Origin of the sequence: Paenibacillus cucumis (ex Kampfer et al. 2016) (assembly GCF_019748695.1) — a bacterium.
Classification (GTDB): domain Bacteria; phylum Bacillota; class Bacilli; order Paenibacillales; family Paenibacillaceae; genus Paenibacillus; species Paenibacillus polysaccharolyticus.
Window position 1 is genome coordinate 1 of sequence record NZ_JACLIC010000005.1, and the last position, 57,671, is coordinate 57,671.

Annotated in this window: 49 protein-coding genes and 1 pseudogene (1 of these 50 running past the window's edge); 9 read left to right on the forward strand and 41 right to left on the reverse strand. The window is 49.1% G+C overall.

Annotation, left to right across the window (positions count from 1 at the left end; translation table 11 throughout):
• The first annotated feature begins 351 nt into the window (after positions 1-351).
• Positions 352-567: a hypothetical protein gene (locus tag H7T88_RS02270; protein ID WP_221786633.1), complete on the forward strand. Its 216-nt coding sequence runs from the start codon at positions 352-354 to the stop codon at positions 565-567.
• Here H7T88_RS02270 and cydC read toward each other — a convergent pair.
• Genes cydC through H7T88_RS02290 form a run of 4 tightly spaced genes read right to left on the reverse strand, consistent with a single transcriptional unit; the run spans position 560 to position 6,769 of the window.
• Positions 560-2,509, reverse strand: coding sequence for a thiol reductant ABC exporter subunit CydC (gene cydC / locus H7T88_RS02275; RefSeq protein WP_221786635.1), 1,950 nt, complete (start codon positions 2,507-2,509; stop codon positions 560-562). The genes H7T88_RS02270 and cydC overlap by 8 nt on opposite strands.
• 1 nt (position 2,510) lies before the next feature.
• Positions 2,511-4,352: a thiol reductant ABC exporter subunit CydD gene (cydD, locus tag H7T88_RS02280; RefSeq protein WP_221786639.1), complete on the reverse strand. Its 1,842-nt coding sequence runs from the start codon at positions 4,350-4,352 to the stop codon at positions 2,511-2,513.
• A 1-nt stretch (position 4,353) separates the two neighbouring features.
• Complete coding sequence (cydB, locus tag H7T88_RS02285; RefSeq protein WP_260510664.1) at positions 4,354-5,367, reverse strand: cytochrome d ubiquinol oxidase subunit II; 1,014 nt, start codon at positions 5,365-5,367, stop codon at positions 4,354-4,356.
• A complete protein-coding gene (locus H7T88_RS02290) occupies positions 5,354-6,769 on the reverse strand; it encodes a cytochrome ubiquinol oxidase subunit I (protein WP_221786643.1) in 1,416 nt (471 codons plus the stop codon). Before H7T88_RS02290 ends, cydB begins: the two co-directional genes overlap by 14 nt.
• Positions 6,770-7,141: 372 nt before the next feature.
• Between H7T88_RS02290 and H7T88_RS02295 the strand changes: the two genes are divergently transcribed.
• The 4 genes from H7T88_RS02295 to H7T88_RS02310 are packed head-to-tail and all read left to right on the forward strand — an operon-like array spanning position 7,142 to position 11,517.
• The gene (locus H7T88_RS02295) at positions 7,142-8,473 is read left to right on the forward strand and encodes a hypothetical protein (RefSeq protein ID WP_221786645.1); all 1,332 of its coding nucleotides are present in this window, start codon (positions 7,142-7,144) and stop codon (positions 8,471-8,473) included.
• Entirely contained in the window at positions 8,473-9,399 is a 927-nt protein-coding gene (locus H7T88_RS02300; RefSeq protein ID WP_221786647.1) for a glycosyltransferase, read from the forward strand. Before H7T88_RS02295 ends, H7T88_RS02300 begins: the two co-directional genes overlap by 1 nt.
• A 1-nt stretch (position 9,400) precedes the next feature.
• Positions 9,401-10,840: a glycosyltransferase family 4 protein gene (locus H7T88_RS28590; protein ID WP_260510665.1), complete on the forward strand. Its 1,440-nt coding sequence runs from the start codon at positions 9,401-9,403 to the stop codon at positions 10,838-10,840.
• Positions 10,837-11,517: a class I SAM-dependent methyltransferase gene (locus tag H7T88_RS02310; protein ID WP_221786648.1), complete on the forward strand. Its 681-nt coding sequence runs from the start codon at positions 10,837-10,839 to the stop codon at positions 11,515-11,517. The genes H7T88_RS28590 and H7T88_RS02310 overlap by 4 nt, the downstream gene beginning before the upstream one ends.
• 542 nt (positions 11,518-12,059) lie before the next feature.
• On the opposite strand, the gene H7T88_RS02315 is transcribed toward H7T88_RS02310, so the two are convergent.
• The 5 genes from H7T88_RS02315 to H7T88_RS02335 form a co-directional block, all read right to left on the reverse strand.
• Positions 12,060-14,048 carry a tetratricopeptide repeat-containing glycosyltransferase gene (locus H7T88_RS02315; RefSeq protein WP_221786651.1) on the reverse strand — a complete coding sequence of 663 codons (1,989 nt, stop codon included), beginning with the start codon at positions 14,046-14,048 and terminating at the stop codon, positions 12,060-12,062.
• Positions 14,049-14,126: 78 nt separating this feature from the next.
• Positions 14,127-16,187: a tetratricopeptide repeat-containing glycosyltransferase family 2 protein gene (locus H7T88_RS02320; protein ID WP_221786657.1), complete on the reverse strand. Its 2,061-nt coding sequence runs from the start codon at positions 16,185-16,187 to the stop codon at positions 14,127-14,129.
• Positions 16,114-18,564 carry a glycosyltransferase family 2 protein gene (locus H7T88_RS02325; RefSeq protein WP_221786659.1) on the reverse strand — a complete coding sequence of 817 codons (2,451 nt, stop codon included), beginning with the start codon at positions 18,562-18,564 and terminating at the stop codon, positions 16,114-16,116. The genes H7T88_RS02320 and H7T88_RS02325 overlap by 74 nt, the downstream gene beginning before the upstream one ends.
• 79 nt (positions 18,565-18,643) lie before the next feature.
• Entirely contained in the window at positions 18,644-20,050 is a 1,407-nt protein-coding gene (locus H7T88_RS02330; protein WP_260510666.1) for a DUF6385 domain-containing protein, read from the reverse strand.
• A 39-nt stretch (positions 20,051-20,089) separates the two neighbouring features.
• Entirely contained in the window at positions 20,090-20,560 is a 471-nt protein-coding gene (locus tag H7T88_RS02335; RefSeq protein ID WP_221786661.1) for a DUF6385 domain-containing protein, read from the reverse strand.
• A 266-nt stretch (positions 20,561-20,826) separates the two neighbouring features.
• Here H7T88_RS02335 and H7T88_RS02340 point away from each other — a divergent pair, with 266 nt between their 5' ends.
• Together H7T88_RS02340 and H7T88_RS02345 are read left to right on the forward strand one after the other, a co-directional pair.
• Positions 20,827-21,360 (forward strand): hypothetical protein, encoded by a 534-nt coding sequence (locus H7T88_RS02340; RefSeq protein ID WP_221786662.1) that lies wholly within the window; start codon positions 20,827-20,829, stop codon positions 21,358-21,360.
• Positions 21,361-21,390: 30 nt separating this feature from the next.
• Positions 21,391-21,972: a hypothetical protein gene (locus H7T88_RS02345; RefSeq protein WP_221786671.1), complete on the forward strand. Its 582-nt coding sequence runs from the start codon at positions 21,391-21,393 to the stop codon at positions 21,970-21,972.
• Between the two features lie 113 nt (positions 21,973-22,085).
• Here H7T88_RS02345 and H7T88_RS02350 read toward each other — a convergent pair whose 3' ends face one another.
• From H7T88_RS02350 to H7T88_RS02440, 19 genes and pseudogenes are all read right to left on the reverse strand, one after another.
• Complete coding sequence (locus H7T88_RS02350; protein WP_221786672.1) at positions 22,086-23,453, reverse strand: MFS transporter; 1,368 nt, start codon at positions 23,451-23,453, stop codon at positions 22,086-22,088.
• Between the two features lie 69 nt (positions 23,454-23,522).
• Positions 23,523-24,701, reverse strand: coding sequence for a winged helix-turn-helix domain-containing protein (locus H7T88_RS02355; RefSeq protein ID WP_221786676.1), 1,179 nt, complete (start codon positions 24,699-24,701; stop codon positions 23,523-23,525).
• 205 nt (positions 24,702-24,906) lie between these two features.
• A complete protein-coding gene (locus H7T88_RS02360; protein ID WP_090921652.1) occupies positions 24,907-25,701 on the reverse strand; it encodes an ABC transporter ATP-binding protein in 795 nt (264 codons plus the stop codon).
• Position 25,702: 1 nt separating this feature from the next.
• Entirely contained in the window at positions 25,703-26,563 is an 861-nt protein-coding gene (locus tag H7T88_RS02365) for an ABC transporter permease (RefSeq protein WP_240036800.1), read from the reverse strand.
• A gap of 190 nt (positions 26,564-26,753) precedes the next feature.
• Positions 26,754-27,803 carry an ABC transporter substrate-binding protein gene (locus tag H7T88_RS02370; RefSeq protein WP_154890118.1) on the reverse strand — a complete coding sequence of 350 codons (1,050 nt, stop codon included), beginning with the start codon at positions 27,801-27,803 and terminating at the stop codon, positions 26,754-26,756.
• 369 nt (positions 27,804-28,172) lie between these two features.
• The gene (locus tag H7T88_RS02375) at positions 28,173-30,191 is read right to left on the reverse strand and encodes a methyl-accepting chemotaxis protein (RefSeq protein ID WP_221786678.1); all 2,019 of its coding nucleotides are present in this window, start codon (positions 30,189-30,191) and stop codon (positions 28,173-28,175) included.
• 274 nt (positions 30,192-30,465) lie between these two features.
• A complete protein-coding gene (locus H7T88_RS02380; protein WP_221786680.1) occupies positions 30,466-31,110 on the reverse strand; it encodes a helix-turn-helix transcriptional regulator in 645 nt (214 codons plus the stop codon).
• Positions 31,111-31,131: 21 nt separating this feature from the next.
• Positions 31,132-32,019: an oxygen-dependent tRNA uridine(34) hydroxylase TrhO gene (gene trhO, locus H7T88_RS02385; RefSeq protein WP_090921769.1), complete on the reverse strand. Its 888-nt coding sequence runs from the start codon at positions 32,017-32,019 to the stop codon at positions 31,132-31,134.
• A 255-nt stretch (positions 32,020-32,274) separates the two neighbouring features.
• Complete coding sequence (locus H7T88_RS02390; protein WP_221786682.1) at positions 32,275-33,384, reverse strand: TolB family protein; 1,110 nt, start codon at positions 33,382-33,384, stop codon at positions 32,275-32,277.
• A 62-nt stretch (positions 33,385-33,446) separates the two neighbouring features.
• Positions 33,447-34,964 carry a sensor histidine kinase gene (locus H7T88_RS02395; protein ID WP_221786684.1) on the reverse strand — a complete coding sequence of 506 codons (1,518 nt, stop codon included), beginning with the start codon at positions 34,962-34,964 and terminating at the stop codon, positions 33,447-33,449.
• Complete coding sequence (locus H7T88_RS02400) at positions 34,961-35,674, reverse strand: response regulator transcription factor (protein WP_221786686.1); 714 nt, start codon at positions 35,672-35,674, stop codon at positions 34,961-34,963. The genes H7T88_RS02395 and H7T88_RS02400 overlap by 4 nt, the downstream gene beginning before the upstream one ends.
• Before the next feature lie 269 nt (positions 35,675-35,943).
• Positions 35,944-36,246, reverse strand: a pseudogene (locus H7T88_RS02405) (Rpn/YhgA-type helix-turn-helix domain-containing protein); the annotation flags it as partial.
• Positions 36,247-36,250: 4 nt separating this feature from the next.
• Entirely contained in the window at positions 36,251-37,168 is a 918-nt protein-coding gene (locus H7T88_RS02410; RefSeq protein WP_221786759.1) for a helix-turn-helix transcriptional regulator, read from the reverse strand.
• A gap of 147 nt (positions 37,169-37,315) precedes the next feature.
• Positions 37,316-38,725: an MATE family efflux transporter gene (locus H7T88_RS02415; RefSeq protein WP_221786689.1), complete on the reverse strand. Its 1,410-nt coding sequence runs from the start codon at positions 38,723-38,725 to the stop codon at positions 37,316-37,318.
• Positions 38,726-39,000: 275 nt separating this feature from the next.
• A complete protein-coding gene (locus H7T88_RS02420; RefSeq protein WP_221786760.1) occupies positions 39,001-39,882 on the reverse strand; it encodes a carbohydrate ABC transporter permease in 882 nt (293 codons plus the stop codon).
• 37 nt (positions 39,883-39,919) lie between these two features.
• Positions 39,920-40,801 (reverse strand): carbohydrate ABC transporter permease, encoded by an 882-nt coding sequence (locus H7T88_RS02425; RefSeq protein WP_090921632.1) that lies wholly within the window; start codon positions 40,799-40,801, stop codon positions 39,920-39,922.
• A gap of 62 nt (positions 40,802-40,863) precedes the next feature.
• Complete coding sequence (locus H7T88_RS02430) at positions 40,864-42,201, reverse strand: extracellular solute-binding protein (protein WP_221786690.1); 1,338 nt, start codon at positions 42,199-42,201, stop codon at positions 40,864-40,866.
• A 165-nt stretch (positions 42,202-42,366) separates the two neighbouring features.
• Positions 42,367-43,155 carry a response regulator gene (locus H7T88_RS02435; RefSeq protein WP_154890092.1) on the reverse strand — a complete coding sequence of 263 codons (789 nt, stop codon included), beginning with the start codon at positions 43,153-43,155 and terminating at the stop codon, positions 42,367-42,369.
• On the reverse strand, positions 43,145-44,911 hold the full coding sequence (locus H7T88_RS02440) for a cache domain-containing sensor histidine kinase (protein WP_221786691.1): 1,767 nt from the start codon (positions 44,909-44,911) through the stop codon (positions 43,145-43,147). The genes H7T88_RS02435 and H7T88_RS02440 overlap by 11 nt, the downstream gene beginning before the upstream one ends.
• A gap of 425 nt (positions 44,912-45,336) precedes the next feature.
• Between H7T88_RS02440 and H7T88_RS02445 the strand changes: the two genes are divergently transcribed.
• Complete coding sequence (locus H7T88_RS02445; RefSeq protein ID WP_221786692.1) at positions 45,337-46,002, forward strand: hypothetical protein; 666 nt, start codon at positions 45,337-45,339, stop codon at positions 46,000-46,002.
• A 116-nt stretch (positions 46,003-46,118) separates the two neighbouring features.
• Here the strand turns inward: H7T88_RS02445 and lspA are convergent, their stop codons facing one another.
• On the reverse strand, positions 46,119-46,601 hold the full coding sequence (lspA, locus tag H7T88_RS02450; protein WP_090921622.1) for a signal peptidase II: 483 nt from the start codon (positions 46,599-46,601) through the stop codon (positions 46,119-46,121).
• A gap of 222 nt (positions 46,602-46,823) precedes the next feature.
• Between lspA and H7T88_RS02455 the strand changes: the two genes are divergently transcribed.
• On the forward strand, positions 46,824-47,306 hold the full coding sequence (locus H7T88_RS02455; RefSeq protein WP_260510667.1) for a heme-degrading domain-containing protein: 483 nt from the start codon (positions 46,824-46,826) through the stop codon (positions 47,304-47,306).
• A gap of 123 nt (positions 47,307-47,429) precedes the next feature.
• Here H7T88_RS02455 and H7T88_RS02460 read toward each other — a convergent pair whose 3' ends face one another.
• The 12 genes from H7T88_RS02460 to H7T88_RS02515 all read right to left on the reverse strand — a co-directional run.
• Positions 47,430-48,407 (reverse strand): permease prefix domain 1-containing protein, encoded by a 978-nt coding sequence (locus tag H7T88_RS02460; protein ID WP_221786693.1) that lies wholly within the window; start codon positions 48,405-48,407, stop codon positions 47,430-47,432.
• 6 nt (positions 48,408-48,413) lie between these two features.
• Positions 48,414-48,740 carry a PadR family transcriptional regulator gene (locus H7T88_RS02465; RefSeq protein WP_090921618.1) on the reverse strand — a complete coding sequence of 109 codons (327 nt, stop codon included), beginning with the start codon at positions 48,738-48,740 and terminating at the stop codon, positions 48,414-48,416.
• Positions 48,741-48,946: 206 nt separating this feature from the next.
• A complete protein-coding gene (locus tag H7T88_RS02470; protein WP_221786694.1) occupies positions 48,947-49,894 on the reverse strand; it encodes a nucleoside hydrolase in 948 nt (315 codons plus the stop codon).
• 113 nt (positions 49,895-50,007) lie between these two features.
• Positions 50,008-50,412, reverse strand: a complete 405-nt coding sequence (locus H7T88_RS02475) for a DUF350 domain-containing protein (protein WP_154890082.1) — start codon at positions 50,410-50,412, stop codon at positions 50,008-50,010.
• Complete coding sequence (locus tag H7T88_RS02480; RefSeq protein WP_154984369.1) at positions 50,400-51,794, reverse strand: glutathionylspermidine synthase family protein; 1,395 nt, start codon at positions 51,792-51,794, stop codon at positions 50,400-50,402. The genes H7T88_RS02475 and H7T88_RS02480 overlap by 13 nt, the downstream gene beginning before the upstream one ends.
• Before the next feature lie 54 nt (positions 51,795-51,848).
• Positions 51,849-52,295 (reverse strand): hypothetical protein, encoded by a 447-nt coding sequence (locus H7T88_RS29005; protein WP_312027570.1) that lies wholly within the window; start codon positions 52,293-52,295, stop codon positions 51,849-51,851.
• Positions 52,295-52,759, reverse strand: a complete 465-nt coding sequence (locus H7T88_RS02490) for a hypothetical protein (protein WP_260510668.1) — start codon at positions 52,757-52,759, stop codon at positions 52,295-52,297. The genes H7T88_RS29005 and H7T88_RS02490 overlap by 1 nt, the downstream gene beginning before the upstream one ends.
• A gap of 812 nt (positions 52,760-53,571) precedes the next feature.
• On the reverse strand, positions 53,572-55,752 hold the full coding sequence (gene abc-f, locus H7T88_RS02495; protein ID WP_221786696.1) for a ribosomal protection-like ABC-F family protein: 2,181 nt from the start codon (positions 55,750-55,752) through the stop codon (positions 53,572-53,574).
• Between the two features lie 98 nt (positions 55,753-55,850).
• Complete coding sequence (locus H7T88_RS02500) at positions 55,851-56,012, reverse strand: hypothetical protein (RefSeq protein WP_186809699.1); 162 nt, start codon at positions 56,010-56,012, stop codon at positions 55,851-55,853.
• A 224-nt stretch (positions 56,013-56,236) separates the two neighbouring features.
• Entirely contained in the window at positions 56,237-56,689 is a 453-nt protein-coding gene (locus H7T88_RS02505) for a hypothetical protein (RefSeq protein ID WP_260510669.1), read from the reverse strand.
• Between the two features lie 14 nt (positions 56,690-56,703).
• Positions 56,704-56,991, reverse strand: a complete 288-nt coding sequence (locus H7T88_RS02510; RefSeq protein WP_221786697.1) for a YesK family protein — start codon at positions 56,989-56,991, stop codon at positions 56,704-56,706.
• A 38-nt stretch (positions 56,992-57,029) separates the two neighbouring features.
• A protein-coding gene (locus H7T88_RS02515; protein WP_154890074.1) for a glycosyltransferase crosses the window boundary here: on the reverse strand, positions 57,030-57,671 show its 3' portion. Its footprint extends 357 nt past the window's final position; the window shows 642 of its 999 coding nt (coding positions 358-999); the start codon falls outside the window, past its right edge — the gene reads right to left on this strand; its stop codon occupies positions 57,030-57,032.

Below are 57,671 nucleotides of genomic sequence, written 5' to 3' on the forward strand. Positions count from 1 at the left end.
TTGACTAAAACGTTCATAGCAACGATCACCAGCGACGCTATTTGAACCAAAACGGCTTGTTCACTACGGTTTTCGGGCACAAATGAGAAAATAGCGTTCCTCGTGATCGTTAGAATTCGAAAAGAGTTAAAACGGGCCAAATAGGGTCACCTGTGATCGTTAGCCGCATTGTCATCAAGGCAAAGATGTATAACTGACACTGAAAGGTGATAGAGACGGCTCAACGAAACCTTCATAACAATAAGGGCATACACGTCCTTTCCATTGTAGCTTGGCAGTGAATAGATAGAGAGTACTTAAGCAGGCGCGAGGGTGTTCATTGGATACGAGTCAGCACATGATGAGAGCTAAATGGACAGACTTCGGGCGATTGTCGACTTCGGGCACAAACAACAAAAAGACGAAGCAGGACTGCGCCTGCTTCGTCTTTTTTCACATTATTCACCTGCATTATGTCATTTTCCTGCATCCTATCTGCTACTCGGTGACATCTACAAGACTAGTGGAGGGACGGAATCCCTTCACTCACGGACAGGTCATAATCTCCTGCCACAGTCGGTTACTTGAGAGTAGCGACAGGAGGCAGCGGGGATTTACGCTGCCGCTCCAGCCATCCGGGCCGATCCAGCTCAAGGAGTCGGCGATATCGTTCTTCCCGAGCCAGCAGTTGTTCGTGAGAACCCTGCATGACGATGTTTCCATTTTCCACAAACACAATCTCGTCCATCTTCTCTGCACCAATCAGGTGGTGAGTGACCCAGATTAATGTTTTGCCTTGCAGGCTGTCCAGCATGGTGCGCATCAGTTCGCGTTCTGTCACGGGATCTAACCCTACAGTAGGCTCGTCAAAAATAACAACGGGCGTCTTCCGTAGCAACACCCTGGCTAGTGCAATCCGCTGACGCTCCCCGCCGGAGAAGCGCAGTCCTGTCTCTAGCATCGGTGTCTGATACCCCTGTGGCAGAGACTCGATCAGTTCAGCCAGACCAACCTGTGCAGCGACCTGACGTATCTCTTCATCCGTTGCATCTGGACGACCAATCCGCAGATTGCCTGCAACCGTCGTATTAAAGAGATGTGGACTCTGATTGAGTACTGCTATCACTTCGGTTATACTCTCGCCAAGCATCTCTACAGGCAGATCATTGATTAGAACCTTGCCGGATGAGGGAGACAAAGCACCTTGAATCAGCTTCAGTAATGTCGATTTACCACCACCGCTACGTCCAAGAATAGCCATACGTTTGCCCTGAGGCAGATGCAGAGAGATATCCTGAACGGCATATGCTGTCTCTGCTTCATACCGATAACTCACTTGCTCAATGCTAATATCCGCGCGCAGTTTCGGCGGAATGCGCAGACGGATTCGTCCATCTGCAGTCGTTCCCCGATCCGCTGCGGCTATATCATCGGTCGATTGCACCGCAACTGAACCAGATCGATGTCTGTTATGAGACTCCAATACTTGAGACTTCTTTTTCTGCTCTTCCCCATTCTGACGCACCTTACCCTCCGAGCCTTCCAACTTGCTTAATCGATCTAGAGATTCACGGTAATCCGGAATATGTCCTAGTGCATCGTTAACAGGTAGCAGTGATTCCGTAAGCGGGAACAAGACGAGCACAAATGCCGCGATCATAACCGCAGGTAGCTGGGCCGCTGTAGTCGTTTGTCCTGCCCACATGGTCACCCAAACAACCATCCCGCCAATGAAGCATTGCGCAATAAAATCGCGCGAGCGGTTCCAGCGACGCAATCTACGGCGAATCTGATCAGCATGCTCCTCGTCCTCTTCCTGCCATTGCACGAACGCTGCCGCTCTGCCACTGGCAATCCAGTCTCCCAGCCCGAGTACGCCGTCGGTCAGACGTGTGTACAGCTTGCTGTTTTCTCTTTTGAGCTGCACACGCCATCTCCAGGTCAGCTTTAAAGAAATTGCAGGAAGCAATGCAACAATAAACAACATATACAGTGCCATCCATAGTGCAAACATCGGATCTACACTGCCGAATGCCAGTACAGCCGCTCCGTAGATCACAAGTGCTGTAACAGCCGGGAATACGGTACGAAGATATATATCTTGCAGACGTTCTACATCATCGGCCAGTGCACCGAGCACGTCACCGGTTTGCATTCGCGAACGCAGAAACAGAGCCTGTGGTTCCAAAATGCGATAGAGCTTCACTCGCTGATCTGCGAGCACACGCAAAACAGCATCATGTCCTGCCAGCCGCTCGACATAACGGAACACCGCCCGGAAGATACCAAAGGCACGTACACCTACAATCGGAACATAGACCATCAAAATATTTTCAGGACGCAGCGCAGACTTGGAGATCAGATATCCAGAGGTGAAAAGGAGCATCACCGCACAGAGAGCCGCGCAAGTGCCCAGTGCAATCGCACCGATCAATCGCCAGCGGTACTGTACCGCGTATGGAGTAATCCAGCTATTTTTCTCACCTTGTGCGCCTCGTTCGGTCTCTGTCCCTGGGTGTCCGGATCTCATCTCATATCGCCTCCATCTGCGCTTCAATCATGTGATAATATACCCCTTTTCGTGCAAGCAGTTCCTGATGTGTGCCTGTCTCCGCTACCGTACCGCCATCCATGACAATAATGCGATCCATATGCGGCATCCAGTGCAGACGATGCGTTGCCAGAAAGACAAGTTTACCTTCGAACAAGGGTAACATCGTCTGCTTCAATTCATATTCGGTCTCGACATCCAGATGTGCCGTAGGTTCATCAAGCAACAGCACACTGCGTTCACTCAGCAAAGCTCTTGCCAGCGCTACACGTTGCTCCTGACCGCCGCTGAGCTGTCTGCCCCCTGCACCAATCGGTTCATGCAGTCCATTTGCCAGAGATGACAATAGCTTTGTCAGCCCCGCTACCTGTGCCGCTTGAGCTACTTCCGCATCGGATGCCTCCGGCATGTAAAAACGAATATTATCCGCAATGGAACCACTGAAAATATACGGATGCTGCGGAATCGCCGCCGTCTGGCTACGCCAGGCCTTGAGCCGTTCCAGACTTAGAGGCTGGCCATTGACCAGAACTTGTCCGGCTGTTGGAAGCTGAAAACCTGCGAGAACATCGATGAGCGTTGATTTTCCGGCTCCACTAGCGCCAATGATTCCAATTTTCCCAAGACCCTTCAGCTGGAAAGTAACATCCTGAAGGGAGTAGGCTCCCTCTGCTTCATGCTGAACCTGAATATCCTTCAGCGCTAATCGGCTATGCTCTCCCCAAGATGATGAAGTTGCCACATCATACATCTCATGTTTATCCCGGTTAAATACCACTCGCAGTTGTGAAGAGGAGACAGAACCATTTTCATTTTCACCCAACACTTCAGCTTGATCCAATGCACTTGCACAAGCCTCTGTCTGACGTTGTTCTGCGGCCTTGCCTCGTTCAATCACTTGATTAATCGCTTCGCCAGCTTCCTTGCCATCCAGAGTCGCGTGGTAATCCGCACCCAACATGCGTACGGGCAGGAAATACTCAGGTGCTAGAATTAATACCGTTAGAGCAGGAAACAGTGACATATGTCCTTCCGTAAGCCGGAGTCCGAGACCTACTGCAACGGACGCAACCGACAACATGGTGAAGAAATCCAGCGCAAATGAGGACAAAAAGGCCATACGTAGTGTGGACATCGTTGCTTTTCGGTATCGCTGGCTTACTTGCATGATGGAGCCTTCGTGTGTTTTGCTTTGCCCCAGCGTTTTCAACGTTTCCAGTCCACGCAGTGTATCCACAAAATGATTCGCCAGCGCTTTGTAGGACTTGAATTGTCCATCGATCTTACGCTGAGTCGCCAGACCAATGAGAATCATAAATACGATCAGAATCGGTAGCGTCAGCATTAATATCACACCGGACATCGTATCCAGTTTGAATACATAAAGCAGAAGGACAACAGGTATAAACCCCATGCCCAACATACGCGGGATAAACAGCTCCAGATACGTTTTATATTGGGAAACCCCTTCACGTGCCAGTGTCACCAGATGTCCCGTACCTTCTGTCTTGGCATAACGTGGCCCGAGTCTAAACCATTGTTCCGTCATCTGTTTACGCAGATCGGTTCCGGTTCTCTCCGCATACCGCGTAGTGACAAGTTGTAACCAGAATGACAAGGCATAGCGGGCGGAAAAAGCAGCCAGAAACAGCAGCAGCACCGGATACTGTGACGAAACCGCGGCACCTTCGAACAACGCCGTAATCGCCTGTGCCAGCCATTTGGCCTGCATAATAATCGTCATCGCCTGCAAGAGCACCAGCGCAGATGCCAGTGCGAGTACCGGCCGGATGCCCGGCAGCTTCATTAGCCCGCGTCCCATGTCAGTACTCCAGGTGGTGCTGTTCGTTCAGACGTTTGCGGAAAATATAATAACTCCAGATCTGATATCCAAGTACAAACGGTAACAAGGTGCACGCAACAATAGTCATCACTTTTAATGAGTAAGGTCCCGATGCTGCGTTATATACGGTCAGATCAAATGCCGAATTGATGGAACTCACCATAACTCGTGGGAACAATCCGATAAATACGGAGGCAAAAGCAATGGCAATAACCGCACCTGTCATCCCGAAAGCCCAACCTTCACGCTGCTGACGAATGAAGTAAGCCGCAAGAGCCAGTGCCATGGCACCAAGCAGAACAATAATCCAGAGCGCCCAGCCACGAACAGCAAACACATCGGTCATCAGATAGGTCAATAATGCGTATATCGCAAGCACTGCAACCAGCGGCATCATTACCTTTTTCGCCAGGTGAAGTGCCCGTTCTCTCAATTCACCTACGGTACGCAAGGAAACAAATAACAGCCCGTGAACCAGACACAATAACGTTACACTCAAGCCACCCACAACGGTGTACGGATTCACAATATCCAGGAAACCGGCATGCATTTGCATTTGCTCATCAATGGGCAGACCTTTCATCAACGTTGCAAAAACAACCCCAAACAGGAATGGCAGTAAAGTACTTGCCACTACGATAATAATGTCCCATGTTTTACGCCAGCGCTGCTGTTTCATTTTACTGCGGAACTCAAAGGCGACGCCGCGTCCAATCAACAACAGCAACACAACCACCAGTGGCAGATAGAATCCGCTGAACAGCGTTGCATACCAGTGCGGGAAAGCCGCAAACATGGCACCGCCTGCGGTCAGCAACCAGACCTCGTTTCCATCCCAGAATGGCCCAATCGAATTGATTAATGTACGACGTTCACGATCTGTTTTGGCAATCAGACCCGTAGACATCCCTACCCCGAAGTCGAATCCTTCGAGAAAGAAAAAACCGATAAACAATACGGCGATCAGTACAAACCACAACTCACTTAGTAACAACGGAATACCCCCCATCTACGCCAAACGGATCAGCCGGCTCATCATGCTCGTCTGACTTATCGACGGCATATGGACCTGCTTTGATTTTGCGTACAAACAGATACACCATCACGATGCCAAGAACCGTATACGCCGCAGTAAAGGCAATCGTGGAGAACAAAATCATTCCTGCGGAAACATTAGGTGACACACCTGCCTCGGTCGTCATATACCCGAACACCGTCCATGGCTGTCTTCCGACTTCAGTCATAATCCATCCTGCTGAATTCGCAATAAACGGCAGGGAGATCGCAAAGACCATCAGACGCATAAACCAGGGTTTCGCCACTTCCAGCTTCTTGCGCCAAGCCAGATATGTACCATACATCGCAAGCAGAATCATCAAGCCGCCTGCAGCAATCATGACACGGAAGCTCCAGAATGTGGTTCGCACTGGTGGAATGTAATCTCCGGGTCCATACGTTTGCTGGTACTCGGCATTCAGTTCTTTCATGCCTTTGACACTACCGGAAAATTTACTATAAGAGAGATAACTGAGTAATCCAGGGATTTTGATCTCACCGGAGTTCTCCTGTTTATCCGGGTCAATGGAAGCGATAACCGTCCACGGTGCCGGGTCTTCAGTTGTTGTCCAGGTTCCCTCACTTGCAGCCATCTTCATCGGCTGTGTTTCCACCAGATATTGAGCCTGGAAGTGCCCTGAGAAGGCCACGCCCAGCGAGGAGACAAGACCGATAATAACCGCGATGTTAAAGGATCTGCGGAATACTTCGACATCCTTCTTTTTCATTAACTTATAAGCACTAATGCCCGTCACGACAAAGGCTCCCGTCATTAACGCACCAAAAATCGTATGCGGGAATTCAACGAGAAACTGTCCATTTGTAATGAGTGCAAAGAAGTCATTCATCTCCGCCCGGCCATTATTGATGGCGAATCCAACGGGATGTTGCATAAACGAGTTCGCTGCCAGAATCCACACCGCTGACAGGAATGTGCCGACAAATACAAGCCAGATACAAGCCAGATGTACTTTTTTGGACAGTCGATCCCAGCCGAATATCCATAAACCGATAAATGTGGACTCCATAAAAAATGCCAGCAAAGCCTCGATCGCCAGCGGCGCACCGAAGACATCACCAACAAAGCGGGAATACTCCGACCAGTTCATACCGAACTGGAACTCTTGCAAAATACCGGTGACCACACCGACGGCAAAGTTAATCAGGAACAACTTGCCCCAGAACTTGGCCATCGTTTTGTAAATCTCTTTTCCCTTCGCAACATACAACGTCTCCATAATGGCTACCAACAGCACGAGGCCAATGGATAGCGGTACGAAGAAAAAGTGGAAAATCGTTGTAAGTGCATACTGGATACGCGATAACATAATCGGATCCATACCTTTACCCCTTCTTTCTGCTCGCTTTAGCAAGATACGTAAATGGCTTTGAAGCGGGCTTCTTCGCTGTCTGTCCTCCAAATACGTTGATGAACGTATTGTGCCAGATTACCTAATTTTCACATGTGATAATTATCACTAACTCGTCCCTCTTACGTAAAAAAAGTGACCTCGGTCACACAATAGATAAAATTAAGCCTATTTATCAGGCTTGTTCGTTGCCTGATTGGTCTTGACTGATGCACGTATTCATGGAAGTTGTTCATGTTTGGAGACAAATGCCCATATGTTAGTGTCAGACGGAGATATTTGAAGTGCTACAGCGGCTTTTTACATACCAAAAATCCCTTATCAAAGTGTGGTGAGTTACAAATGAAACATGCTGAACCGTTAACAGATGCGGATCCAAAGCCAAAACAGAGGGAAGAAGAGGATATAAAACAGGCAACAATGGACCTGTCTGTGTCCACAGACCTTGCAGTTCAATATGTGATTTTCCCGCGAAAAGGAGGCTGGTTATCCTTCCCCTACCCGGACATCGTTGCTTTATTTGCAGCTCAAGAAGGCACGATCTTATATGTCAGTAGCCGTACGGCTGAGGAAGAAGAATTACCAAAATCCATTCAGGTGATCTCTCTTTCGGAAGCGGAGAACCGATTACAGGAACCACATACAGTTGCAATCGTCGCACACCCATACTGGCTTATAGCGGTAGCTTCACTACAACCTGAATTATGTATTGCACTATTGCCTGAACCCGTAGGAGATGAAGCTGCATCTCCACTCTGGGAGAGCAATATCTCCAGACTTGTCGGCATTGCCGATCTAGTGGCCACATCCTCGGAAACCCGGTATATGAAGCTGCTCTTTCAAGGTACCCGTGCCATCTGGCTAGGGGGAGAAGACACTTCACCAGCCGGTTACATCCATTATGACGGTACACGTATTCCACTGCGCGATTATGAGATATTTTTTATGCATGCACTTCAGCAGGTACTGACTGGTAAACCAGACCGCGTTACCACGCTTCAATGTCGTTTGCGAGCCGACTACTACAGACAGCTCCGAGCCAAAACAGGTGCTCATGAAACCATCTCGTTTCTTCTGTCCGCATATGAGTATTTACTGGAAGATTCACGTGCCGCCGCCTCACTCAAGGAAGCATTCACTCATGCTGTCATCAACGGAAGGCAGGATTGTGTGGTGTCTCATTACCGGTTCCTCTCCGCCATCTATGCGAGATCAGGTCAGATTGAAGAAGCTCTACAGGTGTTTGGCATCAGTGCAAATAACGAGCAGGAACGTCATCATTATGAGCAATTGTGCCGCTGGCTTGAAGCCGGAGAGGAACAGTTGGTTCGAGCGGAACTGCTGCGCATCAATGATGATTACGGCAGTGCTCTGCGCGTTCTGGATGAGCTTGGCGGGGAAACGGCAAGGCATTGGAAGTTCCGTATCTATCAGGAAACAGAGTGTGTGGAGGATGCGCTCGCGCTCGTTCATGCCAGTGATATTCAGGATGCGACCAGCCTTCTGCAATATCGACAACTATCCGGGACGGCACTGGCTCTTCGAGGGGAACGTCACGGTGCGGTAAGGCTGTTTCTGGAGACAGCTGTGGAGGATGAAGAGGCCTTAGCTCGGATTATGGAACTGGAGCTGCTCGATCAAGCCGTACAACAGTTGCTTGGGGAGGTGCCTTAATGATAGACCCGAAGAAGCGCAGAACCCCTGGAAGTAGGCCCGTTATGCATGATTCGCTTCAATCGTCTTCGAGTTCCGAAGCCCAAAGCCAAAACTTCTCAAGTCAAGTTCATCGCATCATTAACTCACGGATCGAAGAGGAAACGAATTCTTCCGCGAGCCGTGATGTAGAGGTAGACGCGTACGAACAAAACTCTCCCGTACGTCGGGTGCGCAAAAATAAAAACAACAAGCTGACTGCCATGCTTCAGGTACGTAATGAGCAAGGACGGTATCTGGAAGAAGTGTTGCAAAATCTGAGTGAATTCGTGGATGAAATCGTCATTGTGGATGATGCCAGTACAGATGGAACACCGGAAATATGCAGAGCTTTCCCAAAAGTAGTTCGTCTTGATGTGTTAGAGAAGCCACTGTTTGCCGAAGAATGGCGCCTTCGCAACACGTTATGGCAAGCTGCCGTCAGTACAGATCCAGACTGGCTTCTCTCGGTAGATGCCGATGAACTATATAGTGCTGAAGCCAAAAAGGCAATGCGCAAACTCATTGATCAGGACTACGCAGACTGGTTTGCCTTCCGATTCTACGATATGTGGGGTTGCCGAACACATTATCGGGAAGATGAGCTGTGGTCCATGCACAAACGTCACACTGCCTCCCTTGTCCGTTATATGCCGGGCTATCCTTACTTTTACCCGCAACAGAATCACCATGTTCCTCGTCTCCCCGCGTCCTGCACCGTGTTACCAGGGGTATGCACTGAACTGAAAGTTCAGCATCTCGGCTGGGCTGGAAGTTTGGAGGATCGGGTACGCAAATATTTACGTTACAAACGTATTGATCCGCATGGGGAATGGGGCAACCCAGCGCAGTATGAGTCCATTCTGGACCCTGAACCGCGCCTGCTCCCTTGGAAGGAGGAGTCGTAATATGGGTGTGGTCAGCATACTGACCCATAGTTTCACCGATGGTTACAACCGGGAGTTTGGCCGGGTATTTGGCGGCGGGCTGGAACGTTATATTCTCGATCTATGCAGTGTCATCCGCGGACTCGGACATATTCCCGAGGTACACCAGCTGTCCTATTTCGAAGCATTCCAGACCCGAACCGAACAGATCGACGTCTATGGTTACGATTACGACATGGAAAATGTACCGGAAGCTTTTGACCGGATGGCCGCAGCCGCTCGCGGTCCAATCATCTATGCCAGTTGCCTGTGGCAACCCATCACCTATAAACCTGGCAGTCTCGGAATATGCCATGGCATTAATTGGGATCGCCCCCGTCTGCCGCTTGAGACGAAACGCCAGGTTGCCGATCACATTCAGCTCGCGCTGGACGGACTGGTTCGCATCGTTTCGGTAGACTCTCATTTCCAGACTTTCTGCAGAGCAGCTTGTATGTATACCGTTTCAGAACAAATTGTGCTGATTCCCAACGCAGTGGACACCTCTTATTTCATCCCGGCTCCGCCAAGCAGGATGCTCACACCGCAACATGAAGAGGAATGGTTGACGGCATGGAAAAGAGACACTGCATTTCAGGATGAACATGAAGACATTCTTGTTAAGGGATACAGAGAGGATGCAGCAGATCATCATACAGCAGGCCTTAATGATTCAGATTTATATCGCAGTTCAGGGGAAAAAGCCAGAACGCAGAGTTTTAAGCCAGAGCAGGGTCAACTCCCCGGTGTAGGTGCTTTTTCTTTCGAAAATGAATTAGCCGAACCTCCCTCTCATCAAGGTTACGATCATATGAACAACGCTGTACCTGTGCCCGCTCTTCGTCCAATCCGTATTCTGTATCCACGTCGCATCAGTAGCGAGCGGGGGATCATCCCTATGATGCTTGCCGCGGATAAGCTGCTCGGGGCATTTCCGGATGTAGAGGTTGAATTCGCCGGAGAACTGGTCGAAGGCAGTACGGTGGGCAGAGCCTTTCGCTATTGGCAGCGTACACATCCGCATATGGACCGTATCCACCAGCATACGTACGATTTCAAAGATATTCGTGAAGCTTATCATCAGGCAGATATCGTTGTCATTCCTACCCTATTCTCGGAGGGAACCTCCTACGCATGCTTGGAAGCGATGAGCTGTGGTCTTCCGGTGATCGCTTCCAATGTCGGCGGACTCAATGATCTGATTCAGGATGGGTTCAACGGATTGCTCGTGCCTCCGGGTGAGCAGGCACTGACTGCTGCGCTCATCAGGCTTGTTCAAGATCGCACCGAGCGGGAGCGACTGGGTATCTATGCCCGCGAAACTGCACTGTCTTATGATCTGTCCATATGGCGTAGCCGGTGGAGCAGGGTACTGGAATCTTTTTTGGCTGATACAGGAGTGAAGGAGGCGATTCAAACATGATGGACACACCCGACACCACGGCAATGATGGAATCAAGGTACATCCGGCAAAGCGATCCGAAAACAGATACGCTCGTTTTCCCGCTTCATCCCGCATGGTGGAGCCGTCCTTATGAGTATGAGTGGGCGCGGCAGTTTGCACGTTCAAGCGACGTGGTACTGGATGCAGCCTGCGGCATTTCACACCCGTTCAAATTTTGGCTCACGGAGCATTGTCGTGAAGTTCACGCGTGTGATTGGGATGAACGCATCCTGTCGGATGAGGCGATTCGTCTAGATATTGCGGCTGATTTTGGCGAACAGGCGGCTCTCCATCTGCCCGAGCATTACCTTACTCGGCTTCACCGCGCTCAGGCCAATCTGGCTCAGCTTCCGTATCGTCCCGAGCAGTTTGACCGCGTATTCTGCATCTCTGTTCTGGAACATCTCGACACGGGCACGATGCTGCGGGCTTTTCGCGAATTCGCTCGGGTGTTGAAGCCACGCGGACAGTTAATCGCCACTTTTGATGTGCCCGAGATGCGACCGGATTTACTGGAGACGATCATGGCTGTCACAGGGCTGACGATTGAAGATAAGTTAACCGTGGAAGAGCCTGCGGACGCCATCTCCTCGGAGATGTATGGCGCACCGATCCGCTGTTTCAGGGCTGTGATATGCAAGACGGGAAAGGGATAGTGACGTTAGTGAGGCACAACATTTTAATGCACCTATCTTTACACACGTTATACAGTACTTCATCTGATCTATATAATTTGAACTAAAGATTTTACATAGTCCACTCCGATGACAGAAGAACCTGGAGAGTAGCGGTTATCCCCAGATTTTTTGGATTCCCTTTTCCAAAGGGAAAAATCCGGTGATAAAGGCGAAGCGTATGCTTCCGATGCTAGCTTTCTTTCAGAAAGCTTTTAGCTCCGCTTTTCCAGGTTTTTTCTGTCTTCTCGTTATTGTGTAAAAGAATAGTTCAACTTATATAGCATCTAAATAAGCACTCTCATAGAGGCTTTTGATAAGAAAACGATCGGGTATCCAAACGTAATATGAGGAAACGGTAGTGTTACGGATTGCATAACGAATTGCATAGTTATATGTTTATCCGTCTGAAACAGCAGGCCAAACTTGTGGTAAATGCAGTGTGTGCCGGGATACCCCGGCTTTTTTGCTGTGCTGTGAAGTCGGGGCATCCCGGAGACATCCGGCGCTATGGGTACGCCGGATTACAGGTATACCAGCAGCATGTTGCACTGCTGCTGGAAGGCTGGGGCATGGGCTGCGCCAGAGGCCGTCAGGCGCAGCAGGGTCTGTAGGCCCGGCGGCGGGGTCTTCGCCGGGCGGCCTTGGGCGGCAGCATGCTGTGCCGTGATCCGGGCCGCGTAATCGGCCCAATCACGCGCCAGGCTCTGCCGCCCGGCTCGCAGCGCGAGCGTGCCCGCCAGGAGCGCATGCGCTGCGAGCGCCGGGGCGGGCACTTCGTCCGCGCAGGGCTGCTGCGCACCGCTAGGCGTGCCGCATAGCGCGAGCAGCCCTGCGCGGACGTGAGCGGGCGCGCGCAGCAGCCCGCAGCGGGCCGCAGGCGGGAGCGCTGCAAGCAGCGCCAGCGCGCCGGCTGGCGGAAGGGCCTGCAGCAGGCGCAGCCATGCGGGCCAGGCGCCCACGGCGGCGAGCGCTTGCGCGGGTAGCGCCATGCTGCTCGCGTAAGCGCCGCACGTTGCTGCGCCCTCGCCCTGCAGCAGCGCCTCGGCCGCACGCGCCACCTCCGGCACGGCTACATGCTGGCGCGTCGCCGCCGCACGCCTGGGCACGCCGCGCTCACGCTGCTTATAGCCCAGCGCCCACAGTGCCAGCACAGCCTCTGGCCCATGCTGCGCATGCACTGCCCACGGCCGGAGTGCCGCCCTCGCGGCTGCGTCCTCACCGATCTGGGCCAGCGCCAGCCCAGCGGCAAGCGGCTTCGCGCGCTGCGCCGGGACCAGTGCCCCCGCATGGCGCAGCAACCATTCCGGCCGATGCGCAGCCAGCGCGACAGAGACCAGTGCTTGCCATGCCGCTGGCGGCAAGCTCACCCCCTCGGCTACGCTAGCAATGGCCTGCGGCCGTCCCGTGGCTGCCCCAAGCAGCAACATTCGCTGCCATGCCGCCCCGTTGCCGGGCTGTATGCCCAGCGCTTCCGTATAGGACGCTTCCGCTTCTGCCCAGCGGCCATTCTGTTCATGTGCCATGCCTTCCAACGTTAGGCTGCGGTAGCTTCCGGCACCGGACACCGAGGTATATCTCCCTGCTGTCGATGCGGCGGATTTCGCCTGCTTTAACCATTCTAATGCACGATCTGCACGGTTCTGATCCAGTTCCAACACAGCGGCAAGTTCAAGCAGGTCCGGGAAATCATCATATACCGTTACCCAGTTCTCCACCACAGAGAGCGCCAGCTCAATCTGCCCCAACTCTCTCCACGTATATGCTGTTTTTAGTACCACATCCGAATGATATCCACACGTCGGATCAAGCTTTGCCAGCAGCGGCAGCAGTAATCGAATTGCTTCATCATACTTCGCTTGCTGAAACCACTCTGCAGCCAGCGCATAGAGCAGTTCCTGCTGATCTGGTGTCTGTTGCAGAGCCAGCCGAATCAATCTCATGTTACGCACATCTTTTCGTTTAGTAGCAATCACTTTATCCAAATAACCGTAATGAACAACCTCGATGTCCGAATGACGAATCCCTTGCGGCATCAACGCAAGAATAGAAGAAGCGACTTCCTCATGGATTCTCCCATGAAAAGCAATTCGGGGGTCATTTCGAAATAAACGGCACACCTCGTCCGTTACACGTTCTTCGCCTGAGTTACCCAGCAGACTCGTCACCTTAACCCAATACCCCCAGCTCTCTTCACTCCCCGCTTCGAGCCATTCCATTAGCTCTGACTTTGTCCATAACGTATGCATCCACATTTCATCGGCATCCAGTACCAGAATCCATGTAAAACTTGCGGCAGCAAGTGAAAGATTACGCGCCTGGCTAAAGTCTCCGTTCCACTCTGCACTAATGATGGTTGCATCATATCGCTGAGCAATAGCTACGGAATCATCCGCTGAACCTGTATCCACGATAATGATCTCGTCTATGATTTCACGTACAGAAGCCAGACAACGTTCCAGAAACTCGCTTTCATCCCTCACGATCATACATAAGCTAATACCTTCCTTCACCCGTACCCTGCCCTCCTTCCGTCAAAACCCTCCCTGCATATCCTTCGCCTTCCATGTATTGTCCGCCGCTCTTCCGACTCAGCCCTCGAATCCGTCTGCTCCAGGCAACTCCAGCCGAATATGCTGAATGACAGGCCAGTATGAAAGACGCTGCCTTTTCCCAGGCTCCACCTGTTCCGTATCAGACGTCAGTTGCGCCAGATGGTGATCTGCGGCACGAATTAGTCCTTTAACTAGCCAGCTCGTTCCGCTAAGCGTATCCGAAGCTCCTGTAAAAGGTTCTCGAATCAACTTTTCGGCATCGATTATATCCCGTTCAACTTGTTCTCCCTGACTTCTCTCCTTCGCCAGTCTTTTTTCAGTTGCATCATGCACCTCATCCAGCAGTTGCCTCCCCCGTTGAATCAATCCATGCAGTGCCTGCCATCTTCCAGACTGAACACACCCTTCCAGCATCAGCCCGAGAGCTTGCCATCCGTCGTACAACTCTGCATGATCTGCGTCCGCCACACCCTCAAGTGTAGCTGCATTCTCCATGTTCGATCTGTTCCCCATCTCTACTGCGACCTTTCCCCATCCTGTAGACCCTGACTCTTCCTCAGATGCACTCTCCCTGCCCTCGCCTACCTGTGAGCCGTTCATCAGCCAACGGGTGAAGGCATCCTGGAATTTCATTTCCTGCCTCTCTTTCCCACTCAGCCATTGCAAGCGTTCAAGCCAACGGGCAGCCATAGGTGCAAATGAGCCCTTTTTTCGCTTCACCGTTTCGAGTTTCAAACGCGCGCTACTCCAGTCCCCTCGCTGTACATGCAGAACAGCTTCAGCTATAGAACGTTTCTCCCGTTGCTCGCCGGAAGAAGCAGATGGTAACTCCCCGAGCAGTTCAAGCGCCGCATCGTAACAATGGCACTGTTCCAGAATACCTAGTACTTTAGATAAAGCTTCCTCCGAGCTCATGGCAAAACGCGACTCCATCACCGCTGGAATTTGCCCCTCCTGCCCGGATACCCGCATGATTCGAAATAGGCGATACAGTGGCGGTACCAAGCTGGATTTTGCCCGCACCGTTTCCACATAAGCATCGACCGCTCCCTCAAGATCGGCCTTTCCTTCCAGCAAGCGGCCCAGCGTGTACCATGTCTGGTATGTGCCCATGCCTTCCTCTGTGTGAAAAATCGCTGGCGGTGGCCCCTGCTGAACGGCTTTACGAAGCCACATCTCAGCAGCATCCGTATCCCCCACAGCATCCGCACATATCGCCCGATGATGCATCAGGTCTGTGTATTCTGGAAAAAGTTCCAGCGCCGCGTCCATAAGTTCCAGCGCCTCCTGCCAGCGCTCTAAATGCTCCAGACAGCGGACTTCGTATTTCAATAGCAGATGAGCATAACTGGTCACTGCAGCATCATCAATCATCTTCCGGGCTTTACCGAACGATTCCAGTGCCTGCTCCGCTTCACCCACACGCAAATACTCCACGCCCAAGTTATAGTGATGGAACGGTTGATCTGGCTCTTCTTCCACCGCCTGTTGTAGCAAACGCACGTTGCGATTCACCTTGTCCTTGCGCTCCACAACAACCGTCTGATACCCGTAATGGTGAATCACCATGTCCGTGATATGAAACGCGGCCTCCGGATTTCGCTCACAGATCGCCGCCGCAATCTGCTCATGGATGCGACCTTTGAACCGATGCTCAGGATGACTGCGAAACAAACGTAGCACCGGATTGACCGTTGCGCCCTGCTGACCCGAACCCGTATAGTTATGAATATTTAAAAACAATCCGTCGCATCCGCTGACTTCCGTCCAGCTCCTGATCTGCTCCCGAGCTGTCGCTTCCAGCGCCTCGTCCGCATCAAGAAAGAGAATCCAGTCGCCGGAAGCCTGCTCCAGGCCAGCATTTCGTGCGGCGGCAAAATCATCGCACCACGCAAACTCAACCACCGACGCGCCATACTCCCGCGCAATGGCCACACTGAGATCAGATGATCCAGTATCTACTACAATGATCTCATCTACCACATCCCGCACACTTTCAAGGCAACGTGGCAACATCTCTTCCTCATCCTTGACGATCATGCACAGAGAGATCCGCTCGGCCTGACTCCGCTGTCTCTGATGCTGATGTGCCTGCATGATGATTCCTCCTTTCTTTTGCATGATATACTGTCCGCCAAGGTATCCCCTCCGCTGTTCGTAACTGTTTCTCCAAAACCAGCTGCTGATCCGCAAGCACCCTAACCTCGGAAGAACGATTCCGTTCCTGACGAATTAAACCAAGGGCCATCTGCAAGTAACAGATAGCCGCTCCAGCACGGGCTTCACTGAAATCCGGTTTTTGCTCCAGTGCCTGTTCCAAAAGCGACAGTGCTTGATCCAAATGTCCTTTGGAGTACAGCGTTTCGCCCAGACAGAACAGCCCTTCCGCATCCAGTTCTCCTTCCGTCATACACTGAATCAGCATCTCGGCGGCAATCATCGTGTATCCATGCTGGTGCAACAGACCCGCATAATTCCGCCGAATTTCTGTTTCTGTCCTCTCAGGATCTGACATGATACGAACCAGTCGCTCATGCAACTGCTGTGCGATGACCAAATGCCCGCTCTGAATCGCACGAGCCACTAACTGCCTTGCGATCATTTGCACAGGTTCACTCCATTGCAGAAGCTGCCCATCCGATACAGCAGGTACAGGAGCGATAGAAGAACTAGCTGATAGAGCCGCAGGCTTATACTCAAACAGTAATCGGTCCGCTACCTTCCACATTCCCCTCTCTAGAGGAGATACTTTAGCGAAGAAAGATGAAGGCAACCGCCTGCCACTCGCCCAACACGCTAGCGCCCAATCACTTCGCTCATCCGATTGAAGGCTCATATCAGCAGCATCCTCCACTCCTGACGTGATGACAGCCGAGAAAGAGGTCCGTTTATGATCCTCTCTATCCGCTTCTCCCCAGCTACTCTGAGCGAGATTCCATGCATCGGTAACTTGGCCTGCACACAACATCCAGTGAAGTTGATCACCTACTGGAATATGAATATGGGATGCCTCACCACCCAGAAGAAGTAGTGCTTGTTTATACGCTCCACAATTAGCGAGGGCATAGAGCATATGCATCAGCACAATCTCCGTTTCCTTTCCCAAAGAGGGATGTGGCCGGTTCATTTGATCTGCATGATCTGTCGTCACATGGATCTGATGTAATCGATGAGCTAGATGAAGCAACCGATCTGCAATGGATTCGTCCGAAACTCCCTGTTGTTGCAGTGCATCCGCCAGCCCCATCCAAGCCGGTCTGTAGGTAGATAGATGCTCCAGGGCAAGCTCATATAGCCGAACCGCTTCCTGCCCGAATCCCCGTTGCTGTGCCAGCCGAGCCATCGATGTATATGCCCGGTAACTGCAAGAGCCTGCTTCTGTCACGTAAAAAGCTTTGACCACGGCTTCACCGCCGCCAGACCTTCCGTGATCATTCGGACTAGAGCCACAGTTGCACGCCCGTGCATAGGCACGATAAGCCCGTTCCTGCAAGCCTTGTCGCTCCAACACTTCACCGTATATCAAATGCAGATCAGCGTATGCAGGGTAACGTTGAGTTTCTTCGGAAAGCAACAGATGTGCTTCTTCGTAACGCTCCAGTTCTACTAGCACTTTGGCCAAATCTCTCACAAGGGTGGAGCGATAGGGAGCTCGCCATTTGGCCTGTTTCAGTGACTCACGAAATGCCTCCACCGCCTGTTCCAAATCACCCAACTGGCAGCGTGTTACGCCCAGATTATACAAGTGAAAAGGATCTGCAGGATGATCGGCAAGCTCCCGCTCAATCAGGCGCAAATTACGCTTGCTCTTATCCCCTTTGGCGATTACGGTAGCAAGATAACCATCATGCCCCAGACGCAAAGGAGCAAGCGGCTCTTCTTCGACTTCTACATCTATTTCTACTTCAACAGCTGCTGAATGATCTACTGTACTTATTTCCAGTGAATCTAAGTGTATATCGCTCTTACTTATGGACTTATTTGGTGTAACGGCATCGCTCTGATGGTCCGTGTTTTGGCGAAACAACTGCTCATGAATTCGCCCTGTGTACTGGTAACCTTGCTGAGCACGGAACAGCCGTACAGGATGGGACAGGATCTTGTCCTCTATCCCTTCGCCGTATTGATTTTCGATCGTGATGCGTAATCGGGTGATGCTTTTATGGACGTTTGGCAAAACATTCATCAATTGATCCAGACCTTCGATGACATACTCATCGGCATCCAGACAGAGAATCCATTCGGTCGTTGCCAGGGGCAGGCTAATATTTCGAGCTTTAGCAAAATCATCTTCCCAACTGGCGTGCAGTACTGTCGCACCATATGTTCTGGCCATATCAGCTGTCCGATCGGACGAGCCTGTATCCGTAATGAACCATTCCGAACCCGCTTGCTTCAAGCTGTCCAGACAGCGGGGCAGGTGATGCTCTTCATTTTGCACAATCATATGAATGCCGAGTAACCGGTTCTGCATCCGCAGTGACCTCCAATACAAAAAAATACATGAAGCCCACTAAAGTGAACTCCATGTACCTATATGACAGCAGAGCAGGTTATGTGCCTTGTCCATTGAAGAACACGTCAATCGTGCTTGGTGCACCGAGCAAGCTTGAGCGATAAGAAAGACGTGTGTATTTCAGGAAACGTTGCGGTACCAGAACATCTACAGAACCGGATAGAATCCCTGTTACCGTAGTCACATCGGTGTACCAGTTGGTTCCGTTCGCACTGATCTCCACTTGGGCATCCACCCTGTTCACACCTGGTCCCCTGTTATACACGAAAAAGGAGTATGTGCCGAATACACTCGTGGTCACAGCAGGTAGCGGTGTGAATGTGTTAGCAGTCGGTGTGCCGACAAGTTGGTTCTCCTGAAAACTTTTTTGCGAGATGGAGGTTACGCTGCTCAGTGTACCGGCCGTAATCGTTGCGCCAAGCACGCTGGTAATTGTACCGTTCAACAAGTTGGTTAACGTTCCGGCTGTGATCGTGGCACCGAGAACACTTGTGAGGGTACCATTCAGCAAGTTCGTCAATGTGCCAGCCGTCACAGTGGCACCGAGCACGCTGGTGATCGTTCCGTTTAACAGGTTCGTCAGCGTTCCGGCCGTCAAGGTAGCACCAAGCACACCGGTAATCGTACCTGCTGTGATCGTTGCTCCGAGGACATTCGTAATCGTTCCGTTCAACAAGTTCGTTAACGTACCTGCGGTAATGGTCGCGCCCAGTACACTGGTGAGCGTACCATTTAACAGGTTCGTTAAGGTACCTGCCGTCAACGTTGCTCCGAGCACACTGGTAATCGTTCCGGCGGTAATCGTAGCACCCAATACACTCGTGATGGTTCCCGCCGTGATCGTTGCTCCAAGCACATTGGTTATCGTACCGTTTAGCAAGTTCGTCAGGGTCCCCGCAGTCACCGTTGCTCCAAGTACACTCGTGATTGTCCCAGCTGTTATCGTCGCGCCGAGCACGTTCGTGATCGTACCATTCAGCAAGTTGGTCAGCGTTCCAGCCGTGATGGTTGCACCGAGTACGCTGTTAATTGTTCCTGCGGTGATCGTTGCTCCGAGCACACTGGTAATTGTACCGTTCAACAGATTAGTTAATGTTCCGGCAGTGATTGTTGCACCGAGGACACTCGTGATGGTACCGTTTAGCAAGTTCGTCAGGGTCCCTGCAGTCACCGTTGCTCCGAGCACACTGGTGATTGTTCCGGCTGTAATCGTCGCGCCGAGTACGTTCGTGATGGTACCGTTCAGAATGTTGGTGATTGTGCCCGCGTTAATGGTAACCGTGGTCAGACCTGAAATGTTGCTGATCGTCCCGTCTAGAATGATACCTACCACATTCCCGCTTGTATCCGTTCTGACGGGCTGAGCCGTACCTGTACTATCCTGACCAAAAATCAATGTTCTCAAGTTATCCGGATTCGTATTAAACGTTGTAAAGTTAGGCATGAGCCTCGTCCTCCTCCCTGGACAATCTGGGTAATTAAACTACCTTACGAGCATACGCTGTGCCTGAAAATATACATCAAGCCGAGTAGGCTGAGCCGGATCTACAGGCAGGAGCACAAGCCGGGTATAGTGTAGAAATCGCAACGGAACCAGCGCCTTTGTCTGTCCCCCCTCAATGACTTCCTGACTATCCACCGCATAATCTACGGCATTCGGACTAACCTGAACTTGAACGATCGCTGGATGTTTTCCACGATTGACCACGCCATAACTGTACATGCTCAGAGATGAGGTGTCCTGCGGCGGGAGGGCATGTTCACCACGACCTGTCTCTGCTCCAGTGTAGGTATGCCCTGTAAAACAGTGAGTAGCACCAGGGAGTTTCGTGCGTGAGAAAACACCCTGTTTGAACCTAGGACGGGTAATCCGGGAACAAGGGGGCTTCAGCAGTTTGGCGCGGCGAGAACAACGGGATGGGCGGCGGCTGACATATTTAGTTTTTGGTTTCATTGTCTGCTGGGCTGAGGGTTTCGTTCTCTTCCTGCTTCGCTTGGCTGTTCGACTCATCTCGATTTCCCCTTAAAAAATGTGCTTACGCATCGTATGCCCGGAAGGAGAATACGGGCACGGCATCCGCCGTTATTTGGGAATTCGGATGTAATCCCCAAACGCTTTCTCTTCCTTTTACATATCATGCTAGTAATGAGGACAGGCGAAATAACGCAGGCTATAGGCTTTTTTCCATTTATTCCATGGTTCAGAGGAGGTCAAGCGGGATGACCAATACGAATGTATTCAACCAGTCCAATGGCCCTTTATTCACACAGCTGACCAACACATTTGCGGCCCCGGGAATCGGAGCAGCTCCAGACACCGGTGCGGCTGCGGCAGGCAGTTTTTTCGCCCTAACCACGAACAATACATCGATCCCCTCCAACCAAAATCTACTTCTGCAAATTTTGAATGCAGCAGGTAGCGGCAGAACGATACGCATTGCGAGCCTCGCAGGGGGCACAACAGCAGCAGCCACACTCGTGGTCTATTCCGGCGGAACCGTGACTGTCGGTAGCACACCCGTGCCTGTCAATACATTGCTAGGCAATGCCAACACCAGTATCGTAACGACAAGACAGAATACAGGGACACTTGGAGGTACCTTCACCAGCCTGCTCAGCATTCCGCTCACCGCAGGTCTGTATGCTCTCGATTTGAATGGATCTATTGTTGTGCCTCCGGGTCAATCGTTATCCATAAGCTTGGGAACAGGAAGCCAGGTGGGATCTATCAATCTATTTTGGTGGGAATTCTAACCTGTATTTTGAGTAAAGGTGGAGCGAATCATGCCGAACAATAATGTATTTAATCCCTTGAACCAACCCGTTTACACCTCCAATACCAACACATATATCTCACCTGGCATTGTTGCCCCACCTGAAAATAATGCGGGCAGCACAGGTAACCTGTACAATGCAGGTTCCACTAACTCCACCACACTGGGTTTGCTTGGAGGGAGCGTAACGGCCACTTTGCAACTCGCCAATCCAACTGGAAGCGGCAGAACATTGTATGTTTCCCGTTTGTCTGGTGGAATTACTGTTGCACTCAATCTGCTGTCTTCGTTCAGCGGCACGTTGACCCTAACTGCAAACGGTACACTCTCATCGCCCAGCACACTTACAGCCGTAAACAGTAATCTGTCCAGTAGTAACACAAGTGTTGCTCTTGTTCGATTTTCTACAGCAGCCCCATCCGGTGCTACCGCTATAATGTCCATGCCTCTGCAAGTTGGTCCATTTCAATCCAACGAGTTCGGTAAATACGTGATCCCTCCGGGTCAGGCCATAAACCTGTCCGTAACCGGATCACTCTCCGTTGCTGGTTTGTTAGCCTCCACGACGTATTTCACTTGGTGGGAAGTATGATGGTCTATAGCCTTGCCTCTGTGCAGGCCAAAGAACAGAAATAGCCACGTTCGGATAAGGACCGAATGCGGCTATTTCGTATGTTAGGATATGGAACGATCCAAACAAGCAATTTAGGAGACGCCTTGCTGTTGCTGTGCAGATCCCACCTTTTCACTCGAAGTGGATCTTCTGTTAAGCGACCACAACATACGCTGGAACAGGATGCCTGTCAGACCAATGGCTAGCGTAGCCAGACCGATCATTTGAAAAGTCGGACTCGGTCCCGCCAAGCGGATGATCGCACCGCCAGCAAGCGGGGCAGCGACCAGCACAACGCTGTATAACGAGTTTTGAATGCCGAATACACGTCCTACATAGTCAGGAGAGGTCTCTTTTTGCAGCAAATAATTCATCGTGACCATAAACAGTCCATTCCCCAGACCTGTACACAGGCCCAACATAATAATCCATGCCGTCGACGTATCCGGATCAACCCAGCCGAGTCCTGCAATTCCGGCGCCAATGAGGAAATATCCGCCGCCTAGACCCCATCCGTACCCTAATCTCGGCAATCGGTTTAACAGCAAAATGATAAACACTGCTCCCGCACCTACGGATGAACCGAGCCAGCCGAGCATAGATTCATTACCTGGTTTGATTTCCCGAAACAGGGTCGTAAATTGATATTCGACCATCAGAATAGACATGAGGCCAAGACAGCCAAACACGATGGTATTCCTGACTGTATGGGTGTGGCGTAAATACTTCCAGCCCTGTTGCCACTGCTTGAAGAAAGTCTCGGGTTCCTTCCGATTCTCTTCGTTATGCTCATCGGTTGCTAAAGCTTCTTTCTTCTCTACCAAACGTCGCAAAGGCCATAATACAGCGCCCGATAACAGCCGAGCACACGCATTGATCAGAATGCAGATTTGTGGAGAAAAAAAGGCCAATACAACTGCACCCAGAAGGGGACCTGCTATTTTCGCACACTGATTCACAAACCCGTTCAGTGACGAGGCTTGAAACAGTTGCTCCTCTGCCACGATCTGCCGTGTCAACGCCTGCTGGGCAGGAACGTGAAACACACTCATCATCGCACGCAGAGCCAGAAGTGGCAGCAGCCATGCCGGGCTTGGTGCGAATAAAATGCCCACCGTTAGTGCAATGGTAATGCCATCACAGAGAATCATAATTCTCACTTTATGCAGTCGATCAGCGAGAGCACCAGCTACCGACCCAAACAAGATACCTGGCACAGCCATACAGACAGGGATCAGCGCGATAATCAACGGATCGGCTCCCCATCGGTAAGCCACCATGACTTGGATGGCGAGCGCATCGAACCAATCGCCAAAGGTGGCGAGTGCGTAAGCAACAAACAGACGCACAAACTTAAGATTAGTCCAGAGGCTTTTTGAGGTTTTTGCAGCAGATTTACCAGATGAATTATCTGGTGTAGATGAATCGGATGTGTCGTTTCTTGATGAATTAGCTGTCATACATGTACTTCCTCCCTTGATTACAGCGGTTTTGCGAACATGATGTCCTTAGCTGTAATCTTAGGTGAGCTATGTCAGAGGAAGATCAGAGGATAAGGAATTAGCGGATAAAAAGTGACGGATCGTCTTCACGATCTGCTGCCCGTATACGGACACGCCATAGGATTTACTGATTTCTGTATAAATCTGTTGGTATTTATTGCGGAGTCTCCCTTCAACTCGGTGATGATCCATGAACAGGAGAATTTGATACGCTGAATTAAGATAAAGCGGTGCATGGAGCGACATTTTCAATACTTCCAGACCGTCATCCATTCGCAGTTCAGCTTCTCGCACCCGTCCCTGCCGCAGTAGCCATAAGCCCTCCATCACCTGGAAACGGCCGATCTCCCGCAGATAAGGAGCGTCTTTTAATTGCGTGCGCAGAACGGCCATCTGTTCCTCAACGGCCTCACCGCTCCCACCCCATAGTTCAACAGACAGTGCAGTTATACTCACAGGTAACTTGAAATAGATTAACTGATTTGCTTCCATCACCCGATATGTTTCTTCCAACTGCTTCTTGGCTTCCTGATACTGACCCGTCTCGGCATAGATATCAATGATATTAAGAATCCTTAATTCCTGGCGGTGCTCGGCAGGCAAAACAGATGAATGAATCGCTTGTTTGTACAACATCAGACTTTCCGCAGGTTCAACGAGAGCATGGACATAAATCAGCAGCCAATACAGACGCTCCTCCAAGGGAAACTCCGCTGTGTTCATTAGCCAATCCAGATCTCCCTGTATGAAATGCAGGTACAACTGATAATACGGTTCTATTCGTACGCCGAGTGCCTCTTGTTGACGAATCAGCATCTGGATTGAATTCCCTTGGCCGAACAGATGATATTTCCGAAGCAGTCCATGCACAACTTCCTGCATCTCGGGATCATGGATAGACGGATTCGGGGGCAACACGGCCCTATTCTCCCGTAAAGCAAGCCGATATCCATAACCACGAACCGTATCTAGACTGACTTCATCCCAGCGCTTCAACTTCTTACGGAGACGATAGATGTGATCATCTACGGTGCGCTCCACCGGATATTCTAGCGGCCATACTCGATCCAGCAGTTGACTACGTGTGAAGGCCTTATCTTTGTTTTCGTACAGAAAATGCAAAAGCGCAAACTCCTTCGCCAGCAAGCGAATCGAATCCATTTGCTGAGATACCGTATAGGTTCCCTCATCAAATTGAAGAGACATTCTCGTTCCTCCCTTGTGTGCCCTCATATATGCCATACGCAGATCAGCAATCTGCTTTATCTTTTTTCTAATGTATCTATGTATCTCTCAAGTATTTTCCAACTCACACCTCTTCAAGATACCATAAAAAAAGCCCCTTGCGATAACGCAAAGGGCCCTGTTTCTCAAGCGATAGTTGTGGATGTGACTTCACATGAATTCAACCTTATCCCAATACCACGCGGTCATCCGCCATTTTTTTACCGCTGATCCGCTCGAATTCACCGAGCAGTTCCGGCACCGTAAGTGTGCGCTTACGCTCTTCACTGACATCGAGGATGATTCGTCCTTTGTCCATCATAATCAGGCGGTTGCCTAGACGAATGGCCTGTTCCATATTGTGCGTTACCATCAACGTGGTAAGTCTCATCTCACGGACAAGGGTCTCTGTCAGTTCGGTAATCAGCTCTGCGCGAGATGGGTCAAGCGCAGCTGTGTGTTCATCCAACAGCAGAATCTGCGGCTGAGTGAAGGTTGCCATCAACAAGCTGAGCGCCTGGCGCTCACCGCCCGACAAAAGACCCACCTTCGCATTCGGGCGTTTCTCCAGCCCGATTCCCAGTTTCTCCAGCTGCGCGTTAAAGATTTCACGTCTCGCACGGGTCACACCAAAACCAAGTCCGCGTCCCTTGCCGCGTTTGTACGCCATTGCCATATTCTCTTCAATGGACATATGCGGGGCGGTTCCAGCCATGGGGTCCTGAAAGACACGACCGATCCAACTACTACGTTTATGCTCCGGCAAGTTTCTGATTGAACGGTCGTTGATGAGCACGTCACCCATATCGGGTTTCATCACACCTGAGATAATGTTCATCAAGGTTGATTTCCCGGCGCCGTTACTGCCAATAACCGTTACAAAATCACCCGGATTCATAATCAGATTCACACCAACCAGAGCTGTTTTCTCATCCGTTGTGCCCGGGTTGAACAGTTTGGTGACTTGTGTAATCTCTAACATGCTACATGCCCCCCTTTGCCTGTTGGCCGCCGGAACGCATCAGCTCTTCGGTCCGTTTGCGAGCGAGGCTACGCTGTTTCATGGAACGCTGCATTGTCGGGAAGACGAGTGCAATAATAACGATAACGGCAGTGATCAGCTTCAGATCAGATGTATCAAACCATTCCACCTGCAAGGCAAGTGCAACCACAATCCGATAGATTATGGAACCAACGACAGCTGCCAGCGTCGCCCAGAATACCGTTCTGGCACCCAGAATTGCTTCGCCAATAATGACGGAGGCCAGACCAATGACAATCATGCCAATGCCCATTGTAATATCAGCAAACCCGGATTGCTGAGCAATAAACGCACCAGATAAGGCTACCAGCCCATTAGACAGACTGACACCAATAATGGTCGTTACATCCGTATTCGCACCAAAGCTGCGAATCATGCGTTTGTTATCCCCTGTAGCGCGAAGCGCGAGTCCGATATCTGTTTTCATGAACAGATCAAGCATGATTTTAAATACCAGCACAACAATAATGATAATGATCATGACATGTTCGCCTGAAAATGGCGTTTCCACGCCCATAATCGATTTATTCGGTGCGCCAAGAATACGCATGTTGATCGAATACAGGGCAATCATCATCAGAATCCCGGACAGTAGTCCGTTAATTTTGCCTTTCGTATGCAGCAGACCCGTTAGGGCTCCAGCGATCATGCCGCCAGCCATAGCTGCCAAGCAGGCCAGCCAAGGGGAGTAATCATTGGAGATCATGACCGCCGCAATAGCGCCTCCTGTAGTAAAACTTCCGTCTACGGTAAGATCGGGGAAATCCAGAATACGGAACGTAATATAAACACCCAGTGCCATCAGTGCATATAACAGTCCCAGTTCAATGGCCCCTTCAATGGAATTCCAACTTATACTCACACTGCTTCCTCCCTGTCTATCTCTACCGGAAAAGAATGAGGCGAACCCACCTGCTCGTTCGCCTCGCCTCCGTCTGCCGAAGTAATGTCAACCTTTCAGCTAATCAATAAATGAATCCGGCCATTGGTTCTTATTGGATAATATTGTTTGCCTGATCTTTCACTTCGGCCTTCATCTCATCCGTTACCGTGATGCCTTGAGCTTCAGCTGCCTTCAGGTTCAGGATCAGATCCAGCTTGTCCGGAACAGTCACCTTCATATCGCCCGGTTTGGTTCCATTTTTCAAGATGTCCGCAGCCATCTCACCGACTTGGTAGCCGTGGTCATAATATTTAAATCCTACGGTTGCAAAAGCACCCTTCTCTACCGTATCCCGATCACTGGAGAAGAACGGAATTTTGTTGCTGTTTGCCGTCTGGATGATCGTATCCACCGCACTTACAACGGAGTTGTCGAGTGTAATGTAGAATGCGTCGACTTTACCAACCAGCGAGTCTGTCGCTTGTTTGACTTCCGATGTATTGGTTACTGGTGCTTTAACCAGCTTGATGTTATGTGTTGCCAGAGCCTTCTCGGCATTATTCGCCATGACAACTGCATTCGGCTCACCTTCGTTAATGACCAGTCCTACTGTTTTTACATCCGGCAGGTTTTTAGCGATAAAATCAGCCAATTGCACAATCGCCTCTGGATTCGTATCCGATGCACCGGTTACATTGCCACCCGGTTTGTCCATATCACTCACGAGCTTCGCACCCAGTGGGTCCGTCACAGCTGCAAACAAGAGTGGCTTGTCCTTCACTTGTTGTGCGAGAGCCAGTGCAGATGGCGTCGCAATCCCGAGCACGAGGTCGTTTTTGGAATCACCGGCAATTTTCTGGGCAATAGACAAGTTGTTCGTGGAATCCCCTTGCGCATTGTTATAATCAATCTTGAGGTTTTTGTTCTCTTCAATGCCGGCATCCTTCAGAGCAGCGATGAAACCTTCACGTGTAGCATCCAGCGAGGGATGTTCCACAATCTGGGAGATGGCAATCTGGTAGGATTTCTCTGCGCTTCCGCCCCCTGTTGTGCTGTCTGAACCTTTGGACTCCGAGCCTGCACCACTGTTATTTCCGCAACCTGCCGCTACGATCATCGAAGCAGCCATCATCAATGACATCCAAAACTTCTTTTTCATCTGTAAGAACCCCTCTCCAAATGTTAAAAATGTGGTCTTCCGGTTACACTCCATCTTGTATCCCCTCAGGTACGATAGAGCGGAACAAAACAAACGCTTCAACGCATTGTTGCTTTGATCGACAAAAGCAGACAAATCTAGACTTTTGGCATGCGACTGAAGTCCATGCTGTGATGCTCTTTTATTGTTTTCCTAATATTAAAGGGCATCACGGCTTCCGTCAATGGTTGAACCGCTTCCATTTTTGTTTCACTCAGATTCGTGATAGAAAACTTTACATTATCAAAAAAGACAACCCCAAATAATGGGTTGCCTCATTTTTTATATCTACTTTAATCCATAAGCATCGATCTAATACGTTATATCGATCTACAATTTAAATTTCTCAATCTGTGACCGCAGTTGCTCTGACATATTAGCAAGTTCCGCTGATGAGGAAGCGACTTCCTCCATAGAAGCCATTTGTTGCTGTGCCGCTGCGGAGACATTTTCAGTCTCTGCTGCTGTCTCGCTAGCCGAATCAGCAATGAGGCGAATAGAGCCCACCAGGCTCCCCGTTCCAGAGACAATCTCCTCTGCCGCCGCTGTCACACTACGGATACTGTCAGCGACCTGTTCCACGGACGAGCGAATATTCGTAAACAGCTCACTTGCCACTTCGCCCGCCTGTTTGCCTTGAGCAGCCTGCTCAACGGTCTGCTCAGAAGCACGAAGTGTACGCTCAATCTCCACCTGAATGCGCCCAATAAATCCAGCAATCTGCTCTGCGGATGCAATCGACTGTCCGGCAAGATTACGAACTTCATCGGCCACGACGGCAAATCCTCGGCCAGCCTCACCAGAACGTGATGCTTCTATTGCCGCATTCAGAGAGAGGATATTCGTTTGCCGGGCGATGTTGCTGATTACACCTACAACCTCACCAATAGAGGTGGACAAACTGCTGAGGTTTTGAATCGTACCGGACAACTCACGAATTCCATACTCCATCTCATCCATCTTCCTACCCAGATCATGCATCGCTGTAGATCCATCCGTTGCGAGTACATTCGCTTCCGAAGCAACGGTGGATACATGAGAGCTATGTTCTGCGACGCCATTAATCTGCATCGCAATATTTTCCGCTACATCGCTACCATCTTGTACGCTCGACGTTTGACGCTCCGAGCCCTCGGCAACCACCATAATAGCCTCCGTAATGCTCTGTGATGCATTGGAACCTTGCTCAGCACCTACGGCTAGCTGTTTGGCAGAATCGGTTAATTGTCCGGATAGATCCGAAACATTCGTCATCAACTGATGTAGTTGCTCACTAGATCTATTAAATGAATGCAGGGCTGCGCTAATATCCGTTTTCCCTTTTACAGGAATGCGATACGTCAGATCGCCTTGTGCCAGTAGATCAATTCCGTGTGTGAGTTGACGAATGGGCTTTACAATTTTTGTCGCGATTAAAATACTGAGTAACAATGCTGCCGCAACGATGATAATTCCTACAGTTAGTACAAGTACGAGCAGATCATTAACCGGTTTTGAAAATTCACTCTCATCCATATATGTAACAACAACCCAGTTCAGTTCTGTTTGAGTCATGTATCCCAATCTTTTAACACCATCTATTTGAAAATCAAATGCAAGATAATTGCCTTTTACCGCTTCAGCAAATGCCTCATTCATATGGGTGTTGCCCATATCCGTAATATTACTATTCATAATCTTCGTCTCATCTGGAGAATAGATAAAGATTCCACTCGCTGTCGTCAACACTGCTTGTCCCGTGTTGCCGTGCTTAAATGCAATTACATCTTCGACCAATTCATTAATCTGATATCCAGCTGTATAGAAACCAACCGGTTGACCATCTTTCATAATCGGCGACCCAATGGCAACGCCAAGTTTATTATCTACTACAGAAATCAACGGTTCAGAGACATACGGACGACCCGCCTGAATTTCTTTTACATAAGGCCGGCTCGATAAGTCATATTCTTTACCTGTCGCGTCCATCGCAAACTGTCCTGTTACATCCGGTGAATAGAGAACCGTAGTAAACTCCGGATGTTGTTCTTTTAAACTGGAGAGAAATTGCATCTGTTGCTCTTTATTGTCCCCAATTGACGCACCTTGCTCGGCAATCATTCTAACGACGGTTTGTTGCTCTTTCATTTTGATATCCATTTCTTTGGCCAGCAATTTCGTATCTAATACGAGCTGTTTCGTTGAATAGCTTTTGACTTGATTCGATGTAGGAACATAGAAGGTAACCGAAAGGACCGCAACACAGACAATAACGATGATCAGTGAAGACAGCATGATTTGTCCTGCCGTTTGCCTTAATGAACAAAATGTGAGTATTGAACGAAGAAAACCTGATTTTTTCCGAGCCATGACCTATCCCCTTTTTTTTAGAAGCTATAATTTTTATATGATATATATCGGTATAATCACGAGTGTTTTTAATCCGAAAAATACCGCTTCTTAAAAAAAAATTTGGATCAGAATTCATATAACAAGTAATTCAACTCACATATGTTCATAATGAGATATGGGTGTGTTTATTCATATCAGAGTGAATAAACGTGTATAAAAACTATGTACAAGTGTTTTTTTAGATAAAAAAAAGACTGCTTCGACAATTCGAAACAATCTTATAGATGACCCGCTATGATGACTTCCCCGATACCTCACGAATCTGGTACTTACACTTCTTGCCGCCATCAGCATAACATTCAGTGCGCTCGACGTCCGCTTGCAATAGGGATCGAAATAGCTCCAGCTCACAACGACAAGCCTGCTTGTACACACTCGCAACCTGCACGATCGGGCAGTTCAGCTCGGTAATGACATACGTACCATCTTCTTCGATAGATGCATCAGCCATATACCCGTTGGCATTCTGGATTCGTGCCAGTTCCTCGACACGTCCGGCAAGGTCATGCCCCTCCATCTGCGGCAAGCCGCTGCGAAGCAACTTGTCACGGCGACCTTCGAAAAGGGCATCCACGACTCCGCCGCCTGCCGTATCAGACAGTTCATCAAGCAGTTCCAGCGTTAGAGAAGAGTACGACTTCGGAAAATAATTGTCTCCGCGATCCGTCAGATGATATACCGAGGAGGGACGCCCTGCTGTTGCACGAGCCTCACGCACCTCAATCCATCCTTCCTGCTCCAGTGCTGTCAGATGGCGACGAATCGCCATTCCGGTCAGCCCTAGCTCCGCCGTGATTTCACGAGCCGTCATCGTTCCTTGCTGCTTCAGCATGAACAGAATCCGTTCACGCGTTGTACGTTCTTCTTCACGCTTCATGTTCAGCACCTGCTCTCCTGCTTATGCCTGTACGGGCGCTGCCTCCCGGCAAGCATCCGAGCAAAAGCGGTTATGCGTCTCTTCGCAATCCTCACAGCAGACATGCTGCAGGTTGCATGTCGGACAATTAATATATCGGTCATGTGTCGTACCACAGTGATAACAGCTGGCGATAACAATATCCTCATCGGTACGGTTGATCGGTACGGAAATCCGCTCGTCAAATACATAACATTTTCCATCAAACAGACGCCCTTGCACCTCAGGGTCTTTCCCGTAAGTTACAATTCCGCCTTCCAGTTGGGCAACATCCTGGAAACCTTCTTTGATCATAAACCCTGTCAGCTTCTCACAACGGATACCGCCTGTGCAGTACGTAATGATTGTTTTGTCCTTCATATCACCGAGATTCTCGCGAATCCACTCGGGGAATTCACGGAACGATTCGACATCCGGGCGGATGGCGCCGCGGAAATGACCGATTTCATACTCATAATCATTGCGTCCATCAATGACGATAACGTCATCCCGTTGCAAATGCTCGTGGAATTCCTTCGGCGAGAGGCGTTTACCGCTAATCTCATTCGGATCAAGTTCATCGTCTACGCGGAAAGTCACCAGTTCTGCTTTGTGACGCACAAAGATTTTTTTGAACGCATGCTCTTCCACATCATCAATCTTAAACACCATATCCTTGAACAGCGGATTGGCATGCATGTCCTTCATATATTGCTCTGTCTGCTCCGGCGTTCCTGATACTGTGCCGTTGATGCCTTCGGAAGCAATCAGAATACGGCCTTTCACCCCTAGGTCCTTGCAGTATTGCAGATGCTCCTGCGTAAACGTCTCGGGGTCTTCGATCTTCACGAACTTATAATATAAAAGCACGCGATACGCGCTGTTACACATGTATATCACCTGTTCCTCTTCCATGTTGTTGGCCGGTTCCTCCGGCGAGCCACCTACATTGCACCCTGACTTGCAGAAAAAGAAAAGAAACAGCCGCCCGAAACATCGTCTCGAACTGCTGTCTAACCATTCGACTTTATATTCCTGCATACTAGTTTATCGGAAGCGCAAGGACTTAGTCAATATAAATGTATAGAAAGGCATGAAAGATATGGAACACGCCTTCCATGCCGCCACTATCCTTTGATTGGGCAACTATTCCGAAATCGTAATGATTGAGGTCACAAAGTGATATTTTTCATTCTCCATCACGGATTGTGACAGCAAAATTTTGTTCCCCTGTGGGCTCCAGGCTAACGAATCAGCCACATTGTCCATCTCTGCGGAGATCTGGAATTGCTCTGCCGATTCCGTGTTGGAAACAAACAATCCTTTTTCGTTATCCTTATCGGAATTAATCGTGTAAGCGATCTTGGAGTCATCACCCGACCAGCTTGTGCCAAAAATCTGCGTGCCTCTGGCGAGTGTGGCCTTCTCATTGCCTTCCAGATCGGTGAGCACCAGCGCCCGTTTGGTATCCGCTGTTCTTTTTACAATCGCAAGCCTCGTTCCGTCGTTCGAAGGGATAACCCACTCCACGCTTTTGAGCACCTGTTTGGCTTCGCCCGTCTTCGTATCATAGGTGTTCAGTTGACCGTCCTCTCCCGTAATGTAGTAGATCATGTTGCCCGACACCTTGATACTGCGCACGTTAAAGTTACCTGTCTCTACCAATACTTTAGTGGTGCCGTCCAGTGCAGCCAAGATCAGATCTCCTTTCATATTGGAAAAAACAACATGTTCATTATCCAGCCAGGCACCTTCCTGAACAAATCCATCCTCTTTACCCGCAGCAACCACTTCTCCGCTCTTCAGGTTCAGAATGAAAGGCCAGCCTGTCGCTTCCTCCGTCTGCCAGTAGAACAGATGCTGTCCATCCGGCGATACCTGCGGTGCTCCCAGGTTAACCTCGCTCTCTATAAGCGGTGTATCTGTGCCTTTCGTCAGATCATACATGTACAGGTTGTGCGGATAACGTTCCTCTCCCTCTACACTAACAGGTTTCATGGACGTGTTTTCTTTATCCGTCACAATCGAGCTCTCGCTCAACCAAGCGATTCCGCGCATATTAGGTAATTTATCTATTTTCTCAAGTTTGAAATTCTGGTAAACGGACGTGTTCGTGTTATCTTTGACCGTAATATCTGTACCTGTTTTTGCACCTTGTATATTGCCTGACGGCTCTGTGGTGCTTCCACAGGCAACAGTGGTCAATAACGCAGCTGCCCCCAGTGCTCCAAACGTCACTTTCATCCATCTCATCATGTCGTGATCCCCCTCGGTTACTTATGCTATACACCTATCATAAAGCTGGCATACTTCCAAAGTTATTCAGACTTGTTTCCAACTTGTAAACTTGTATCTATGTCTTGATCTACAAGCGGGAATACAAGTTGAAATGTCACGCCTTCTTGATGCGCTGGATCACTTGGTAGTAACGTAATCGTTCCGCCCTGTTTTTCAACAAACTGTTTTACGAGGGATAGACCAAGTCCGGTTCCGCCTGTTTTGCGAGCTCTGTCCTTATTGACGGTGTAAAAAGGTTCAAAAATCTTCTCCCGTGCCTCTTCAGGGATCGGCGTACCTGAGTTATAGATGCGAATAACCGCCTGATGTTCCTCTGTACGCCGCTCATTCTCCACTCGAATGATGCCTCCAGCAACGTTATATTTGATCGCATTGTCCAGCAGATTGATGAAAATGTGCATCAGACTCTCCCGGTCACTGTGAATAATAGCGGGCTCCAGATCGAGTTCCATGTTCAGTGCAAACTTTTCAACCTTGCCTCGCATTCGTCCGCAAGCGTCCGCAAGCAATGCCCTGATTTCCACATCCTCCGCCTGATTCTCGAAATCGTACTTTTCAAGCGCAGACAGGTGTAGCACCTTCTCTACCATTTCATATAATCGTTCGGTTTCTTTCCCGATATTATTCGTCGCATCGTCCAGCAGTTGTGGATCATCCTTGTACATATTTAAGAGCTCCACGTATGCCTTGATGGACGTCAGTGGTGTCTTGAACTCATGACTGATGTTGCCGATATATTGTTTCTGTTGCTGCTCCAATGCTTGCAGCTTCTCAATTGCCAGTTGCAGCTTCTGCTGCTCAACATGCATGGCTGCAATATTTTGCTGAATAGACGTGCTCATATAATAAATCCCTTGTCCCAAATCGCCTAGTTCATCCTTACGTTTGACCGGGGGTTCGGTAATATAGTTCCCTTCTTGAATGGAGGCTGCTGATTTCTTCAATCGGGTAATCGCTACAGCAAAACGGTTGTAGAACAGATAACCTAGAATGAAACTAAGCGCAACCACCGTGATGCCTGCCCATAGGAACAATTGTTGAATCCGGGCATAGAAATCCTGATAACTCTGCACGGAATATTGAATCCAGATGGCACCAATCTGTCCCTCCGGTCCGTCCAGCGGAGCGGCATAAAGCAATGTCTCTCCCTGCTCGTGATAGGCAATTTTATTCTTCAATGCGTAATTCAGAGTCTCCTGAACGAGTTCATTCTCACTTGGCGCAAAAGAAGCTCCCACTTGTTTGCCACTCATGTCATATAGTGCAATTGGCAAGCCTGTTGAGTCAGAGAGAGCTTGCGCCAATCTACGTCCATTTTGCTGCAGGAACTGTTCCGGCTCCTGACGAATGGCCTCCGTATAATATGCCTGGCGCACATTCAGATTAATGAGACGCGTCTGTTGCGCGAGAGTACGCTCTACCTGTGATTGCTGATTAAGCTCAATGCCTCGGAGTACGAGGGTGCTAAGCACAACCACCGTCAGGATGAGCAATGCGGCCAGAAACACGCTGAATTTTAGCTTGATGCTGACTCTCATACTGCTCCGCCTGTTTCAGGAGCAGTTGCCTTGTACCCAATACCGTATACCGTTTGCAGCATTTGCTGATCGGTATCTCCGATTTTTTTGCGCAAACGCTGGATGTGAATATCTACCGTCCGTGTCCCCCCTGCGTACTCCATGCCCCACACTCGATCCAGCAAATCATCCCGTGTGTACACCCGTTCCGGATTGGACATCAGAATGGTCAGCAGGTCGAACTCCTTGGGCGTTAAATCCAGCTTCTCTTCACCCACCGTCACAGTGCGATGAGCAACATGAATACGCAGGGTTCCATTGACAATTGCTTGGCTCTTGGAGTCGTCCTGCGGTGGGGTACTGCTTTTCTCTACCCGACGCATCAGTGCCTTCACGCGGGCGAGCAATTCGCGGATTTCGAACGGTTTGGTCATATAATCGTCTGCGCCCATTTCAAGACCGACAATTTTATCCACCAGTTCGTTCTTGACGGTGAGCAAAATAATGCCGATATCCTCCCGATCTTCCAGCCTGCGGCAGACGCCATATCCGTCCAGTTTGGGCATCATCACATCCAGAATCATGACTTGAGGATGGAACAAAGCCACCTTCTCCAAGGCCTCTTCGCCATCATTCGCTGTCTCTACTTCATATCCTTCACGCCGCAGTGCGTACGCAATGGCACTGACGATGCTGGATTCATCATCCACAACAAGCACTTTTCTATTCATCGGATTCATCCTCTTTATCTGTGTCATTGGTTTATGCGTTTATGTTATCAAGATCGCGATCATTACGCCATGAAACTTTGGTCGTTTTCATTACCCTATGGATACCTCGCAGCAGGTACGTTGCTCTTCTTCTTTTATACCCCAAAGACGGCAAAAAGAGCCGTTCCACCGATGGATTGGCTCAAAATTTCTCTATTACATGTGGACTGTAACCATGTGAAATTGACTGATAATATTTAAACGCTAATCATCTTTGTTGGTACCTATTGCTAAGGTAGCAACTTACGGATTTCCTCTTCGGAAAGACAGGAGGCCTTCACGATAGTGGACATGTCCACTCCAAGGGCTAACAGCTCACGGGCCATCTCTTGTTTACCTTCTCGTAAACCTTCCAGCCTGCCTTTGGCCGTCCCTTCTGCCCGCGCCCCCTCAATCATCGACTTTTCATCACTCAGAGCCTTCATACGGGCATCATACGCCATACGGGTAGCGGCATCATGACTCAGAAATTCCAGCGTATCCATCGCTTTCTTCAACATCGGTTCATTCATGGCCAGCACCTCCCAATTTGATTTCTTATTCCTCAAACGACAAATTTAACGGCTCGTCCGACATCTCATATTCCGTCTCCATATGCGTCACAGGTGTGTTTAGATCCACCTCTTCGAAGCGGAAGCTGTCCACCCAGACCTTTCCTTTTCCGTTCAGAATCACCCCAAATGAAATAACTGCACTCTCTGCTGGTACATCCAGTACAATGCTGTACTGATTCCATGGCTGTGTACCTGAGATCGGCCGGTCATGCATGTTATCAAACTGCAGCACATCCTGCACCTGATTATCCACACGCATCCATAGTCCGCAGAATGCTTCTACACGATCCGTTTTAACAAATCCCGTCAACTTCATCCGTTTACCCAAATATTTATCTGCCCTGAACTGCTGCATCATCGTAGCAAATTCATTTGGTTCCATCGGTGTAACGGCCTTCAAATACCCTGAGGCCTTTCCTTGATGTACCTCGGCGGGATCAAGTCCCATCTCATAGTTTTGCGGGTGACTCCCTGTTAACATCCAACCTTTGATTGCCGTTGTAGTATTCATCTCTATTTCTCCTCCTCTGGTTTTCCCAGTAAATAGTTTAAGATCAAATAATTTGCGAAACCGCCCAGGTGGCATCCCATATATTTTGCGAAAAGCCCGAGTAAACGCTTCCTGACTTTCGAATCCGCAGGCCAGCGATATGTCCAGAATCCCTGCATCCGTAGAACGCAGCGCGGTGGATGCCAGACTCATCCGCCGATGGCGAATGTAATCAACCACCGTCATGCCCACCTCATCCCGGAATACCCGATGATAATGATAAGGCGATAATGCCGCCTTGGAAGCCACGTCTTCCAGCCCAATCTCTTCATGCAGATGGTTCTCGATGTAGAACAAGCTGTCCTGAATCATCTCCTGATATCGACTCAATTGAAGATGTCCCCCTTCCATATCCTTACTATACGTGTTCACGAAGGAGCCGTTTTGATCATTTTTGCGGAAAATAAAAAAAGAAGAGCCTGATCAGGGACAACCATGTCCCTAACCGACTCTTCATAACTCTCATTTAAATGTGCTTCTCGGCCAAGTACAGCCTGATCAGACTGCCGGAACCGGCTGTGCACCAGCCTCTTCCTCATCATGCTCTACCAGCTCATGTCTCTCCCATGCACGGCTCTTCCAGCGGAAGTACATGATGACTGCACGTGTCCACTCGTCTGCCGCAATAGCAAGCCACACGCCTGCCAGCCCCATATTCAACTGGAACACCAGCAGATAGCCAAGAGGCAGACTCATGCATACCATAGAGATCAGGCCCATGTATACCGGGAACTTTGCATCCCCTGCAGCACGCAGAGAACCAATGATAACGATATTACACGTACGCCCGGTTTCAAGCACCAGACTGAGCAGCAACACCTGTGCGCCGAGCCTGATAATCTCCGGATTTTCCGTAAAGATGCTCATCAGTGGCACGCGGAAAATGATAATGATCACGTCAATCACAACGGTAGCCAGAAGCGCCCATTTTACACTGTCGAATACACGTTTGTACGCATCATCCTTGCGGCGCGCACCGACAAGCCGGCCAACGATGATAGATGTCCCCATGCCGATCGCCATACTGAACAGATAAATGTAGCTCGAAATGTTACCTGCATATTGTTTGGTTGCCATCGCTTCCGCGCCCAAATAGGTCACGTACAGCGTGAATACGAGCTGGCAGGAGTGATACACCATCGATTCCATCGCAGAAGGAATACCAATGCGCAGAATTTTGCCAATAAAATTTTTGGACAATTTAATGTAATATTCAAAATCGACACGAACCTCGCTTACACGATACAAGAGCCAGAAAAAGATCAACAAGCAGACGAAACGGCTACCTACCGTCGAGATCGCTGCCCCTTCCACACCCAGCTTCGGCAAGCCGAAATGTCCAAAGATCAGAGCATAGTTACCAATCACGTGGATGACGTTCATAAATACGGACACATACATCGTTTCCTTGGTATAACCATGTGTACGAATCGTTGCCGCCAGTGCATTAATGAGGGCCTGCAAGAAAATTCCGCCCCCGACAATGCTGATATAGGAACGAGCATAATCGTAAATTTCACCTTGTATATTCAAAAGCGACAGCAAGTGTCCGCCAAACACCAGGAAGATCACACTAAGAATCAATCCAACCGCTAGATTAAGCGTGATGGCATTACCCGTAACCTGAGCTGCTTCTGTCAGCTTTTTCGAACCGATATATTGGGCTACAACAATCGCAGCGCCATGTCCAATGACTTCGAGTACAAGAATCGCAATGGAAATAATCTGGTTGGCTGCACCCACCCCGGAGACGGCATTATCCGATACCGAGCTAAGCATGAGCGTATCCACGCTCCCCATCAACATAAACAAGAAGAGTTCCAGGAATATAGGCCAGGTTAACCGAATCAGCTTCAGATCCTGGGCATCTGAACGGAGAGACTCTTTGGTCGAGGATATTGCTGTCATTTTCTCACCTTTCCAACGTTTGCTTTAATTCATAGGGTATGTTAGCACAGGTGGTTTGAAAATGCAGTAGTTTTGCGAAAATAATTGAAAGTTTTTTGAAATTCCAGAAATAGGAATTATTCCATTTTCATAAAACCCGTCTGGCTACTCCTTTTGAATGGCACTCGATGATGCCTCCCAGGACATAACAAAACCCTCCCAGTACGCATATTAAGCGATTAGTGGGAGGGCTATATTCTCTTGCGTTTATAATCAGCGGAAGCACTGACAAGCAATCATCCTTTGACCGAACCTGCAGCGATCCCTTCGACAATTCGTTCACTCAGCACCAGGAACGCGATCAAAATCGGCAAGATGCTGATCATCAACGTTGCACCAATGGCACCCCAATCGGTAGTGTACTGTCCAATAAAGTTCTGAACCCCGACGGTCAGCGTTTTGTATGCATCCGAACTAATGAAGGTGTTCACAAAAATAAATTCATTCCAGTCATAGATCATGTTAATGATCGCGGTTGTTGCAATGACCGAAGCCGTCATAGGCAGTACAATGCGGAAGAAGATGCGGTTCACCGAGCAGCCATCCATCACAGCGGCCTCTTCTACCTCTCTCGGAAGCGCATAATAGAATCCCAGCAGAATCATAATCGTAATCGGCATATTAAATGCAATGTAAGAGAGAATGACCGATAACGGATGATCGGTGAGATTCAACTTCAGAAACAGACTGAACAGCGGAATCAGCGTGGAATGTACCGGGATCATCAGACCCACCATGAACAGTCCCAGCACCAGTGAACGTCCCTTCCAGCGCATGCGTGTGATCGCAAAGGTGACGAGACTTGCAAACAGCACCGTGAACACCACTGAAACGACCGTAATCCATACACTGTTGAAAAAATATAAGCTGATATTGCCTTCCGTCCACACCTTGACATAGTTCTCCCAACGCGGCGTAGCCGGGAGCGCAAAAGGAGCCATGTCGAATACTTCCTGATTATTTTTCAGTGAAAATAACAGCAACCACACTAAAGGCAAAATCTGAAGCAAAGCCACCAGAGACAGAAGCACATATAACAGGGCGTATCCAAGCCTTCTCGCCCATACCGGGCTATGACCTGTCTCCGGGCCAACGGGTAACCGAACAGCCGGTTCCATCTTCAACGGGATGACCTCCTTTCATTGTAAGTAAGCGTCAGGAATATTGAATTGTATCTTTGGATGCGGTTGCCTTACGCAGTAACCATGTCACAACCAGACAGATGAGAAGCAGGAAGAAACCTACCGCACTGCCGTATCCAAAGTCAAAACTGCGAAACGCCTGACGATACATGTAGGAGGCCATGACTTCACTGGAGCCATTCGGACCGCCATCTGTCATGACATAGATGAGGTCAAAATATTTCAGTGAGCCAACCACGGCGAGCACCACGGTCACTTTAATCACTTCCGTAATGAGCGGCAGCTTAATCCGGAAAGCAATCTGCCACGGGTTTGCACCATCAATACGCGCAGCCTCGATGAGTGATTCCGGGATATTTTTGAGTGCCGCGTAATAGATCAAAATATAGAAACCTGCATACTGCCACAAAATCGGAACGAACAATGCATACAGCACCAGTGATGGCTCCGCCAGCCAGGCTGGCGGATTGCTAAATCCGATGGCTTCCAGAAAGCTGTTCAGTACACCATTACTGGGGTGATAGATCTTCAGCCATAACTGGGCAATCGCAACGGATGACAGCAACATTGGAATCAGGTATATTTTGCGAAAAAAGTTTGCACCCTTGATCTTGCCTGACAGCACGAGTGCAATCATCAGATAACCGATGAGACTCAGCGCAGAGAACAAGGCTAATAAAAAGGTATGATTGGCGCTCTGCCAGAACGTACTGTCCTGAAGTAATCTGGCGTAGTTATCCAAACCTATAAACGTCATTGCCCCAATTCCATCCCACTGCATCAAACCGTAATAGCCCGTAAGTACAATGGGGATGTAGACCAGAACCAGGAGCAGAAGCAGCGCAGGAAGCACGTACAGCGCAGCCACCAGGCGGTTCGACATGACTTTGTCCAAGACGTATTCCTCCCTTCAAGCGTTCAAACATTCATATGGTGTACGTGTCGGTGAGGTCTACATCAGTTGCCTTTGTCGATCGCAGCCTGATGATTCTTCACAAAGTCTTCCGGTGTTACTGCTTTACCAAACAGTGCCTGAATCATGTCCAGATGCGCCTGAGCGGCAGCAGGTTTCATCTGCACGTCTGCAAAGAGGGTCAGGCTGCTCGCCTGATTCAGCTCGTTCAGCAGATCGATGTATAGTTGTGGCAGCTGTACAGCAGCCGTATCCACTTTAGTCGCAGGAATGACTCCGGCTTCGGTCACCGAGCTTTCGCCCCATTTTTCCACAAAGTATTGAATGAATTTCTGCGCTTCGTCCTTCACTTTCGAGTTCTGAGCCGCAAACAAGCCTACGCCCGGTCCGCCTACCCAGCTGTTAATGTCGCCTTTGCCGCCGTCAATCGTCGGGAATTTGAAAAATCCAACCTTATCCTTGAAGTCCTGCGGAATGTCCGGGTTCGTTGTAAAGTTTGGCAATTCCCACGTTCCCATCAGATACATAGCCGCTTTTTCATTCATGAATTCGGATTTGCCCTCATCGTTGGACAAGCCGTTAAAACCTTTGTTGAATGCGTTCATATCCACCAGCTTCTGCACTTCAGCCGCAGCCTGTGTCAGTGCCGGATCATCAAACTTACCGGAGCCGTTAATGGCTTTCTCCAATGCATCCCCGCCTACACGATTCGCAAGGTACATGTACCAGAGTGACCCCGTCCAGCGGTCCTTATTCCCCAGTGCAATCGGCACTTCACCGTTATCGGTCAGCGTCTTCACCACGTTCAGGAATTCATCATAGGTGGCTGGTGTCTGCAAATTATATTTTTCAAATATCGCTTTGTTGTAATAAATAGGAGAGATATTCAGCTCAATCGGCAGCGCATACGTTTTACCGTCTACCGCGTAAGCCTCGGTCGTTCCGGCGATAAACTTCTCGCCCAGATCCCCCTTCAGCAAATCATCGAGTGGTGCAAACAGGTTACCCTTCACATAAGGCTCCAGGAATCCCGCAGCCCAGGTTACACCCACATCGGGAAGTTCATTGGAAGCAGACAGAATTTTCAGTTTGTTTTTGTATTGTTCATTCTCCAGCACTTCCTGCTTGATCGTCACATTTGGGTTATCGGTCTGATACTGCTGGATAATATCGTTGACCAGCTTGTTCTGTTGTGCGGAGCTGCCTGCAGGCCATAGATGCATGAATTTCAGAGTAACCTTGCCATCTCCGCCACTGTCACCGCCGCCTGCATTACTACCGGAATCCTTGCCCGCCCCGGAACCTGCATTGTTGCATCCAGACAAAATGACAGCCAGAATCAGCGTCCATGACAGGATCATAGCCAGTGTCTTTCTTTTCATATTTCCAACCCCCAATAGTGGAATTTCGGTTTTTGTAACCGCTTTAATAAAAGTGTAGCATGGGCATCATCCGACTATAAGGGTAGAATGATTTGGAAAAACTCCACTATTTTGAGTATTCATTCCCTTTTTGTTGAAAGAGTGAACTCTGCTTAATTCCATCTGTTAATCCTTTTCGTTCACAGAGTGACGATATTTACTCGGACTGATATTCTCCAGGCTTTTGAATACTTTGATAAAATATTTATCGGTCTGATAGCCTACTCTCTCCGCAATTTCGGAGATGGGCAGGTTCGTCTGCACTAACAACTCCTTTGCTCGCTGTACCCGTTTGCGCATGAGATATTCGCTGAAATTCAGCCCGACCTGTTCTTTGAACAGCACACTGAAATAACTGGAATTCAAGTGCAGGGAATCGGCAAGCTCACGCATCGTCATCGGTTCACCCAGATGTGTCTCAATGTATGCCAAAGCTTCTCCAATCGGTGTATTATCCTGTTGCTCTCTCCGTTCCCGGATGTCTACCAGCTTCGGGTCAACGATGTCTTGCATCGCTTGGATACGTCGTTGCTGCTCATGAAGAAGAAGTGCCTTCTGTACCGTCTGAAGCAGCTGCTCTTTATCAATCGGCTTGAGCAAGTAATCCACCACACCCAGCTTAATCGCTTGCTGCGCATAATTGAAATCTGCGTATCCCGACATGATCAGCACCGCTGGTTTGCTAGGAAAATGTTGAATAGCCTCCACGAGAGACAAGCCAGACAACTCTGGCATGCGTACATCCGTAATCAACAGGTCAGCCGGTTGGCTTGCAAGCCACTCTCTGGCCTCCACGCCACTCGCCACTGTCTGAATCCGGTTCTTCCCGGCAGACCATGCTTCAAGTGTTTTACGTATGCCTTCTCTTGTACGCGGTTCGTCGTCCACAATCAGGATCGTTTTTTCATGAATCATGTGTAGCCTCCGTTCCCCTCGGAATGTTGAATCGGATCACTGTTCCTGCTCCAACTTCGCTCTCGATCGTAAGTTTGGCCTGCTCAGCGAGCCGATCGCCAAAATAAAGCCCGAGACGTTGGTGTACATTAATCAACCCCACACCTGCTCCTCTTCCGGGAACCACAGGCTCACCACCATTTAGTGCCTGTTTAATGTCCTGAAGACGTTCCTCGTTTATTCCTGGCCCATTATCGCGCACCTCCACACACACGATATCTGTTATCGATGAAGGTTGTACGCTGATCTTTACCATTCCAGGTTTTAACGTATTTTCGATGCCGTACAGAACGGCATTTTCCACAAGCGGCTGAATTAGCAGCTTAGGCATGGGTACGCTTCGCAACTCTTCACTCAACCTGATCTCCCACTGCATCCTGTCACCCAGCCGCATCTGCATAATGTTCAGATACCGTTCTACATGTTCAAGCTCGCCCGCCAGCGTAACCCATTCATCCTGATGGGGGCTGGAGATTATGTAGCGAAATAACCGAGACATCGCGATAACCATACGTGCCATCTCCTCCTCTCCTTTTTCCTCCAACGACCAGTAGAATGCCTCTAAAGTATTGAACAAAAAATGAGGGTTGATCTGGGATTGTAGCGCCTTCATCTCAGCCCGGGACTGCATGACTTCTTTCTCATGTACCACCTGCGTCAATTCATTCTGCCTGTACACCATCTGGTTATACACGTCATTCAGTTCATTGATTTCTAAGGTAGAACTCACCATGAGGTTAGGTCTCATTGCCCCCGGTTGTGCCCCGCGCATCGCCCGCATCAGTCGAATCAACGGACGGGTAATCATCGTGGAGAGGAAAAAGGACATGACTAAGAAAAGCACAACGCCGATAATTCCCGATACAAGCAATGCCGTTCTCAGGATTGACACTCCTTCGGTAGTTTCTCGTAGTGGTGTCAGTACAGCCAGTGTCCAGCCGGTTAACTCAGATCGTTGCTTCACCACGATATAAGATTCTTTGCCATTCTGAACAACCGATTCACTGTTCATCACTGCCTGAGGATCGAGATGCACATCCAAATTAGAGGTCACCACTTCACCGTCACCGTCCAGCAGCATGATTGAATCCTGGGAGCCGTCTGCCCCAACCGAATCATTCAGTTGAAAAAAACTGCGTTGCATACGTACAACCACGTATCCCCCGTGCTCAAAGGAACGTTCCAGCAGACTGATTCGCCGAACAGCCAGAAGAATGCTCGGATCGTCGGGATCGGAGCCAGCCCACACCAGTCGACCCTTACCCTCATCCGCTTTGACAATCCAGTTCCGCTCCAGCCTATGACTTAATGAACGATCATCCATCGGAAAGATACGGCTATAATCTGTCGTGTAGATTTCCATGCTCTGCGCACCATTAATGAAGGATTGGTAACTACCTGCAATCTGCAGTAGCGCCTGCCGCTGATTAAAACTCGCCTTCTGCCCTCGCTTCTCTTCATTCAGCAGACGTTGCACGTAAGCATCATCTGCAACCTGAGCGGTCAGGGAATTCACCTGTGCAATCAGTGCATCCAACCTGCCACTGGCCTGTACCGCGGTCTGGTGGATATGCTTCTCGGCATTGTTTTTCAACAAAACCGCTACACGGTCATAGGCTGTGATGCCTGCGAGCAGCAGGACTATGAGCATGACCATTACAAAACCGACAAAGATCTGATTACGAAGCGAGTTAAAATGCCTTGTTTTCCGCTGCACTATCTAGACGTCCTCCTCTTTCTGCATGTAAAAGAAACCACCATCTCACGCCCGTATGTTACATAACGGGAATACACTCGATGCCGGATTCATCTACGTTATTCTGTTAAGGTTATATTGAAGCGCTTGCAAAAGAGCCGAAAAATTAAACTCTCTTATGTTTCTTTTCCTCTTAGCGGATCAACTTTGTTTAACCATTAAATTATCTCATTCAAAATAACATAGTTTTGTTTGGGGATCAATTGATTTCAATTGATCTTTAATAGATTAGAACATGATAAGAGAAGAACATGGAGCAACGGAAGCTCCACCCCTTGAAACTCCTTAATATGTAATTATATATAATATTATGAAATATTCCATTATGATAGACAATATGACAAAACGAAATCAAATACCTAATTTTCTAAGGAGAACCTTAACTTATGAAAAAAATGAGCCCAAAAAATCTTATCATTATATTAGCTCTTGCTCTTGTAGCCTCTCTAATTGCAAATGTTGTTGGGTATAGTTCAAGTAATGGAAGACTAAAAGATTATTTAAATCAACAATACAGTCAGGTGCTGTCAGATTACGAACGCAGCATTCTTTCCACTTCAGATTCAATCTTGTCAACTTTGCAGAGCGCTATAGATAAAAAGAAGATTAGTAAAGAGGAATTATTATTGTTATACAAGAGCTATGAACAGTTAAATCAAAATCAGATTCAATATGCAAACTATGTGCTGATCTATAACTCTCCTGATGGGAAAGAGGCTTTTTCTCTGGACAAGAATGAACCTATTACTCTTAATTATCTTCCTGGTTTTATCTACTTTAATTCAAGCAAAGCTATGTTTGAAAAACTTCTTTTGCAAAAAGAACCAGCTTCTGACTTAGTTGTAACTGCTAGCTTAGATAAGAGTCTAAAACTTGCAAATGAAATCGTTCAATTAAATACAGCCATTTATAAAAAATATATCAATGAAAATTTCGCTCAATTGTCAAACGAGGAGGCAATAATGACCCGGCTATACATACAAAAGGATCTGACCACCTCGTCTGCAAAACTAGCCGAGCTTGATGCAGAATTATCTAAATTGAATGACTAAATCCCTTTTAAAAGTCGCCATAACAAAGAGCCGAAACAGGACTAACCTCTGCTTCGGCTCTTTTGCAACCATACATTAGAACATTCGTCACCAATCATTGCTTATATCCATCAATGTTACCCTTTAGGCAGCGCATTACGTAGACGTTTCTCCCGATACCTCTGATATGCACGAATCAGCATGCCGATGATGATCATCACTACACCAATGTTAATTGCCACATCCGCCAGGTTTAAAATGCCCCGTCCCGACGGAAACACCAGAAAGTCCGTCACACGAGCATAAACAAAGCGATCTATGGCGTTGCCGAGTGCACCGCCGACCATGAAACCTGCCCCGGCCTGCATCCAGAATCCCCGTATCTCACCTTTACGCCGATAATAGAGCATACCTACGATAAACAGCACAGCAATGACCCCGAATAAACGTGCATTCCCTTGAAACATGCTTCCGGCCATACCGCTATTTTCGTAATGTTGCAGCTGCATCCCTGAATCCCCAAGCCGCATCACTTCGCCAACCTCCATATACATCCGAACTGCAATTTTAGTACCCTGATCTACAAGCGTAACCAGCAACGCGATAAAATAAAACAACATCGTTTTCCCCCTGCCTGCCTAAGCCGCTCTTTATGTTCAATTGCAGAAAAATCATTATAACGTTCTTCTTACTCTACCACAGCGGTTATAACGTCTCCAAATGATCCGATCTTAAGTCTCTTCTAACATTCGATAAAGTGTGCAATTCACTACGGGCAGGTAGAGCCCCGTCCTGCGTCGAATGTAGAGCTTCATCACACATACGAAGGAGATGTCTTTCATTTGAATCCGATTAATCCCGAAATCACTGCAAGACTTGCACAGATGCAGCAGGAAGAACAGGAACTGGTATGGGATACATTCAACTCCGAAACAGCACTACAACTCGGCCTGTATCTAGTTCAGGAAGCGAAACGCCGCTCACAAGCGGTGACCATTGATATTACGCTAAAGGGACACCGTCTCTTTTTGCATGCGATGGAAGGCACCCACCCCGATAACGAAAACTGGATTCGGCGCAAAAACAACGTGGTCAACCACTTCGGCTCCAGCTCCTGGCATACGGCCTTACGACTACGGAGCGAAAATAAAATATTGGAGCAAGATTACCAACTATCTGACTCCGATTATGTACTGGCTGGTGGTGCATTTCCACTGATCCTAAAAGAGGAAGGGCAAGTGGGGACAATCACAATTTCGGGTCTGCCTGATGAGGAAGATCATGATCTCGTCACCACAGGCATTCGCTCATTTTTAGAGGGGTAGCACATACTCCATACTCATAACTGCGTGTCCTGGAACGTTGTGCATGTGGAAACCCGCCTTATATGATTGAATAAGGCGGGTTTAGTATTTTTAACTTTTTCGATCCAGAACACAGTTAAGGAATCAGGATGGCTTTTTATTTTTCATCATGTGATATACATTGCTAAAGCTGCCGGAGAGAATGCCGACAATCGGGAAAATCGCCCAGTTAATATCCCAGCGCTGGTAGACGAAACCGGTAAAGAGGAAGAACGCCGTCGCGAGTGGCCAAACCACAGCCTCAACGGCTCGCACTGCTCGTGCCTCTTCTCTCTTGGCTGCATTCAGATGCTGATCCTCAAGCAACGTCGTATAGGAGCCCTGAATATTACCGTAATAGACAAACAAAAACACACCGATCCCCGCTGTAGCCAAGAGAGCCGACACACCGTAAGCCGCATACGTATCATTCACATAGGCCCCTGCAAAGATGAAAACAGGAGACAGGATGCACAGACACACGCCCGTAATAAGAGCCACACGATATGTGAGTGCAAAGCTTGCCCTTCTACGCTGAATAGTCATCATCAGGGAACGAGGGAGCTGGAACCCTTTCTCCATATACTCAAACCGTCCTAGCTTCATACCGCTATAGATGAACATACCCACGGCAACAGCCACCAGCACAAACATACCACTCATGCCAATTACAGAGCCAATGCCGAACGTACCTTGATCTGATGAAGATCCTAAGCTCTCGAACAGCGTATCCATTAATATGAGAAAAGCTATTCCCGCCGAGGACAGCCACACGCCCAGCCCCGTCCAGAAGCCTGCACTTCGCTTAGCCGCGAGATAGGCCTGAACCTCTTCTTCGGTCAGCACTGGATAGGTTTCCGCAGCATCTTCAGTCTGAATTCCGAGCTCTTCCATCAATTCTTCGATGTTGCCAAACTCAGAGATCACAATGCCAACGGCCTCATTCTCTGATCTGCCCTCCTGTTTTAACTCCAGATACTTATCTTCCATACCCGAAAGAAGCTCCTGTTTCATGCGCTCCACCTCAGGACTTCTCGGCAATCCCGCAAACATATTGTCCAGATATACCATTATTGTCTCCATGTCCGATCACAGCTCCCTGATAAACAGATTAACGACCTCTTGCGTAACCTTCCATTCCTCGCATTTTTCTCTGTAATAGTCCAGGCCAGCTGGCGTGATCCGGTAATACGTGCGGCGTTTGCCCAGACTTTCATCCTGATAAAAAGATTCAATATATCCGTTTTTCTCCAAGCGGGTAAAGGCCGAATAGAGTGTAGTCTCCTTCATGACATACTTCTCATCGGTCAGTTGCCTGATGTTCTTGGAAATCTCGTATCCGTACGATTCTCCTTCAAGCAACATGTAGAGGATCAGCGTATCATTATACCCCCGTATTACGTCACTGCTAATCACAAAAGGTATTCCCCCTCATCACTTCATCTGTCGTAGTAGTTTGAGTATAGCACAGTTACTACGACAGATGAAGTAGTTTAGTTAAAATAGGCAAAATAAAAATCCGCACCTGGTTAGAGGTACGGATTTAATAGATGTAACCTAGTCTACGCATATTATGTAAACCATTTACAAACGTTTCTCCTGCTCTGCGTTTAACGATGCGGTTACTGAATGGCAGTCAGCACATCCAGCAGCATGGACTTGAACTTCGGACGATCAATTGCTTCACAGACACGTACATTTGGCGCTTTACCAAAACGTCCGTTGATATCCACCACGCTGTATCCGCGTGTCAATTCCCCTGCCGCTTCTACGTCGACGTAATAATGACCCGACTTCGTCATGAGTGACTCTTCTGCGGCAACCACCATTAACAGGGTATCAGGATGGGTTGTTCCGTTCAATTTATGTACCGATTTGTTGAATTGCATGACCACTTTATTGATTGCAATGAAGAAATCGGAACCCGAGGTACGGAGTGCTGCAATCTCTGCATGATCGTTATCATCCATAACGGAATATTGAGTACACATCTCCCAGCCAACCATCGTAATAGGGATGCCTGCATGCAGTACAATTTTGGCTGCCTCAGGGTCTACGTAAAAGTTATACTCCGCCGCCGGTGTGATATTGCCCAGTGCATTGTTCGTTCCACCCATGATATATAGATGAGCAATCTCAGGGATAATCGTTGGGTCCTTCTGAATCGCCATCGCGATGTTCGTTAGCGGCGCAATCGCCAGCAGTTCAATCTCCCCAGGATGTGCGTGAACCTTCTCGATAATAAAATCAACCGCATGCCCGCTCTCGGGACGTTGATCCGCCTTGGGGAAATGCGCGCCGCCCATACCGTCATCGCCATGCACATCTTCTACCGTACGATGCTGAGCCTGACCATAGGCCATAAGTGGACGCTCGCAGCCTTTATATACCGGAACCTTGCCGCCGTGTCCGGCAACCTGCACGGTGTACAGTGCATTTTCAACCTCTTGGTCAAACTGTACGTTCCCTCCGGTTATCGTAATGCCTTCCACCTGAAAATGATGCAATGCTGTCAGGATCGCAATCGTATCGTCTCCTGCTGTATCGGTATCAATGATGACTCTTCTCATGTTGCCGCGCTCCTTTTTCTGTATAGTATTCGTTTTATATCCGCCAAACGACCCTCGTTTATATCACTATACTTATTCAACGGACATATCTACGCGAAACGTCAGGGTTTATTTTACATCAAAAACGTACCAATGACGATGGAAACGCCGATGATCACGGAGCGTAACAACTGTGCTACCGCCATATTACCACGTGCAATCTCGTCACACACTCGCATTTTCGGGATCAGGAAATCAAATATAATATAGACCAGACACAGAATAATGATACCCAGTCCCGACCACAGAAGCATATCCAGCCATGCATGCGTTGAGAACGACACCATACCCACAATAATACACAGACCCAGCAGCTTGCTGCCCATGTACATACCTGCCGCCTCGTTGCCTTTGGCGATCTCCTCACTGTCGTTATACCGGGTCAATTTGCTAAATGCAAAATACCCCACAATCAACACCACTAACAGAATGCCGATCCCCACCGCAACATTCACGAGGTTTAACCCTAGCTTTTCCATTCCTTCTCCTCCTCATCATTCATTGGTTTACGTACAGCGGCTGCGCAATAATACGCCATATCTCCGGTTACCTTCTCCCCGACCCTGGGCAACATTCCGGCAAAACGTCCACCGATTACAAATACTCCTGTCAGCAAATAACCACTATACTCGCCGTCTTCTGTCTGAATGACAGCCTGTTCCATCGGCATGAGCTGCTGATATACCTTAGGCTGGTTTTCATAATAAGCAGTGACCTCTTCGTCCTCGTCATCATCCTTATTCAAGACTGCAGGGATGTCCCCCGTGGTGTCTGACTCCGGTTGTTTTTTCAATTTAGAAAGAGAATCTGCTTGATGATCCAGCAAAATAGTCCCCCGGCCCTCGCGCCCCCAATAGCTCTTGGCTACGTAAGGTGCATCGCTCTGCTCAAACGGCTCCGCGGTGAAGTAGGTCGGCAGCAAATACCGTGAAATCACGTCCAACTCTGCCTCGTCAAAAAGCGTAAATCCACAGTACTCTGGCGTCTGCTCATTCCGCTCGTACAGCGACCAGATGGCAGCCATAAAACCTTTGCTTTGCATCAGCACATGCTGGACAGGATTCATCAGGCCAAGCTGTGCTTCTCGTACCAGTTCAATCAAAGCTGCGCCAATGTCCACACCGGTCGTTTCGTCCCGATCCCCAATCAGGTATTCCAGCGGATACAACCGATATAACAATTGAATCTCGCGGCCCTGATGATACAGCGCTTCTCCCGGCACAATCTCAAGCTCCTCCAGCGGAGCATATAACACCTCATATCCAGCCTCACGGCAGCGTTCCATCAGGTAGGTGGTATTCGTACGATCCTCGACATGCTCACCGTAAGAGGTGAATGTGACTGGCCCCTGCAACCCTTGCTCAGCATAAAAGGATAACCACGATCGGAAGCAATCTCGGATACGTGCATCCATATGCACAGAGGGTGCAGTCCATGCCTGGTCTTCTGTCCGTCCGATCAAAATGTGTTCAAGTGCCGCCGATTCAGGAATACCTGTGGGCGTGTCGGTGTTATTTTCAATACATTTCAAACCAGCTTCGCCAATAATCCAGTCTTGACGAGTGATTCCGCCTGTAACAGCCTCCATACGCGCTGCCGGAATCAGCCCCGGATGTATGCCAAGTGCATGCTCCAGAAACGAATCTGGCATATATCGCTGAATAAAACGCATCACTTTTCCGTAAATCGCGTCCACCGCCTCCGCCGCAGTGTGTAGCTCTTTCAGTTCTTCCGGTGTATAAACCGTCAATGCGGGCACACAGTACTGTTTGCCGTACATACGATGATAGGGGATCTGCTCGCCAGCCTTACCTGAGAAAATATCCTCATGACTGAACGGCAATGAGTACATTTCCCTCATCCCACCGACCTCCCCCGGATGATGCGGAGAATATTTGCCTGCTTCATGATGTCATTAACCTCCCGAACTTCGGAAAAAGCTGCCAAAGCCGCTCGATTTGGATTTGGTTGAGCTTTTATAAGAGCTACTGCCGTCTTTGCTTCCGCGATAAGAAGATCCGCCGTAATAGTAATGACCGCTGCTGGAGTCGTACTCACAGCCTGTATCATATTCGGGATCACATTCGTCATTGCTACTGCCACATCCCGCAAGCACCGCAGGCACAGCCAGCATCAGCGAGAATGCAACCAGTTTCGCTTTGGAGCCTGGTTTGGCGCTTGGAGTAGAGTGTGGTTCAAAGCCTATTTCAGAGCCTAAAATAGATGATGATTCTGATTCTAATGCTTTGCTAGATGCTACTACAGTCTCAGAACTAGACTCTAACGTGAATGCAATTTCATCCCCGATGACGTTTCTGGACACTTGCCCGGATACAGGTTTTTGCACCTCTTCTTCCTTCATTACAGATCCACCTCTTTCATGAAAAACAGTACTTTCTTCCGATCCGCATCGAGCACGGAGTACAAAAACTCGTACGTCTTGCCTTCGAGTACCATGTAGTGATCCAGCAGCTGTTCGGCCAGTTCCATGGTGTAACCCGAGGATTCCGCAAGCTCCAGTTCCTCAAAGGAACGTCCATTCCACAGCATATATTCCGGGCTGTACATGGAAGACATTTTACACCTGCCCAGCGCTGATTCCGCAATAGCAGCACCGTGCCCTTCCGGCATCTGCTGGTCATACGCAGTCACATAAATGGCGTGATCCCGCCGATCCTGACACTCATTGGACAGATGGGCCCATAGTTTGTTTTTCATCAGGGTAGCATCCACCAGCTTACGCATAAACAGTTCATCCCGCGTCACTGAAGCCTGCTCAAGCACGCCCGTTTCTGCCTGTTTATCCTCCGACCAACTGCGATACATCAATGAATAATAGATGGTGATTCCCTCCCAATCTGCAAGCTCGTAGGTGAGCCGATTCAATATACACAAACGTATTAAACGCATGAGGAGGAAAAAAGTTACACTATTCGCCGAGACATGTAAAAAGAAACACATTTAATTTATGGTGCTCTTTTAACTATGCTCCAGCCCACACACCAGACTTACTTTACCTACTTATCTGCCTACCTAACATGCCTTACATGTTTAGCTACTGATCTACCTCCCTTCCCTAACTACCTTACTGCCTCTAATTCCTTACTTCCTTACTTCCTATACTCCCTTACTTACCTAACAACCTAACTCCATACTTTCCTAATTTTATCCCCCGCTCATGCGCTAACGATCACCACAGAGCTTATTTGGCGGAAAAACAACCTTTCCAAATTCTAACGATCAGGAGAAACGTTATTTCGGAGAAAAACCAGTGAAATCGGCTAAAAGCTCCACATTTTTAGTAAATAACGTTCCTGGTGATCGTTAGAATTTTGAATCGCTAAAAATCAGCCAAATAGCCTCTCCTCAGATCGTTAGAATATATTCTGATTCACAACCACACAGCAAAGGGCTGCCCCATGTCAGTCAATGCACACCAAATGCATCAACCGTGAGATAGCCCTTTACGTCCTTTGTACTCTAGTCAGTTTCTTTGTGCTCTATTCAGTTTCCTTGCACTCCAGTTAGTTCCCTACAGTTATAGCTATTTACCTTCAACAATCAGCCTAGTATTTACCCCATGGTACGAGTCTTAGATGTTTTACTTGCACGTTTTACTGTCATCTTCACTTCTACGATCACATCTCAGCCCATTGAGCCAATAACTCATCATAAGCTGCGGATAACTGCTCACGCTCGTTCCAAGTTTGCTCCAGCGCTATCGGATCATTGGCTAACGATTCAAGCTGCTGATCAAGTTCCCGAATCTGCGTTTCTATAAGAGCCATCGCCTGCTCCAGTTGCTGAGCAGACCTGTGACTCCCACGATTGCCACCACTTCGGCCTTGATTGTTACTGTGGTCACAATTCCCATTACTGCTACCACTTCGGCTTCGGCTTTGACTGCTACTGTAATCACCATTCCCACTTGCAACATTCATGTTCACCCGTCCAGCATCGAGCTCAGTATGAGCTTGCTCCAACATGATCTCTCCGCTTGCAGACGCAACATCAGGTCCGTCGCCTTCGGCTTTCAGTCGGGCACCTTTGTTCGCTCCCGTCTCCAATGACTTCCCATCGATCCCAGTACCAATTTCCTTTTCCGCTTTTCTTCTTCCAGTTTTCGATCCGTTTCCAGCACGACCTGCTCCAAGCTCTTGTGCAACTTCTTTCGCTACACGAGCCTGCAAATCAAACTTTTTCTCCCGGTACGCTTCATAATCTCCGAGATATGCCGTCAGCTGTCCGTCCTCCAGTTCCCAGACACCAGAAGCCAGACGATTCACAAAGTATCGGTCATGGGAGATAGCCAGCACGGTTCCTTCAAAATCAGCAAGTGAATCCTCCAGCGCTTCTCTTGAGGCAATATCCAGATGGTTGGTCGGCTCATCCAGCAGTAATACATTGGGTTTGCGATGTACCAGCAACGCAAGCCTCAGGCGAGTCCATTCCCCGCCGGACAGTTGCCCTACCGAACGGAAAACATCTGCGCCATAGAATAGATATCTCGCCAGAATGCCACGGGCTTCTCCTTCCTCTACGCCTGCTTCCAGACGGAAGTGCTCCAGCACACTCAGCTTTGGATCCTCAGGCTCCTCCTGCTGGGCCAGATATCCCACATCAACGCGTGCGCCCCATTCCAGCTTGCCTGCATCCGGCTGTTCTTCACCCAGCAGCAGCTTGAACAGCGTGGTTTTACCGGAACCGTTACGGCCGATCAAGGCCGTTTTGTCCCCATATTCCAGTAACGCCGAGACGCCTTGTAAAATATCTCGATCACCGTATCGTTTCTCCACGTCTTCCAGCACAGCTACACGTTTACCTGTCCGATCCGTCGGACGCACATCAAAATCTGCATGACGACGTTCCAGCACAGGACGTTTTACCTGCTCCATCCGCTCCAGCGCTTTACGCATGGAGGCTGCACGACGGAAAAACTTTTCGTTACCGCCAACGCGGCCCCATTCTTCCAGCTGGCGGATCGTTTCCTTCATTTTTTTCATAACCTTCTGCTGCTCCTTGAACTCCTCAAACTGCTTCAGCAGCCGCTGTTCCTTCACCTTCATATATTCGGTGTATCCGCCCGTAGCGATTTCGGCCTCTCCGTCCTCCAGCTCCAGCGTACGTGTCACGACCCGATCCAGAAAATAGCGGTCATGTGAGATCAGAATGACGGTACCCGAATAATCTCGTAAAAATCCTTCCAGCCACTCCACCCGCTCCAGATCCAAATGGTTCGTCGGCTCATCCAGCAATAACAGATCCGGACTGACGATCAGCTGCGAAGCCAGCACCACACGGGTCTGCTCGCCACCTGAGAGTGAATCGAACCGCCAGCCGTAATGTGCCTTCGCAATATCCAGCCCGTCTGCGACTTGGTCAATCCGTGCATCCATTTCGTATCCACCTTCGCGTTCGAACCGCTCCTGCAGTGCTGCGTACCGCTTCAACAGACGCTCCAGTTGCTCTGGATCTGCCGCACAGGCGGGATCGGACATCTGCTGCTCCAATTCGGTCATCTGGGTGCGGCAAGCGATAAGTTCCCGAAAACCAAGGCCCAGTACATCCAGCACCGTGTGGTCATCCATTCCTTCGGGTACTTGGGCAACGTAACCGACACGTGTATCTTTTTTCAGCATTAACTGGCCTTCGTCCGGCTGGCTTAACCGAGCCATCAAACGCATCAAGGTGGTTTTGCCGCTTCCGTTGCGGCCGATCAGGGCCACCTTGTCGCCTTCCATAATTTCAAATGTAATGCCGTCCAGCACCAGATGTGCTCCGTGATATTGTTTCAACTGTTGCGCGCTAATAATCATCATAATAAGGTTCCTCCTATGGTGTGGAAGAGCCCGACCGCAACACAAAAAGAGCCGCAGGAGGTTAGCTCCGCGGCCCTTCAGAATTCAAGCAAATATGCTTATCGTCCGAATGAGGTCAAGGCAGGCATCTTCTCGTACATGTTAACTTCCGTATATTCAAAATTGGACAGACTTCTCCCGTTGTTCGAAAAAGTGTGAACAATGCCAGCCATAGCAATCGGCAGCTGGCTAATACGGTTGTTAAGCATCTCGTGATTCACCTGTCTTCACCTCCCTTTGTCATAAGTAATGTCAATATATCACAGACGGTTGCACCTCTGCAACCACCTCATGCGCCTAGCATCCCTGTCATATGCTGTGCTCAAGGTTTTCATTCGCCATTCTCCATCAGCCGTTTTCATTCCCTGGGTACTCTTGCTGAATTCCTACAATCTTCCACGGCTCTTCTTCAGATTTCCTACATCTCTTCTACCCTGAAGACAAATTACCCTATATAAGTCATTCGAATATCCACTACATTGTGCAAATTTATCTCCACGCGCAGTTCCTCATGCTCATTGATCGCAATTAACGAGTTACCGCTAACACTTAATTTTTTGATGGGATTGGTGTCCTCCAAAAAAATCGCCCACACCAAATGATCTTCTGCATCGGTACAAGCAATGAAGCCTTCATTCCCCATTTGCCCGTCTCCACCAATGATTTTCCCACCTTGATAATCCACACTTGTCCATACATCTACCATCGTCCAGCAATCCGGATTGTATTTCACAATACTGTCTATCGTCGTATCACAAACGGGAGAACAATACATGGTTCGCTCGTTGCTGTTAGGGTCAAAATATGTGCTGATATCTAAAATAATGACCGTTCCTTCTGGAAAAGCGATGCAATTTATACCTGGCATCTCTCGCTGTTCAGCGGACCAATGTTCCATGATTAAGCTATTCATCATATGTCCTTTCCTCGGCGCCGAAGCACCAAAGCCGTAATCGCAACCGTAATCAGCGTCAGCAACCCTGATGTACCTAGTGCCGCACCAAGGAGCGCATACCCGATACCGTTCCAACCACCTATATCGATGCTGATCAGGATAATAACTGCCCCGCCAAGCAACGTCAGACACGGCAAAATAGACTGAATCCAAGTCATTCGGCGCTTCTGCACCCGATAAACGATCCATTCAATTAACAGCTGTACTACCCACATCCCAACTGTCCACAAAATAACGATATCCACAAAATCCTCTCCTTATGATTGGATATTCATATCGACCGCTACTTGAGCCAGTCTGCAAAAAAGTTCCGATACCCTTCCTTCATTATCGTTCTTGAAAAGGCACCAAATGCATACTCGCGGTTGTCCTCTGATACACTTCGCGGCGCAGCCGCGGCCATGTTCACCAGTTCAAACCAGTTATCCTCATTGCCTGCAAAAGCATGCGTGGACCTGATGTGACCATAGCAGGCATGCTCGGGTTTCACGACCATTTTCCCCATCGCCATCGCTTCCGTCAGTGGCATCGCAAACGTATCAAACGCTGAACAGCTCCAGTACACCTTGGCCGAGTTCATCAGCGTAAATATTTCATCCTGAGTAAGTGCAAACTTCAGCTGCACGTTATTTGGAATATCATACTTTTTCATACTTTCCTTATAACGCACACCGCCAAACACCATATACACTTCCTTGTCCGGGTTCTGCCGGGCATATTCCAGCACAAGGTCGGGACGGCGGTTCGCCTCATCCCGCCCGATCCAGAGCACGCGATTATGCACGACCTGACTCGGGTCATAATGGCGGTGCGCCAGCTCTTCGTTGAAGCCAATCGGAATGACGTTCACGTCATGCACGCCGAAATTGCGCCCCAGCTCTCTTTTCAAAAACTCGGTCTGCACAATCGCTTTATCCACCATCGT

Excerpts from the sequence above, each read along its gene's own strand:
- H7T88_RS02270 (WP_221786633.1), top strand. The coding sequence starts at position 352 with ATGGACAGACTTCGGGCGATTGTCGACTTCGGGCACAAACAACAAAAA.
- cydC (WP_221786635.1), bottom strand. The coding sequence starts at position 2,509 with ATGAGATCCGGACACCCAGGGACAGAGACCGAACGAGGCGCACAAGGT.
- cydD (WP_221786639.1), bottom strand. The coding sequence starts at position 4,352 with ATGGGACGCGGGCTAATGAAGCTGCCGGGCATCCGGCCGGTACTCGCA.
- H7T88_RS02290 (WP_221786643.1), bottom strand. The coding sequence starts at position 6,769 with ATGGATCCGATTATGTTATCGCGTATCCAGTATGCACTTACAACGATT.
- H7T88_RS02295 (WP_221786645.1), top strand. The coding sequence starts at position 7,142 with ATGAAACATGCTGAACCGTTAACAGATGCGGATCCAAAGCCAAAACAG.
- H7T88_RS02300 (WP_221786647.1), top strand. The coding sequence starts at position 8,473 with ATGATAGACCCGAAGAAGCGCAGAACCCCTGGAAGTAGGCCCGTTATG.
- H7T88_RS28590 (WP_260510665.1), top strand. The coding sequence starts at position 9,401 with ATGGGTGTGGTCAGCATACTGACCCATAGTTTCACCGATGGTTACAAC.
- H7T88_RS02310 (WP_221786648.1), top strand. The coding sequence starts at position 10,837 with ATGATGGACACACCCGACACCACGGCAATGATGGAATCAAGGTACATC.
- H7T88_RS02320 (WP_221786657.1), bottom strand. The coding sequence starts at position 16,187 with ATGCAGGCACATCAGCATCAGAGACAGCGGAGTCAGGCCGAGCGGATC.
- H7T88_RS02325 (WP_221786659.1), bottom strand. The coding sequence starts at position 18,564 with ATGCAGAACCGGTTACTCGGCATTCATATGATTGTGCAAAATGAAGAG.
- H7T88_RS02330 (WP_260510666.1), bottom strand. The coding sequence starts at position 20,050 with ATGCCTAACTTTACAACGTTTAATACGAATCCGGATAACTTGAGAACA.
- H7T88_RS02335 (WP_221786661.1), bottom strand. The coding sequence starts at position 20,560 with ATGAAACCAAAAACTAAATATGTCAGCCGCCGCCCATCCCGTTGTTCT.
- H7T88_RS02340 (WP_221786662.1), top strand. The coding sequence starts at position 20,827 with ATGACCAATACGAATGTATTCAACCAGTCCAATGGCCCTTTATTCACA.
- H7T88_RS02345 (WP_221786671.1), top strand. The coding sequence starts at position 21,391 with ATGCCGAACAATAATGTATTTAATCCCTTGAACCAACCCGTTTACACC.
- H7T88_RS02350 (WP_221786672.1), bottom strand. The coding sequence starts at position 23,453 with ATGACAGCTAATTCATCAAGAAACGACACATCCGATTCATCTACACCA.
- H7T88_RS02355 (WP_221786676.1), bottom strand. The coding sequence starts at position 24,701 with ATGTCTCTTCAATTTGATGAGGGAACCTATACGGTATCTCAGCAAATG.
- H7T88_RS02360 (WP_090921652.1), bottom strand. The coding sequence starts at position 25,701 with ATGTTAGAGATTACACAAGTCACCAAACTGTTCAACCCGGGCACAACG.
- H7T88_RS02365 (WP_240036800.1), bottom strand. The coding sequence starts at position 26,563 with ATGGCACTGGGTGTTTATATTACGTTCCGTATTCTGGATTTCCCCGAT.
- H7T88_RS02370 (WP_154890118.1), bottom strand. The coding sequence starts at position 27,803 with ATGAAAAAGAAGTTTTGGATGTCATTGATGATGGCTGCTTCGATGATC.
- H7T88_RS02375 (WP_221786678.1), bottom strand. The coding sequence starts at position 30,191 with ATGGCTCGGAAAAAATCAGGTTTTCTTCGTTCAATACTCACATTTTGT.
- H7T88_RS02380 (WP_221786680.1), bottom strand. The coding sequence starts at position 31,110 with ATGAAGCGTGAAGAAGAACGTACAACGCGTGAACGGATTCTGTTCATG.
- trhO (WP_090921769.1), bottom strand. The coding sequence starts at position 32,019 with ATGTGTAACAGCGCGTATCGCGTGCTTTTATATTATAAGTTCGTGAAG.
- H7T88_RS02390 (WP_221786682.1), bottom strand. The coding sequence starts at position 33,384 with ATGATGAGATGGATGAAAGTGACGTTTGGAGCACTGGGGGCAGCTGCG.
- H7T88_RS02395 (WP_221786684.1), bottom strand. The coding sequence starts at position 34,964 with ATGAGAGTCAGCATCAAGCTAAAATTCAGCGTGTTTCTGGCCGCATTG.
- H7T88_RS02400 (WP_221786686.1), bottom strand. The coding sequence starts at position 35,674 with ATGAATAGAAAAGTGCTTGTTGTGGATGATGAATCCAGCATCGTCAGT.
- H7T88_RS02410 (WP_221786759.1), bottom strand. The coding sequence starts at position 37,168 with ATGGAAGGGGGACATCTTCAATTGAGTCGATATCAGGAGATGATTCAG.
- H7T88_RS02415 (WP_221786689.1), bottom strand. The coding sequence starts at position 38,725 with ATGACAGCAATATCCTCGACCAAAGAGTCTCTCCGTTCAGATGCCCAG.
- H7T88_RS02420 (WP_221786760.1), bottom strand. The coding sequence starts at position 39,882 with ATGGAACCGGCTGTTCGGTTACCCGTTGGCCCGGAGACAGGTCATAGC.
- H7T88_RS02430 (WP_221786690.1), bottom strand. The coding sequence starts at position 42,201 with ATGAAAAGAAAGACACTGGCTATGATCCTGTCATGGACGCTGATTCTG.
- H7T88_RS02435 (WP_154890092.1), bottom strand. The coding sequence starts at position 43,155 with ATGATTCATGAAAAAACGATCCTGATTGTGGACGACGAACCGCGTACA.
- H7T88_RS02445 (WP_221786692.1), top strand. The coding sequence starts at position 45,337 with ATGAAAAAAATGAGCCCAAAAAATCTTATCATTATATTAGCTCTTGCT.
- lspA (WP_090921622.1), bottom strand. The coding sequence starts at position 46,601 with ATGTTGTTTTATTTTATCGCGTTGCTGGTTACGCTTGTAGATCAGGGT.
- H7T88_RS02460 (WP_221786693.1), bottom strand. The coding sequence starts at position 48,407 with ATGGAGACAATAATGGTATATCTGGACAATATGTTTGCGGGATTGCCG.
- H7T88_RS02470 (WP_221786694.1), bottom strand. The coding sequence starts at position 49,894 with ATGAGAAGAGTCATCATTGATACCGATACAGCAGGAGACGATACGATT.
- H7T88_RS02475 (WP_154890082.1), bottom strand. The coding sequence starts at position 50,412 with ATGGAAAAGCTAGGGTTAAACCTCGTGAATGTTGCGGTGGGGATCGGC.
- H7T88_RS02480 (WP_154984369.1), bottom strand. The coding sequence starts at position 51,794 with ATGAGGGAAATGTACTCATTGCCGTTCAGTCATGAGGATATTTTCTCA.
- H7T88_RS29005 (WP_312027570.1), bottom strand. The coding sequence starts at position 52,295 with ATGAAGGAAGAAGAGGTGCAAAAACCTGTATCCGGGCAAGTGTCCAGA.
- H7T88_RS02490 (WP_260510668.1), bottom strand. The coding sequence starts at position 52,759 with ATGTATCGCAGTTGGTCGGAGGATAAACAGGCAGAAACGGGCGTGCTT.
- abc-f (WP_221786696.1), bottom strand. The coding sequence starts at position 55,752 with ATGATGATTATTAGCGCGCAACAGTTGAAACAATATCACGGAGCACAT.
- H7T88_RS02505 (WP_260510669.1), bottom strand. The coding sequence starts at position 56,689 with ATGGAACATTGGTCCGCTGAACAGCGAGAGATGCCAGGTATAAATTGC.